Annotated in this window: 41 protein-coding genes and 1 tRNA gene; 20 read left to right on the top strand and 22 right to left on the bottom strand. The window is 71.8% G+C overall.

Going from position 1 to position 40,788, the window contains the following annotated elements; genetic code table 11:
- Nucleotides 1-170 precede the first annotated feature (170 nt).
- Together ACWD0Y_RS26075 and ACWD0Y_RS26070 are read left to right on the top strand one after the other, a co-directional pair.
- A complete protein-coding gene (locus ACWD0Y_RS26075) occupies nt 171-842 on the top strand; it encodes a FadR/GntR family transcriptional regulator (protein WP_450262754.1) in 672 nt (223 codons plus the stop codon).
- A gap of 188 nt (nt 843-1,030) precedes the next feature.
- A complete protein-coding gene (locus ACWD0Y_RS26070) occupies nt 1,031-2,071 on the top strand; it encodes a PAC2 family protein (protein ID WP_450262753.1) in 1,041 nt (346 codons plus the stop codon).
- Between the two features lie 190 nt (nt 2,072-2,261).
- On the opposite strand, the gene mshC is transcribed toward ACWD0Y_RS26070, so the two are convergent.
- From mshC to ACWD0Y_RS26050, 4 genes are all read right to left on the bottom strand, one after another.
- Nucleotides 2,262-3,491 (bottom strand): cysteine--1-D-myo-inosityl 2-amino-2-deoxy-alpha-D-glucopyranoside ligase, encoded by a 1,230-nt coding sequence (gene mshC, locus ACWD0Y_RS26065; protein ID WP_450262752.1) that lies wholly within the window; start codon nt 3,489-3,491, stop codon nt 2,262-2,264.
- Nucleotides 3,492-3,581: 90 nt separating this feature from the next.
- Nucleotides 3,582-4,421: an SCO1664 family protein gene (locus tag ACWD0Y_RS26060; protein ID WP_450262751.1), complete on the bottom strand. Its 840-nt coding sequence runs from the start codon at nt 4,419-4,421 to the stop codon at nt 3,582-3,584.
- Nucleotides 4,385-4,975 (bottom strand): DUF3090 domain-containing protein, encoded by a 591-nt coding sequence (locus ACWD0Y_RS26055; RefSeq protein WP_093801625.1) that lies wholly within the window; start codon nt 4,973-4,975, stop codon nt 4,385-4,387. The genes ACWD0Y_RS26060 and ACWD0Y_RS26055 overlap by 37 nt, the downstream gene beginning before the upstream one ends.
- A 67-nt stretch (nt 4,976-5,042) precedes the next feature.
- Nucleotides 5,043-5,729 carry a histidine phosphatase family protein gene (locus ACWD0Y_RS26050; protein ID WP_450262750.1) on the bottom strand — a complete coding sequence of 229 codons (687 nt, stop codon included), beginning with the start codon at nt 5,727-5,729 and terminating at the stop codon, nt 5,043-5,045.
- Between the two features lie 59 nt (nt 5,730-5,788).
- Here ACWD0Y_RS26050 and corA point away from each other — a divergent pair, with 59 nt between their 5' ends.
- Nucleotides 5,789-6,781 (top strand): magnesium/cobalt transporter CorA, encoded by a 993-nt coding sequence (gene corA / locus ACWD0Y_RS26045; protein WP_450262749.1) that lies wholly within the window; start codon nt 5,789-5,791, stop codon nt 6,779-6,781.
- A gap of 19 nt (nt 6,782-6,800) precedes the next feature.
- Here the strand turns inward: corA and ACWD0Y_RS26040 are convergent, their stop codons facing one another.
- Together ACWD0Y_RS26040 and ACWD0Y_RS26035 are read right to left on the bottom strand one after the other, a co-directional pair.
- Nucleotides 6,801-7,589, bottom strand: a complete 789-nt coding sequence (locus ACWD0Y_RS26040) for a ferritin-like domain-containing protein (RefSeq protein WP_450262757.1) — start codon at nt 7,587-7,589, stop codon at nt 6,801-6,803.
- A 229-nt stretch (nt 7,590-7,818) separates the two neighbouring features.
- Nucleotides 7,819-8,868 (bottom strand): LLM class F420-dependent oxidoreductase, encoded by a 1,050-nt coding sequence (locus ACWD0Y_RS26035; protein WP_450262748.1) that lies wholly within the window; start codon nt 8,866-8,868, stop codon nt 7,819-7,821.
- Between the two features lie 149 nt (nt 8,869-9,017).
- Here ACWD0Y_RS26035 and ACWD0Y_RS26030 point away from each other — a divergent pair, with 149 nt between their 5' ends.
- The gene (locus ACWD0Y_RS26030; RefSeq protein WP_450262747.1) at nt 9,018-10,001 is read left to right on the top strand and encodes an aldo/keto reductase; all 984 of its coding nucleotides are present in this window, start codon (nt 9,018-9,020) and stop codon (nt 9,999-10,001) included.
- Nucleotides 9,998-12,322, top strand: coding sequence for a helix-hairpin-helix domain-containing protein (locus tag ACWD0Y_RS26025; protein ID WP_450262746.1), 2,325 nt, complete (start codon nt 9,998-10,000; stop codon nt 12,320-12,322). The genes ACWD0Y_RS26030 and ACWD0Y_RS26025 overlap by 4 nt, the downstream gene beginning before the upstream one ends.
- 21 nt (nt 12,323-12,343) lie before the next feature.
- Here ACWD0Y_RS26025 and ACWD0Y_RS26020 read toward each other — a convergent pair whose 3' ends face one another.
- The gene (locus ACWD0Y_RS26020; protein WP_450262745.1) at nt 12,344-13,033 is read right to left on the bottom strand and encodes a hypothetical protein; all 690 of its coding nucleotides are present in this window, start codon (nt 13,031-13,033) and stop codon (nt 12,344-12,346) included.
- 47 nt (nt 13,034-13,080) lie between these two features.
- Here ACWD0Y_RS26020 and ACWD0Y_RS26015 point away from each other — a divergent pair, with 47 nt between their 5' ends.
- On the top strand, nt 13,081-13,269 hold the full coding sequence (locus ACWD0Y_RS26015) for a DUF5703 family protein (RefSeq protein ID WP_093801618.1): 189 nt from the start codon (nt 13,081-13,083) through the stop codon (nt 13,267-13,269).
- A gap of 60 nt (nt 13,270-13,329) precedes the next feature.
- Here the strand turns inward: ACWD0Y_RS26015 and ACWD0Y_RS26010 are convergent, their stop codons facing one another.
- The 3 genes from ACWD0Y_RS26010 to ACWD0Y_RS26000 all read right to left on the bottom strand — a co-directional run bounded on the left by ACWD0Y_RS26010 (nt 13,330) and on the right by ACWD0Y_RS26000 (nt 15,972).
- Nucleotides 13,330-14,124: a chaplin gene (locus ACWD0Y_RS26010; protein WP_450262744.1), complete on the bottom strand. Its 795-nt coding sequence runs from the start codon at nt 14,122-14,124 to the stop codon at nt 13,330-13,332.
- A gap of 143 nt (nt 14,125-14,267) precedes the next feature.
- On the bottom strand, nt 14,268-14,501 hold the full coding sequence (gene chpH / locus ACWD0Y_RS26005) for a chaplin ChpH (protein ID WP_344493302.1): 234 nt from the start codon (nt 14,499-14,501) through the stop codon (nt 14,268-14,270).
- A 145-nt stretch (nt 14,502-14,646) separates the two neighbouring features.
- Nucleotides 14,647-15,972: a M20/M25/M40 family metallo-hydrolase gene (locus ACWD0Y_RS26000; RefSeq protein WP_450262743.1), complete on the bottom strand. Its 1,326-nt coding sequence runs from the start codon at nt 15,970-15,972 to the stop codon at nt 14,647-14,649.
- 136 nt (nt 15,973-16,108) lie between these two features.
- Here ACWD0Y_RS26000 and ACWD0Y_RS25995 point away from each other — a divergent pair.
- Nucleotides 16,109-16,196: transfer RNA gene (locus tag ACWD0Y_RS25995), tRNA-Leu, on the top strand.
- 38 nt (nt 16,197-16,234) lie between these two features.
- On the opposite strand, the gene ACWD0Y_RS25990 is transcribed toward ACWD0Y_RS25995, so the two are convergent.
- From ACWD0Y_RS25990 to ACWD0Y_RS25970, 5 genes are all read right to left on the bottom strand, one after another.
- On the bottom strand, nt 16,235-16,867 hold the full coding sequence (locus tag ACWD0Y_RS25990; protein ID WP_450262742.1) for an MBL fold metallo-hydrolase: 633 nt from the start codon (nt 16,865-16,867) through the stop codon (nt 16,235-16,237).
- Nucleotides 16,864-17,952 (bottom strand): S-(hydroxymethyl)mycothiol dehydrogenase, encoded by a 1,089-nt coding sequence (locus ACWD0Y_RS25985; protein ID WP_450262741.1) that lies wholly within the window; start codon nt 17,950-17,952, stop codon nt 16,864-16,866. Before ACWD0Y_RS25985 ends, ACWD0Y_RS25990 begins: the two co-directional genes overlap by 4 nt.
- Before the next feature lie 255 nt (nt 17,953-18,207).
- On the bottom strand, nt 18,208-19,668 hold the full coding sequence (locus tag ACWD0Y_RS25980) for an amino acid permease (RefSeq protein WP_450262740.1): 1,461 nt from the start codon (nt 19,666-19,668) through the stop codon (nt 18,208-18,210).
- Complete coding sequence (locus ACWD0Y_RS25975; RefSeq protein ID WP_450262739.1) at nt 19,661-20,398, bottom strand: FadR/GntR family transcriptional regulator; 738 nt, start codon at nt 20,396-20,398, stop codon at nt 19,661-19,663. The genes ACWD0Y_RS25980 and ACWD0Y_RS25975 overlap by 8 nt, the downstream gene beginning before the upstream one ends.
- 99 nt (nt 20,399-20,497) lie before the next feature.
- Nucleotides 20,498-21,199 (bottom strand): FadR/GntR family transcriptional regulator, encoded by a 702-nt coding sequence (locus ACWD0Y_RS25970; RefSeq protein WP_450262738.1) that lies wholly within the window; start codon nt 21,197-21,199, stop codon nt 20,498-20,500.
- A 135-nt stretch (nt 21,200-21,334) separates the two neighbouring features.
- Between ACWD0Y_RS25970 and ACWD0Y_RS25965 the strand changes: the two genes are divergently transcribed.
- Together ACWD0Y_RS25965 and ACWD0Y_RS25960 are read left to right on the top strand one after the other, a co-directional pair.
- A complete protein-coding gene (locus ACWD0Y_RS25965; protein WP_450262737.1) occupies nt 21,335-21,850 on the top strand; it encodes a gluconokinase in 516 nt (171 codons plus the stop codon).
- A gap of 33 nt (nt 21,851-21,883) precedes the next feature.
- Nucleotides 21,884-23,281: a GntT/GntP/DsdX family permease gene (locus ACWD0Y_RS25960; protein ID WP_450262736.1), complete on the top strand. Its 1,398-nt coding sequence runs from the start codon at nt 21,884-21,886 to the stop codon at nt 23,279-23,281.
- Nucleotides 23,282-23,392: 111 nt separating this feature from the next.
- Here ACWD0Y_RS25960 and ACWD0Y_RS25955 read toward each other — a convergent pair whose 3' ends face one another.
- The 3 genes from ACWD0Y_RS25955 to ACWD0Y_RS25945 form a co-directional block, all read right to left on the bottom strand.
- Complete coding sequence (locus ACWD0Y_RS25955) at nt 23,393-23,602, bottom strand: molybdopterin-dependent oxidoreductase (RefSeq protein ID WP_450262735.1); 210 nt, start codon at nt 23,600-23,602, stop codon at nt 23,393-23,395.
- A gap of 162 nt (nt 23,603-23,764) precedes the next feature.
- Nucleotides 23,765-25,318, bottom strand: a complete 1,554-nt coding sequence (locus ACWD0Y_RS25950; RefSeq protein ID WP_450262734.1) for an APC family permease — start codon at nt 25,316-25,318, stop codon at nt 23,765-23,767.
- A gap of 41 nt (nt 25,319-25,359) precedes the next feature.
- The gene (locus ACWD0Y_RS25945; RefSeq protein WP_450262733.1) at nt 25,360-26,310 is read right to left on the bottom strand and encodes a hypothetical protein; all 951 of its coding nucleotides are present in this window, start codon (nt 26,308-26,310) and stop codon (nt 25,360-25,362) included.
- 167 nt (nt 26,311-26,477) lie between these two features.
- Here ACWD0Y_RS25945 and ACWD0Y_RS25940 point away from each other — a divergent pair, with 167 nt between their 5' ends.
- Entirely contained in the window at nt 26,478-26,918 is a 441-nt protein-coding gene (locus ACWD0Y_RS25940) for an ASCH domain-containing protein (protein WP_450262732.1), read from the top strand.
- 85 nt (nt 26,919-27,003) lie between these two features.
- Here the strand turns inward: ACWD0Y_RS25940 and ACWD0Y_RS25935 are convergent, their stop codons facing one another.
- The gene (locus ACWD0Y_RS25935; RefSeq protein ID WP_450262731.1) at nt 27,004-28,659 is read right to left on the bottom strand and encodes an FAD-binding dehydrogenase; all 1,656 of its coding nucleotides are present in this window, start codon (nt 28,657-28,659) and stop codon (nt 27,004-27,006) included.
- Nucleotides 28,660-28,779: 120 nt separating this feature from the next.
- Here ACWD0Y_RS25935 and ACWD0Y_RS25930 point away from each other — a divergent pair, with 120 nt between their 5' ends.
- The 7 genes from ACWD0Y_RS25930 to ACWD0Y_RS25900 all read left to right on the top strand — a co-directional run bounded on the left by ACWD0Y_RS25930 (nt 28,780) and on the right by ACWD0Y_RS25900 (nt 33,886).
- Nucleotides 28,780-29,346, top strand: coding sequence for an NUDIX domain-containing protein (locus tag ACWD0Y_RS25930; RefSeq protein ID WP_450262730.1), 567 nt, complete (start codon nt 28,780-28,782; stop codon nt 29,344-29,346).
- A gap of 10 nt (nt 29,347-29,356) precedes the next feature.
- A complete protein-coding gene (locus tag ACWD0Y_RS25925; RefSeq protein WP_450262729.1) occupies nt 29,357-29,755 on the top strand; it encodes a YidH family protein in 399 nt (132 codons plus the stop codon).
- Nucleotides 29,752-30,078, top strand: a complete 327-nt coding sequence (locus ACWD0Y_RS25920; RefSeq protein WP_450262728.1) for a DUF202 domain-containing protein — start codon at nt 29,752-29,754, stop codon at nt 30,076-30,078. Before ACWD0Y_RS25925 ends, ACWD0Y_RS25920 begins: the two co-directional genes overlap by 4 nt.
- Nucleotides 30,079-30,228: 150 nt before the next feature.
- Nucleotides 30,229-30,525: a hypothetical protein gene (locus tag ACWD0Y_RS25915; protein WP_450262726.1), complete on the top strand. Its 297-nt coding sequence runs from the start codon at nt 30,229-30,231 to the stop codon at nt 30,523-30,525.
- Nucleotides 30,526-30,624: 99 nt separating this feature from the next.
- The gene (locus ACWD0Y_RS25910; protein WP_450262725.1) at nt 30,625-31,536 is read left to right on the top strand and encodes an MBL fold metallo-hydrolase; all 912 of its coding nucleotides are present in this window, start codon (nt 30,625-30,627) and stop codon (nt 31,534-31,536) included.
- A gap of 100 nt (nt 31,537-31,636) precedes the next feature.
- Complete coding sequence (locus ACWD0Y_RS25905) at nt 31,637-32,662, top strand: phosphotransferase family protein (RefSeq protein ID WP_450262756.1); 1,026 nt, start codon at nt 31,637-31,639, stop codon at nt 32,660-32,662.
- Between the two features lie 9 nt (nt 32,663-32,671).
- Nucleotides 32,672-33,886, top strand: a complete 1,215-nt coding sequence (locus ACWD0Y_RS25900; RefSeq protein WP_450262724.1) for an acyl-CoA dehydrogenase family protein — start codon at nt 32,672-32,674, stop codon at nt 33,884-33,886.
- Nucleotides 33,887-34,007: 121 nt separating this feature from the next.
- Here ACWD0Y_RS25900 and ACWD0Y_RS25895 read toward each other — a convergent pair whose 3' ends face one another.
- Genes ACWD0Y_RS25895 through ACWD0Y_RS25885 form a run of 3 tightly spaced genes read right to left on the bottom strand, consistent with a single transcriptional unit; the run spans nt 34,008 to nt 37,103 of the window.
- Nucleotides 34,008-34,601, bottom strand: coding sequence for a TetR/AcrR family transcriptional regulator (locus ACWD0Y_RS25895; protein WP_093801598.1), 594 nt, complete (start codon nt 34,599-34,601; stop codon nt 34,008-34,010).
- A gap of 40 nt (nt 34,602-34,641) precedes the next feature.
- The gene (locus ACWD0Y_RS25890; RefSeq protein WP_450262723.1) at nt 34,642-36,342 is read right to left on the bottom strand and encodes a class I adenylate-forming enzyme family protein; all 1,701 of its coding nucleotides are present in this window, start codon (nt 36,340-36,342) and stop codon (nt 34,642-34,644) included.
- Nucleotides 36,339-37,103, bottom strand: a complete 765-nt coding sequence (locus ACWD0Y_RS25885; RefSeq protein ID WP_450262721.1) for an SDR family oxidoreductase — start codon at nt 37,101-37,103, stop codon at nt 36,339-36,341. The genes ACWD0Y_RS25890 and ACWD0Y_RS25885 overlap by 4 nt, the downstream gene beginning before the upstream one ends.
- A 170-nt stretch (nt 37,104-37,273) precedes the next feature.
- Between ACWD0Y_RS25885 and ACWD0Y_RS25880 the strand changes: the two genes are divergently transcribed.
- The 3 genes from ACWD0Y_RS25880 to ACWD0Y_RS25870 all read left to right on the top strand — a co-directional run bounded on the left by ACWD0Y_RS25880 (nt 37,274) and on the right by ACWD0Y_RS25870 (nt 40,696).
- The gene (locus ACWD0Y_RS25880; RefSeq protein ID WP_450262720.1) at nt 37,274-38,536 is read left to right on the top strand and encodes an exo-beta-N-acetylmuramidase NamZ family protein; all 1,263 of its coding nucleotides are present in this window, start codon (nt 37,274-37,276) and stop codon (nt 38,534-38,536) included.
- Between the two features lie 90 nt (nt 38,537-38,626).
- A complete protein-coding gene (locus ACWD0Y_RS25875) occupies nt 38,627-39,946 on the top strand; it encodes an MFS transporter (RefSeq protein WP_450262755.1) in 1,320 nt (439 codons plus the stop codon).
- 138 nt (nt 39,947-40,084) lie between these two features.
- The gene (locus ACWD0Y_RS25870; protein ID WP_450262719.1) at nt 40,085-40,696 is read left to right on the top strand and encodes a hypothetical protein; all 612 of its coding nucleotides are present in this window, start codon (nt 40,085-40,087) and stop codon (nt 40,694-40,696) included.
- The last annotated feature ends 92 nt before the right edge of the window (nt 40,697-40,788 follow it).

The raw sequence follows: 40,788 nt of genomic DNA, 5'->3' as shown, positions 1-40,788 counted from the left end.
GCAGAGGGGGCCGTCGAAGCCGAAGACCACGCATTGCGCACCTGTGATCAGATCCCGCAGTTTCTCGGTCACCGGTGCCGCCTGTTCGGTTTGAGCGCCTCTTGTCCGTCCCCGCCACGGCCACATAATGGGCTCAGACATCGGATGTCTGAGCGACTAGGAGCCCCAGCGTGGCCGTCACCGACGAGGCGATCGTAAAGATCAAGGAAATGATCGTCTCGGGGGCTCTGGGCCCCGGCGACCGTCTCCCCAAGGAGAGCGAGCTCGCCGCCGGGCTGGGCCTGTCGCGCAATTCGCTGCGCGAGGCGGTGCGGGCGCTGTCGCTGATCCGGATCCTCGACGTACGGCAGGGCGACGGCACGTACGTCACGAGTCTCGATCCGCAACTGCTGCTCGAAGCGATGAGTTTCGTCGTGGACTTCCACCGGGACGACACCGTGCTGGAGTTCCTCGCCGTACGCCGCATTCTGGAGCCCGCCGCCACCGCGATGGCCTGTTCCCGGATCACCGGGGCGGAACTGGACGAGCTGAGCAGCCAGTTGGACGGCCTGGGGCCGGCCCCTTCGGTCGAGGAGCTGGTCGCGAGCGACCTCGAGTTCCACCGCCGCATCGTGCAGAGCTCCGGCAACTCGGTGCTGTGCTCACTGCTCGACGGACTCTCCGGGCCGACGACCCGGGCCCGGATCTGGCGCGGGCTGACCCAGGAGGACGCGGTCGGCCGGACCCTGCACGAGCACCGCGCGATCCTCGCGGCGCTGCGCGACCGGGACGCGGAGGCGGCCAGGGCGTGGGCGACGGCGCACATCGCGAGCGTCGAGCAGTGGCTGCGCTCCACTCTCTAGTGCGTCCTCCCGTACGTCGGATCTCCTCCGCCCGGCCGATCCCGAATGATTCGGCGGGCGCAGGGCACGCTTTCCGCGGGTGCGGCAGCCGCCACCGGGTCCGCCCGGCCGTATAAGGGCTGCGGCCGGACCTGCTGGACGCCGTAAGGTTGATACGTGCACAAGAGAACTTCGGAAGGAGGCACTGGGTGATCGAGCTCGAGGGGGTACCCGAGCTGATCGACCCGGTCATGGTGGCCGCGTTCGAAGGCTGGAACGACGCCGGCGACGCCGCCTCCACCGCGGTCGCGCACCTGGACCGGGAGTGGAAGGGCGAGGTCTTCGCGGCACTCGACGCCGAGGACTACTACGACTTCCAGGTCAACCGGCCCACGGTGTTCCTGGAGGGTGGGGTCCGCAAGGTCACGTGGCCCACCACCCGGCTCTCGGTGGTGCGGATCGGCGGTGACAAGCCCCGTGACCTGGTGTTGGTGCGCGGCATCGAGCCCTCCATGCGCTGGCGTTCGTACTGCAACGAGATCCTCGGCTTCGCGCACGAGCTGGGCGTCGAGATGATCGTGATCCTGGGCGCGCTGCTCGGCGACACCCCGCACACGCGGCCGGTGCCGGTCAGCGGCGTGACGTCGGACGCGGACCTGGCGCGGACCATGGACCTGGAGGAGACCAAGTACGAAGGCCCCACGGGCATCGTCGGAATCCTCCAGGAGGCGTGTACGCACGCGGGCGTACCGGCGGTGAGCCTGTGGGCCGCCGTGCCGCACTACGTCTCGCAGCCGCCGAACCCGAAGGCCACGCTGGCGCTCCTCAACCGCCTCGAAGACCTCCTCGACCTGCGGATCCCGCTGGGCGAACTGCCCGAGGACGCACGGGCCTGGCAGGTCGGCGTGGACCAACTGGCCGCGGAGGACAGCGAGGTCGCGGAGTACGTGCAGTCGCTGGAGGAGGCGCGGGACACCGCGGAGCTTCCCGAGGCGTCGGGCGAGGCCATCGCCCGGGAATTCGAGCGGTACCTGCGGCGGCGCGACGGCGGCCCCGGCGCGGGGCCCGGTACCGGCCCCGGGCACGCCACGGACGGCGGCGAGGGCAGCGGTACGTACCTGCGGGAGAACTCCGGCGGCCGTACGCGGCCCCCCAGGCCGCCGCGCGCGGAGCCCGGCACCGCGGAAGGCCCGGACGGTACGGACGGCGCGGACGGCGCGGACGGCGCGGAAGACTCCTCGGAGGAGTAACGGGACAGCCGGACGGGCAGCGGCGAGCAGCCCGCCCGGCTCTCCGGCTGCCAACTGCCGCCGCCGCGAGGCATGGTGGCCCCCGCGCGCAGCGTGTCCGGCGCAGAAACGCGCAAAGAGCCGAGACCACGACGCGACCGCCCCCGGTCCTCTTCGGGAGAGGACCGGGGGCGGCAGGGCCGGAAAGCGACTACAGGGCCACGCCCAGCAACGCGTCGACGGCGCGCGACACGACGCCGGGGGCACCCTCGTCCGTACCGCCCTCGGACGCCTGACGTGCGGCCCAGCGGTCCACGGCGGCGAGTGCGGCCGGGGCGTCGAGGTCGTGGGAGAGGGCCTCGCGGATCTCCTCGACCACGGCGTCGGCGGACGGCCCGTCGGGACGGGAGACGGCCGCGCGCCAGCGCCCGAGCCGCTCCAGGGCGTCTTCGAGCACCTGGTCCGTCCACTCCCAGTCGGCCCGGTAGTGGTGGGCGAGCAGGGTGAGGCGGATCGCGGCCGGGTCCACGCCGTCGCGGCGCAGCTTCGACACGAAGACCAGGTTCCCCTTGGACTTCGACATCTTCTCGCCGTCCAGGGCGACCATCCCGGCGTGGACGTACGTCTTGGCGAACGGGTACTCGCCGGTCAGCGCCTGAGCGTGGGACGCCCCCATCTCGTGGTGCGGGAAGGCGAGGTCCGACCCCCCGCCCTGCACGTCGAAGCCCATCCCCAGGTGGTCCAGGGCGATCGCCACGCACTCGATGTGCCAGCCGGGCCTGCCACGGCCCAGGGAGGCGCCGTCCCAGCTCGGCTCGCCGTCACGGGCCGCCATCCAGAGCATCGGGTCGAGCGGGTTCTTCTTGCCGGGGCGCTCGGGGTCGCCGCCGCGCTCGGCGGACAGCAGCCGCATCGCGTCGGCGTCGAGCCCGGAGACCTCGCCGAAGTGCGGGTCGGCCTCGACGGAGAAGTACACGTCCCCTTCGAGCTCGTACGCCGCGCCCGCGTCCCGCAGCCGCTCGATGAGCGGCACGATGCCGGGTATCGCTTCGACGGCGCCGATGTAGTGCTGCGGCGGAAGCATCCGCAGGGCGGTCATGTCCTCGCGGAACAGCGCTGTTTCGCGCTCCGCGAGTTCGGTCCAGTCCTGTCCGTCGCGGATCGCCCGCTCCAGCAGCGGATCGTCTACGTCCGTGACGTTCTGGACGTAATGAACCTGCCGCTTGGTGTCGAGCCACACGCGCTGTACGAGGTCGAACGCGTTGTAGGTCGCCGCGTGACCGATGTGGGTCGCGTCGTACGGCGTGATGCCGCAGACATAGATACGGGCGACGGGACCGGGGTCGAGGGTGATCAACCCACTGGTCGCGGTGTCGTGGATCTGGAGGTCGCGGCCCTTGCCAGGCAGGGCGGGGACCTCAGAAGCGGGCCAGGCATGCATGCCTTGAGCGTAACCGGATGCAGGTTCCGGATACGAACCGGATACGGAAACGTGTCCGGTAAGCCACTCTTGCGCAGGCGCGCCGAACGGCTACACCGGTGGCCACGGAATGGCCGGCCAGTCGCCGCCCGGCTCCGGGTGGCGGGCCGTCGTGCGCAGTGCCGCCACCCGCTCCCGCAGCGCCTCCACCTCCACCGGGGTGATCAGTTCGGCCATACGGGTGGCGAGCGGGCGCCCGGGCGCCAGTTCCTCCGACAGCCGGGTCAGCACCTCGACGGCCTCCGCCGTCAGCGGCTCCCCCGCCCAGCCCCACAGCAGGGTGCGGAGCTTGTCCTGCGCGTGGAAGGTGACGCCGTGGTCGATGCCGTACAGCTTCCCGCCCGCGGCCGGCAGCAGGTGGCCGCCCTTGCGGTCGGCGTTGTTGATGACCGCGTCGAGGACCGCGAGGCGGCGCAGGCGCGGATCGTCGGCATGGACGAGAAGCGCCGTGCGCCCCTCCCCCGCCTCGGCGAAGGCGATCGCCTTCCAGCCCTCGGCCGGCTCGTCGTCCTCGACAAGGGCCAGCAGGCCGCCGTCGGCCCCTTCCGGGTCCGTCTCGATCCACAGCTGGCACATGCCCTCGCCGTACGGACCGTCACGCAGCACGGTCGGCGGCACCAGGTCCCACCCCGTCGCCTGCGAGATCTCGTACGCCGCGACCTCGCGCTGGGCGAGCGTGCCGTCGGGGAAGTCCCACAGCGGCCGCTCGCCGGCGACCGGCTTGTACACGCAGGACGCCGTCACGCCCTCGTACTCGATGCCGCAGTGGAGCACCGCGTTGGACGCTTCACGGACGCGTCCGCGCACCGTGAGCTGCCCCTTCACCAGCACGGTGAGGAGGTCGTCCGCGGAGGTCACGCTCCGCGGCGGTATCCGTTCTGACGCGGGCATACGTGTCCCTCCGGGTCGAGCGGCAGGCTGCACAGCGGGCACGGCGGCCGGCCCGCGTTGACAACGTCGAGGGCACGCTTGGCGAAGGCCCTGGCCTGCGCGCCGCTGAGCCGGACCCGCAGCATCGGCGGGCCGTTCTCCTCGTCCTGGAGCAGACGCTCCTCGGCTTCCGCGAGATCCTCGTCGGTCTCCACGTCCAGCTCGACGAGGGCCTGCGCCTCGATGATCATGCGCTGTTCCTGGCCGTCCCAGGCCAGCGCCATGGTGCCGACGCGGAACTCCTCCTCGACAGGTGCGTCCAGCGGCGCGCTGTCGGTGACTTCGGCGGGGGCCACGGCCGGCACGGGGGCGCTTCCCCCGGTACGGCGTACCACTTCGTCGAGCAGCTCGTCGATCCGTTCGGCGAGCGCGGCCACCTGGGCCTTCTCCAGGGCGACGCTGGTGACACGGCCGGCCGCGGATGCCTGCAGGAAGAACGTACGGCGTCCAGGCAGCCCGACCGTACCGGCCACAAAGCGGTCCGGCGGGTCGTAGAGGAACACCTGACGGGACACGTTCTGTCTCCCTTGAAATCGTCTGTACGCGCGGTCTCGGGCGCGTCCACCCTACTGCGCGGAGCGATCACGGTGCGCCCGCGCCGCCCCCTACGGCCGCGTCCCCGTCATTGCCGCTCTCCCGCGGCGCCAGCGGGGCGAGGTCCCCGGTGTCGCCGAGGCGCACGAGAAAGGGGCGGAGTCCGGTGTACCGGATGGCCGTCAGGGAACACGGATCCACGTGAATCCGCTGGAAGAGGTCGAGATGAAGGCCCAGTGCGTCCGCGACGACGGACTTGATGATGTCGCCGTGCGAGCACATCACGTAGACGGCGTCCTCGCCGTGTTCGGCCTCGATGCGCGCGTTCCAGTCCCGTACGGCGTCGACCGCGCGCGCCTGCATGGCGCGCATCGACTCCCCGCCGGGGAACGTGACGGAGGAGGGGTGCTGCTGCACGGCGGCCATCAGCGGCTCGTCGGCGAGCTCGGCGAGCTTGCGGCCCGACCAGTCGCCGTAGTGGCACTCCCCTATCCGCTCGTCGGTGTGCAGCGGGAGACCGGGCCGCGCGTCGAGCAGCGGCTGGAGGGTCTGCCGGCAGCGTTCCAGGGGGCTGCTGACGGCGGCGGCCAGCGGCAGCCCGGTCAGCCGGCCGGGAAGAGCGGCCGCCTGGGAGGCGCCGCGCTCGTCGAGCGTGACACCTGGCGTCCAGCCGGCGAGCAGCCCGGCGGTGTTGGCGGTGGAGCGTCCGTGGCGTACGAGGATCAGCGTGGCCATGACGGCCAGCCTAGGCGGAGGAGGACCCCGGGGTGTGTCCGGGGCCGTACCAGGGGAGAATGCGCGCCGTGATCGTCGACTGTGCCATCTACCGGGAAGGGTGCCGCACCGAGGGCCCTTCCGATTTTTCCGACGCCCTCTCCGAAGCGCGGGCCACCGGCGACGCCTTCCTGTGGATCGGGCTGCACGAGCCCACCGAGAAGGAATTCGACCTCGTGAGCAGCGAGTTCGGCCTGCACCCGCTGGCCGTCGAGGACGCCCTGCGCGCCCATCAGCGGCCCAAGCTGGAGGTGTACGACGACTCGCTCTTCGCGGTGCTGAAGCCGGTGGTCTACGAACCGGAGAGCGACACCGTGACGACGGGCGAGCTGATGGTCTTCGTGGGCGACTCGTTCGTGGTGACGGTGCGGCACGGCGAGGGGGCGCCGCTGGCCGCCGTGCGCCACCGCCTCGAAGCCGACCCCGGCGTCCTGCGGCACGGCCCCACCGCCGTCCTGTACGCCGTGAGCGACGCCGTCGTCGACCACTACATAGAGGTCGGCGCGGAGCTCCAGACCGACCTGGAGGAGCTGGAGGCGGAGGTCTTCGCACCGGACGGCGGCGAGTCCAGGAACACCGCTTCGCGGATCTACACGTTCAAACGGCAGGTACTCGAATTCCGCCGCGCGACCGTGCCGCTCGCCCAGCCCATGCTGCGGCTGTCGAGTCCTGGTCTGCCGTTCGTCGACGACCACGCGCAGCCGTTCTTCCGGGACGTCAGCGACCACCTCACCCGCGCGAACGAGCAGGTGGAGGCGCTCGACCGGCTGCTGTCCGACATCCTGTCCGCGCATCTCGCGCAGATGAGCGTGCGGCAGAACGACGACATGCGGAAGATCTCGGCGTGGGCGGCGATGGCGGCCGTCCCCACGATGGTCGCGGGCGTCTACGGCATGAACTTCGACCACATGCCCGAGCTGAGGTGGGTGTGGGGCTACCCCGCGGTGATCCTGTTGATGGTGGTGTGCGAGATCGGCCTGTACCGCCTGTTCCAGCGCCGGGGCTGGCTCTGACGGACGGCCGCCGTACCGGTCAGACGATTCCGGCGGCGGACGTCGCCGGGCCTCCCAGCGCGTCGCGCCGTCGCGGCATCGTCAGGCCGGCCATGCGCCGCCAGCCGCCGAGGCGCTCGTACGCGTACACGGCGTGGATCCCCGCCGTCAGAGCCGCGGACTTGGGCCCGGGCCACTTCAGGACGCGCCCCATGTGGGCCATGACGGCGAGGCTGACGTCCCGGTAGACCCGGCTCTCCGCCACGGCGCACTCGCGCAGGACCCGCTGGATCGTACGGCCGTGTCCGGCGCGGGCCAGCCGGAGCAGTTCCTCGTGGCAGTACGCGAGGTGGTTCTCCTCGTCGTGGCTGATCATCCTGAACGGTCTGCCCACTTCGGGGTGGTCACCGAAGTACTTGACCAGCATGTCCATCTGGCCGGCGGCCCGCTGCTCGGTCACCCGGCTGTGCGAGAGGTAGACGAGGACGTCCTTCTCGGTCAGCGGCTCGTCGCGGCGCAGCTTGTCGTGGGCGAGGCCGATGCCCCGCCGTTCGAGCAGCATCGTGTAGTCGGTCTCCGGCGGGACCGGAACCGGTTCGAGGTTCCGCTTCCTGAGCAGGGCGTGGAAGATCCGGCCGTGCTTGTCCTCGTCGGCGCCGTGCCGGGTGATCTTCGGGGCGAGGGACCTCATGCTCCCGGGCACCAGGGCCGCGATCCGGCCGTTCTCCCAGCCGCCCTGGGTCTCGCCGCTGGCGGCTATGGAGCAGAAAAGCCGGAAGGAATCGTCGTTGTCGAGGATCTCCTGGAAAAGACTCCGGGGCGAGAGCACCACTGACACCTCCATGCAGACATCCGCAAAGAGAAAGTCAAATGCGGCACGGGAGGGCAGGCAACAGCTGCACCCGTCAACTCGGCCGGAAGGATGAACCCCGGGGTGGTACGGACGCGTAACCCCACCGGCCCGTACGGCGTTGTTGTGCATGACGGCCGTGGCGGGGAAGACCCCCGAGCCCCCACCACGGCCGCAGACTTTCCTTCCGCCGCCCCGCCCCGCCGGGTTACGCGAGACCCGCGCGCTCCAGAGCCTCGGTGCCGGCGCGCAGGGCCGTGATCCGCTCGTCGAGCGTGAATCCCGCGGGGGCCAGCGTCAGCGTCGTCACTCCGGCGGCCGCGTACGCCGCCATCCGGTCGGCGATCCGCTCCACGGAGCCCAGCAGGGTGGTCTGGTCGATCAGCCGGTGCGGGATCGCGGCGGCGGCGCCCGCCTTGTCGCCGGACAGGTACTTGTCCTGGATCTCGGCGGCTTCCTTCTCGTAGCCCATGCGCTGCGCGAGCCGGTTGTAGAAGTTCTGATCGCGGCTGCCCATGCCGCCGACGTACAGCGCGGTGTACGGACGGAACAGGTCGGCCAGCGCGTTCACGTCGTCGCCGACCGCGAGCGGCAGCGTGGGGCAGACGTCGAAGTCCTCCATGGTCCTGCCGGCCTTCTCCCGGCCCGCGCGCAGGTACTGGATCGCCGTGTCCTCGATGTGTTCGGCGGAGGGGAAGATCAACAGGGCGCCGTCGGCGATCTCGCCCGTCTGCTCCAGGTTCTTGGGGCCGATCGCGGCGATGTAGAGCGGGATGTGCTCGCGCTGCGGGTGGACCGTGAGCTTCAGCGGCTTGCCGGGGCCGCCGGGCAGCGGCAGCGTCCAGTGCCGCCCCTCGTACGACAGGTGCTCGCGGGTCATGGCCTTGCGGACGATCTCGACGTACTCACGGGTGCGGGCCAGCGGCTTGTCGAACTTCACGCCGTACCAGCCCTCGGACACCTGCGGGCCCGAGACGCCGAGTCCGAGGCGGAAGCGGCCGCCGGAGAGGGAGTCGAGGGTGGCGGCGGTCATCGCCGTCATGGCGGGCGTACGGGCCGGGATCTGGAAGATCGCGGAGCCGACGTCGATGCGCTCGGTCCGGGCCGCGACCCAGGAGAGCACGGTGGCGGCGTCCGAACCGTAGGCCTCGGCGGCCCAGCAGACGTCGTAGCCGAGCCGGTCCGCTTCCTGGGCGACGGCCAGATTGTCGCCGTCCGCTCCCGCGCCCCAGTAACCGAGGTTGATGCCGAGCCGCATGCCACTCCCCTTACTGATCAGTAACGTACCTGTGCGGGGACTCTAGCGCGCGAGACCCCCGTCCGTCAGGGGCGCAAAGGGCCGGCACTCGGGTGCGGGTTGTCCACAGGTCGCCTGCCGGACGGCCCCCGGCCAGTAATCTCGCGCCCATGGAGCAGAGGCATCTCGGCCGCACGGGCCTGCGCGTATCGAGGATCGGGCTCGGCACTCTCACCTGGGGGCGGGGCACCGACGAGCACGACGCCGCCGATCTGTTGAAGGCATTCTGGCGCGCGGGCGGCACGCTCGTCGACACGGCGGACGTGTACGGCGACGGAGACGCGGAGCACCTGCTCGGACACCTCATGGAGCGGCTCGTTCCGCGGCGGGACCTGGTCATCGCGACCAAGGCGGGCAGCGTGCCCGACCCCGACCGGCGCTTCGACGGCTCACGCGGCCATCTGCTGGCGGCGCTCGACGCGTCGCTGGAGCGGCTCGGTACGGATTACGTCGATGTGTGGCAGCTGCACGCCTTCGACGCGGCGACGCCGCTCGACGAGACGCTCCAGGCGCTCGACATCGCGGTCGGCAGCGGCCGGGCGCGGTACGCGGGGGTGTCCAACTTCTCCGGCTGGCAGCTGGCGAAGGCCGCCACCTGGCAGCTCGCCGCGCCCGGTGTACGCACCCGGCTCGCCAGCACACAGATGGAGTACTCACTGCTCCAGCGCGGTGTGGAGCGGGAGGTACTGCCGGCCGCGCTCGATCTGGGGGTCGGCCTGCTGCCGTCGTCGCCGCTCGGCCGGGGCGTGCTCACCGGCAAGTACCGGCATGCCGTACCGCCCGACTCGCGCGGTGGGTCGGAGCAGCTGTCGGGGTTCGTCGCGCCGTACCTCGGCGACGCGCCGGGCCGGATCGTGGACGCGGTCGCGACGGCCGCGGACGGGCTCGCCGCGACCACGCTCCAGGTGGCCCTCGCCTGGGTCCGGGACCGGCCGGGCGTGGTGGCCCCGATCGTGGGCGCGCGCACCGCGCAGCAGCTCACGGAGGCATTGTCAGTGGAGACGCTTAGTCTTCCGGATGAGATCTGCCGGGCGCTCGACGATGTGTCGGCGCCCGTGCACCGCTACCCCGACCAGGACTGGAGCACGCTGTGACTGCGCTGCCCCGGGGGGCAACCCCCGGCCCCCCGGCCGAAGACCGCGACACCGCCGCGGCGGACGGCGTCGACCCGACCGCCGGTTCCGCGGGCGCGGCGCCAGAAGCCGCGGTGGGCGGCCCGGTGGACGACACGACGGACACCGAGGGGCGTCCGGAGCTCACCGGCGAGGACGCGGGGGCCGGCGCCCGGGGAACGGCGGACCGTGACAGTGCCGGTGCCGGTGCCGGTGCCGGTGCCGGTGAAAGCCCGGTGGACGACGAAGGGCCGTCGAGCGGTGGCGAGGCCGCCGCTGAGACCGGCGGTGCGCCGCAGTTGTCGGAGGCCGAGGCAGAGCTCGCCGCCCAGCGGGCGTTGCGGGAGCGGATCGAGCAGCGCAAGGCCGGGAAGACCGCGCCCGTCGAGGCCGGTGCCAAGCTGAGCGGGCAGGCCGCCGAGCTGCTCGCGGCGGTACGGGCCGTGGAGAGCGGCGCGAAGTCCGGGGACGCGTTCTTCGCCTCCCCGGCGCCCGCGCCGCGCCCCGCCGCGCCCGAGCCCGCTCCTGTCCCGGCCGCGCCGGTGCGGGCTGCCGGGCCCGCCCCCGCCGCGCCGGAGGCCGTGGCGTCCGTACGGGCCGTACTGACCGAGGGCGGCGCCCCGGAGGCGCTGGCCGGACCGGTCGCGGGCGTACTCGGGGAGCAGGCCGGGCAGGTGCTGCGCGACGACCCGTGGCAGCTGCTGTCCGTGCCCGGGGTGCGGCCCGAACAGGCCGACGTATTCGCGCGCGCACTGCTCGGCGCCGAGTGCGGCCCCGGCGACGAGCGCCGGACGGCGGCGCTGGTCGGATGGCTCCTGGAGCGGGCGGCGGTCCGGGGCCACACCGCCCTGGAGTCCGGCGCCGTCCGCAAGGCGCTGACCGAGTACAAGGTGCCCGACCCGGACGAGGCCGTTCAGAACGCGGTCGCCGAGGGCGTGGTACTGGCCTTCCAGGACGGCGCACAGGACGGCGCGGCCGACGAGCCCGACAGCGAGGAGCCGGTGCAGGTCCTGCTGGGGCTCGACCGGTACGCCCTCGCCGAGGAAAGCCTCGCCGAGGGCCTCGCCCGGCTGGCCAGTACGTTCGACAACGCGGCGGCGGAAACGGCCGGCTGGGACGCCGGCGGCGTCTCGCCCTCCGCCGCCGAACTGATCCGCGCCGTCGCCGCGAACGGCCTGGTCGCCCACAGCGGCGGTGAGGCCGCCCGCGCCGAACCGGCCGCGCTGGTCGCCGCGGCGCGCCGCCTCGGCCTGCGGGCGTACGCCGCGTCGCACAGCGCCGACGGCCGCCGGCGTCTCGCCGCCGCGCTCGACGACGCGTCGGCCCCGGTCACCGTCTCCGGCCTGCTCGCCGGGGCCGAGGGCCCCGGCCGGGACGAGGACGGCGCGTTCGCCCTCGATCTGCTGGTCGTGCTGGACGCCCCGCAGCTGGACGTGGAGAGCGCCGCGGTCCTCGTGGAGTCGCTGGCGGACGGCACCCGGCTCGTCCTCAGCGGCGATCCCCACGTGCTGCCGTCCGCGGGCGCGGGCCGGGTCTTCGCGGACCTGCTGGCCTCCCGCGCGTGCCCGCACATCGTCTCGCGTACGCCCGACCCCGGCCCGATCGGCGAGCTGGTCTCCGGTATCGGGGTCGGCGAGCTGAACCAGGTCGAGGCGCCCGGCAGGGAGGTGGTGATCGTTCCGGTCCGTGACGCCGGGGAGGCCGTGCACCGGACCGTCCAGCTGGTCGCCGACTCGGTGCCGCGCGCCTTCGGGGTGTCCGCCGCGCAGACCCAGGTGATCACCCCCGGGCACGGCGGTTCCGCGGGCACCCGTGCGCTCAACGCGGCGCTCAAGCAGCGGCTCAACCCCGGCCCGGGCCGGTTCGGCGGCTTCGACCCGGGAGACCGGGTCGCCCACGTCCCGGCGCCCGGCAGGACGCTGCCCGGCACGGTCGTCTCGGCGGACGCCGACGGCCTGCACCTCGACTGCGAGGGCACGCCCGTCGTCGTACCGAAGGACCGGGTGGAGACCGAGGTACGGCACGCCTGGGCGCTCACCGCGCACCAGGCGACCGGAATGCGGTGGCCCGCGGTCGTGGCCGTCCTGCCCGGAGACGCCGCCCCGGCGCTGGACCGCCCGTGGATCTACACCGCGTTCAGCCGCGGGGAGCGGCACCTGTCCGTGGTCCACGGCGTCGACCAGGCACTGCCCCGCGCGGTGGCCGAGATCCCGGACCGGCCCCGCACCACGCGGCTGCGCGCCCTGCTCCAGCCCCCCGCCGCACGGCCGGGCGAGCAGCAGGGCGAGCAGCCCGCCCCTTAGGAAGGCGGCGGAGGCCGACGGTCAGCGCCGGTCGTGGCCGTCGGCCTCGTCCAGCTCGTCGTCGAAGACGGAGCTGACGTCGAAACGGCACACGACCCGCTGCGGATCGGCCTGCTCGAAGGGGGCGTTCAGCCACTCCCCCGGCTCGGGCAGGTCCTCCGCGGCGGCGACCCACAGGGTGGAGTCGCCCTCCTCCAGCCCGAACTCCTTGTGCCGGGAGGCGATTTCGTCCGGCTCGTACTCGCCGAAGAGCACGCCCAGGGCGGCATGGACGCTGCCGCCGACGACCGCCGCCGTACCGCTCCGCTCGTCGGTGTCGAGATCGGTGTCGGCGTCGATCACCGGGCCGTCGACGTCCGGGTCGAGATCGGCGATCCGCTGTGCCTGGGCGAGCAGCCGTTGCGTCTCCACCACCGCGTAGTCGCGACGGATGAGGACGGTCACCGCATTGGGCTCCTCGGGCCCGGTGTACGGCGGCATGGAGTCGTCCGACCCCGGGATCTCGAAGGGCGTGACCTCGTCGTACCGGTCGTAGAGCCGCTCGTCGTACGCCTCGGCGGCCGCGGCGAGCTCGTTGAACGCGTCGTAGACGGCCGGGTCGTCGTCCCCGGTGCGGCGTTCGACCGCGTCGAGGTGACGGTCGAGCGCGACTTTGACCGCCTCGGCGGCGGCGCGTACCTCGGCAGCGGTGGGATGCGCAGCATCAGACATAGTGCAGACGCTATCCGTACCGGGGCTCTGCCCGCACAATAGATGCGATGCCGGAATACGAATTTGTCGACGTGTACGTGCCGCGCGGGGTCTCCCGCAAGGACGCGACCCGTCTGCTGACCGACCATGCCGAGTACGGACACTGGGAGTTGGACCGACTGAGTCTGCACCGGGACGGCAGCCGCCGCGTGCGGCTGCGCAGGCGGATCATCCGCCAGCTTCGCGCCACCTGGTGAAGACGGAGCGGGCCCCGCGATCGCGGGGCCCGCTCCGTTCCTGCCGGCGCTTTTCCCGCGTTACGCCGCGGAGCGCGCCCTGCGGTACAGCACCGCACCGGCCAGCAGCAGCCCAGCCCCGGCCGGGACGATCACGCCGAGCGGGGCGCCGGCGCCGGTCTGGGCGAGCGCTTCGGTGCCCTTGGGCTGGGTGACGGTCCGGGTGTCCGGCTCGTTCGGGGTGCCCGGCTTGCCGGGCGTCGCCGGCTCCTCCGGCTCCCCGGGCGCGTCCGGCTTCTCGGGGGTTTCCGGCGAGCCCGGGTTGCCCGGCTCCTCCGGCTCCCCGGGATTGCCCGGCTCCTCCGGCTCCCCGGGATTGCCCGGCTCCTCCGGCTCGCCCGGCGGTTCCTCGGGACCCGGCCCCGGCGGAGTCCCGGTGGAGTCGTTGCCGCAGTCGTTGCCCACGGCGGGGTTGGCGAGGCCGCCGACGGTGACGCTGTTTCCGCAGACGTTCACGGGGGCGTCGACCGGCACCTGGACGTGGTTGCCCGAGCCGACACCGGGGGAGTTGCTCGCGTGCCCCTCGGCCGCCGCTCCGCCTCCGTTGTGGTTCTTGCCGGGCTTCGAGCCCTTCGAGCCATTGGCGCAGCGGTTGCCGACGGCGGGATTGAGCACCCCGACGACATTCACGGTGTTTCCGCACAGATTGATCGGAGCGTTCACCGGAGCCTGCACGGAATTCCCGGACAGTACGCCCGGGGAATCCGACGCGGATCCTTCGGCCCCCGAGCCGGCGTGCGCGTTTCCGCCCCCCACAGCCAGCAGACCGCTCGCGGCCGCCATGGTGATCAGGCTGTTTCTCGTTACCTGACGCATTCGTACGTTCCCCTGCCTCTTGCCTTCACCGAATACCCACGGGACGTTGCCGACCGCAGGCCGAACGCCCGGCGACCCCGGAGTGCATGGCGCGCACTCCGGGGCCGCCCGGGACTCAGACCCTTACGGGTTCATGCCCAACGTCACTTGTTGATGCAGGTGTTGCCGAAGGCGGGGTTCAGCAGCCCGATCACGGAGACCGTGTTGCCGCACGCGTTCACCGGCACGTGGATCGGGGCCTGGACGACGTTGCCCGAAAGCACGCCGGGGGAGCCGACAGCGGCACCCTGGGCACCCGAGTCAGCAACGGCCATGCCCGCGCCGGCGAGAACCAGACCACCAGTAGCAGCCGCAGCAGCGACGACCTTCTTGATCATTACTTTTCCTCCTTGTTGGCAAATGCGGTTCAGCCGCGAACCACACCCCTCGTAACGAAGGGAAAGCAATTGGGCTACTAGCGTATGGTCGCATTCACTCTTTTCGGTTGAATAGCACACTCGGCCGATTATTGGGATTTTCGTTTCAGCAGTTGTCCAGGAAACGGTCCAGGACACGCACGCCGAACTTCAGCCCGTCCACCGGAACCCGCTCGTCGACGCCGTGGAACATCCCGGCGAAGTCCAGCTCGGGCGGCAGCTTCAGCGGCGCGAAGCCGAAGCAGCGGATCCCGAGGTCGTCGAAGGACTTGGCGTCGGTCCCGCCGGAGAGCATGTACGGGACGGCGCGCGCGATGGGGTCCTCGGCCCTGAGCGCCACCTGCATCGCGTCGACGAGGTCCCCGTCGAAACTGGTCTCCAGGGCCTTGTCGCCGTGCACGTCCTCGCGCCGCACGCGCGGGCCGAGGATCCGGTCGAGGTCGGCGAGGAACTCGTCCTCGTACCCGGGCAGGAAGCGCCCGTCGACGTGCGCGGTCGCCTGCCCGGGGATCACGTTCACCTTGTAGCCCGCGCCGAGCATGGTCGGGGCGGCGGAGTTGCGCAGCGTGGCGCCGATCATCTTCGCGATGCCGCCGAGCTTGGCGAGCGTCGCGTCCATGTCCTCGGGGTCGAGCGGGGTGCCGAGCGCGTCGGAGAGCTCGTCCAGGAAGGACCGCACGGTCTTGGTGACCCGCACCGGCCACGTGTGCCGCCCGAGCCGCCCCACGGCCTCGCACAGCTCGGTGATCGCGTTGTCGCTGTTGGTCATCGAGCCGTGGCCGGCCGTGCCGTCCACGGTGAGCCGCATCCAGTGCATGCCTTTCTGCGCCGTCTCGACGAGGTAGAGCCGCAGGTTCTCGTTGACGGTGAAGGAGAAGCCGCCGACCTCGCCGATGGCCTCCGTGACACCGTCGAAGAGGTCCGGGTGCTTGTCGACGAGATGCCGGGCCCCGTACGTGCCGCCCGCCTCCTCGTCGGCGAGGAAGGCCAGCACGATGTCGCGCGGGGGCTTGCGGCCGCTGCGCATCCTGTCGCGCACGACCGCGAGGGTCATCGCGTCCATGTCCTTCATGTCGACCGCGCCCCGGCCCCACACGCAGCCGTCCGCGATCTCGCCCGCGAAGGGGTGGTGCGTCCAGTCCTGGGCGTTGGCCGGTACGACGTCGGTGTGCCCGTGGATGAGCAGTGCGGGCCTGGAGGGGTCCTCGCCCTCGATCCTGGCCACGGTGGAGGCCCGTCCCGGGTGGGACTCGAAGATCTGCGGTTCGAGCCCCACCTCGGCGAGTTTCTCGGCGACGTACTCCGCCGCGGCGCGCTCTCCCGGCCCCGAGTGGTCTCCGTAGTTGCTGGTGTCGATCCTGATCAGGTCACGGCAGAGATCGACGACCTCGTCCTCGCCCGGAACCGTTCGGTCCGTCTTCGACTCGCTCACGCTGCTTCCTCCCACTGGCGTTGCTGGTGGTCGCCCTCATCCTCCCGCTGCCGGTCAGGGGGTGTGATCAGGGGGTCTGAATGTTTGCTATGGTTTTCCACGTCGGAACGGCCCAGGGCCGCGAGACAGACACCTTGTCCGGGTGGCGGAATGGCAGACGCGCTAGCTTGAGGTGCTAGTGCCCTTTATCGGGCGTGGGGGTTCAAGTCCCCCCTCGGACACCAGCGAAGAACCCCCAGTGGAACTGGGGGTTCTTCTGTTTTCAGTGCCCTCTGGTGATCCATTCCTGGAGGTGCGGGGCCTCCGCGCCGATGGTGGTCCCGTCGCCGTGGCCGGTGCGGACGACCGTGTCCGGCGGCAGGGCGAGCAGCCTGTCGCGGATCGAGTCGATGATCGTCGGGAAGTCCGAGAAGGACCGGCCGGTGGCGCCGGGGCCGCCGGCGAAGAGGGTGTCGCCGGTGAAGACGGTGGCCAGCTCCGGGGCGTACAGGCAGACCGCGCCGGGGGCGTGTCCCGGGGTGTGCAGGACGGTCAGTGCGGTGCCGGCGACGGTGAGGGTCTGGTGGTCGGTGAGCTCGCCGTCGGGGGCGCGGCCGGGGTGGGTGTGCTTCCACAGGGGCAGGTCGTCGGGGTGCAGGAGGATCGGTGCGCCGGTGGCGGCGGCGAGGGCCGGTGCCGCGTCGATGTGGTCGTTGTGGGCGTGCGTGCAGACGATGGCGCGCAGGGTGCGGCCGCCGAGGGCTGCCAGGACGGCACCGGCGTCGTGGGCGGCGTCGATGACGATCGCCTCGGTGTCGTCGCCGACGATCCAGATGTTGTTGTCGACCTCCCAGGTGCCGCCGTCGAGAGAGAAGGTGCCGGAGGTGGTCAGGTGGTCGATGCGTGCGGAGGTCATGCGAATTCCACCACCGAGCGCAGTACGTCGCCCTGGTGCATGCGGGTGAAGGCCTTCTCGACGTCGCCGAGGCCGATGGTCTCGGTGACGAAGGCGGCGAGGTCGATGCGGCCCTGCTGGTGCAGGTCGATCAGCATCGGGAAGTCGCGGGAGGGCAGGCAGTCGCCGTACCAGGAGGACTTGAGGGCTCCGCCGCGGCCGAAGACGTCGATCAGGGGGAGTTCCAGGGTCATGTCGGGGGTGGGGACGCCGACGAGGACGACGGTGCCGGCCAGGTCGCGGGCGTAGAACGCCTGCTTGTACGTCTCGGGGCGGCCCACCGCCTCGATGACCACGTCGGCGCCGAAGCCGCCGGTGAGTTCGCGGACGGCCTCGACGGGGTCGGCGGAGCGGGAGTTGACGGTGTGAGTGGCGCCCATGGTGCGGGCGGTCGCCAGTTTGCGGTCGTCGATGTCGACCGCGATGATCTTCGACGCGCCCGCGAGCCGGGCGCCCACGATCGCCGCGTCGCCGACGCCGCCGCAGCCGATGACGGCGACCGAGTCGCCGCGGGTGACCCGGCCGGTGTTGATGGCGGCGCCGATGCCCGCCATGACGCCGCAGCCCAGCAGACCGGCGACGGCGGGCGAGGCGGCGGGGTCGACCTTGGTGCACTGGCCGGCCGCGACCAGGGTCTTCTCGGCGAACGCGCCGATGCCGAGCGCCGGGGACAGCTCGGTGCCGTCGGGCAGGGTCATCTTCTGCCGGGCGTTGCGGGTGTCGAAGCAGTACTGGGGGCGGCCGCGCAGGCAGGCCCGGCACTGGCCGCACACCGCACGCCAGTTGAGGATGACGAAGTCTCCGGGGGCGACGTCGGTGACGCCTTCGCCGACCGTCTCGACGATGCCCGCCGCCTCGTGGCCGAGGAGGAAGGGGAAGTCGTCGTTGATGCCGCCCTGCTTGTAGTGCAGGTCGGTGTGGCAGACCCCGCACGCCTGGACCTTCACGACGGCCTCGCCGGGGCCGGGATCGGGAATCGTGATCGTCTCCACCCGCACCGGCTCGTTCTTCCCCGGGGCGACTACCCCCTGGACCTGCTGTGACATAGGTGAACTTCCTTCCTCGCGCATGGAGTACGGGAACCGCTTCCGCACCGTACCCGCTCCGCGGACCGGCGTCGCAGATCCGCTGTCCGCCCACGCGGGTGCCGGTGGCGCGGGTCCCGGCGGTCTTTCCGGGCGGTGCCGCGCGCCGGTGCTTGCCGGCCGCGGCGCGGCTCCAGGAGCCGTGTGCGCGGCAACGCGCGGAGGGTGACACCCCGCCGTGGAGTGCCACCCTCCGCGTCGTACGGAGCGGGCGGGCTAGACGTGCTTGCGGTCCGCCGCCAGCACGGCCACCCGCTTGCGGACCACGAACCAGCCGCCGACCAGGGCCGCCGCGATCAGCGGGAGGCACATCACGGTCGTCCGGCCGATGCCGCCGCCCCACCACATCAGGACGACGACGCTGGCGAGGAAGACCAGCGTGACGATCTGCGTGTACGGGGCCCAGGGCAGCCGGTAGGAGGGGCGGGTGACCTTGCCCTCCTGGGCGCGGCGCCAGAAGAGCAGCGAGCACAGCATGATCATGCCCCAGGTGCCGAGGATGCCGATCGACGCGAAGTTGAGGACGATCTCGAAGGCCTCACCGGGCATGACGTAGTTGAGGCCGACGCCGAGGACGCCGAAGCCGGCGGTGAGCAGGATGCCGCCGTACGGGACCTGGCCCTTGTTCATGCGGCCCGTGAACTTCGGCGCGGAGCCCGCCAGCGCCATGGAGCGCAGGATGCGGCCGGTGGAGTACAGGCCGGAGTTCAGGCTGGAGAGGGCCGCCGTCAGCACGACGAGGTTCATCACGTCGGCGGCGCCGGGGACGCCGAGCTTGTTCATGACGGTGACGAAGGGGCTCTCGTCGCCGGAGTACGCCGTGTACGGGAGCAGCAGGGCGAGCAGGACGACCGAGCCGACGTAGAACAGGCCGACGCGCCACATGATCGAGTTGATCGCCTTCGGCATGATCTTCTCGGGGTTCTTGGTCTCGCCCGCGGCGACGCCGCACAGCTCGACCGAGGCGTAGGCGAAGACGACGCCCTGGATGACCAGGAGCATCGGCAGCATGCCGACCGGGAACAGGCCGCCGCCGTCGCTGACGGTGGAGAAGCCCGGGGTGTGGCCGTCGAGCTGGTGCTGGGTGACCACGAGGTAGATGCCGATGGCCATGAAGACCACCAGGGCGGCGACCTTGATGATCGCGAACCAGAACTCCATCTCGCCGAAGTACTTCACCGAGATCAGGTTCGCGGTGAGGACGACGGCGAGGGCGATCAGGGCGAGGATCCACTGGGGCACGTCGCTGAACATGGCCCAGAAGTGGGCGTAGGTCGCGGCGGCCGTGATGTCGGCCACAGCGGTGGTCGACCAGTTGAGGAAGTACAGCCAGCCCGCCGCGAAGGCGCCCTTCTCCCCCATGAACTCACGGGCGTACGACACGAAGGCGCCGGAGGACGGGCGGTAGAGGACCAGCTCACCCAGCGCGCGGACGACGAAGAAGGCGAAGACGCCGCAGATCGCGTAGGCGATGGCCAGGGACGGACCCGCGCCTGCCATGCGGCCGCCCGCGCCCAGGAACAGGCCGGTGCCTATCGCTCCGCCGATGGCGATCATGTTGATGTGGCGGGACTTGAGGTCCTTGCTGTAACCCTCGTCACCCGCGTCGACATGTGGGGATGTCGACACGGGGTCGGCGGGACCGGCCGGGGCCGCAGACAGAGTGCGGTCACTCATGAATTTTTTCGCCTTCATTTGGGGGGAGTGCGGCGCCGGGCCGCACGATCGCGTGAAGAGTGATCTCGACGTGTTCGAGATGGGCGGCCATCGCCTGTACGGCCGCCCCCTCGGAGCCGCGGACGATGGCGTCCACGAGGGCCCGGTGCTCGAGGTCCGACTGGCGTCGCCGGTCCCCGAGCTGGTTCAGGAAGGTGGACTGCCGGGCGAGGGCGTCCCTGATCTCTTCGATGATCTTGCGGAAGACAGGATTGCCCGAAGCCTGTGCGACACAGGTGTGGAAGAGCGTGTCCAGCGTCACCCAGGCAGCGGGATCGGACTCCTGCTCCATCTTCCCGATCAGATGCGTCAGCAGGTCGACATCTTCCTGCGTCCGCCGGAGAGCAGCGTAACCCGCGACGGGGATTTCGACATGCCGCCGCACTTCGAGCAGGTCACGGGAGGAGTACGCGCCGAAGACCGGATTCTGGTCGGGCCCGCTCGCCGCGACGTACGTGCCCTTGCCGGCCCGGGACACCGTGAGGCCGAGCGCCTGGAGGGTGCGCAGGGCCTCCCGCACGACGGAGCGGCTGACCTCGAAGCGCTTGCCGAGCTCCGCCTCCGTGGGAAGTTTCTCACCGACGGCGAGCTCTCCCCGCTCTATCGCGTCCCGGAGGTGGGTGAGGACGGCTTCCATCGCGCTGATGCGCCGGGGTGTGCCGCCACCTGTCCGGCTGTCTGACAAGACCATGCGGAGAATGCTCGGAGGTCGGACACACAAGCGTCAAGAGCGACCGGAGAGTTGATTTAAAGCAAAGAAAAGGATAATGAGGCGGACATCAAGGGCGTATCACGGGGCGAGGACGTCGAGCTCCTGGAGGGCGCCGACGGCGATCTCGCGGGTGAGCCGTTCGGCCCGTACCGCGTCGCCTTCCCTTACGGCTTCGGCGACTTGGACGTGCAGCGTGACGGCCGCGGGGTCCGGATCCTCGAACATCACCTGGTGCCGGGTACGTCCGCTGAGGACCTCCGCCACCACGTCGCCGAGCCGGGCGAACATCTCGTTGCCCGATGCACGCAGTACGACGCGGTGGAAGGCGATGTCGTGCACGAGGTACGCGTCGAGCTGCCGGCCGCGCGAGGTGGCGACCATGCCGAGCGCGCGCTCGGTGAGCTCCGCGCACTGCTCCGGGGTCGCGAACTGCGCGGCGAGTCCGGCGGCCACCGGCTCCACGGCGGAGCGCAGGACGGTCAGGGAGCGCAGCTGGCGGGGGCGGTCGGCGCCGGCCAGCCGCCAGCGGATGACCTGCGGGTCGTAGACGTTCCACTCCTCGGTGGGGCGCACGGTCACGCCCACCCGGCGCCGGGACTCCACCAGGTGCATCGACTCCAGGACCCGGACCGCCTCGCGGACCACCGTGCGCGAGACGTCGAAGCGCTGGGCGAGCTCGTCCGTACGCAGCACACTGCCGGGCGGGTACTCACCGGCGGTGATCGCGGGACCGAGGCTTTCCAGCAGCTGGGCGTGCAGTCCCCGGGCCTGGTTGGTCATGGGGTCAGCGTACGGGGCACCCCTCGGGAACAAAAAGTACGACGTTTATGTCACAGCCTCTTGAATACGTCGTACCTAATAGGTTTCAGTAGCGCGACGGACCGATGTCGAAGAAGACAGCGAGGCACTCGACTCATGAACAGCCCCCACGTCGTCGTGGTGATGGGCGTGGCAGGGACCGGCAAGACCACCATCGGTCCCCTGCTCGCCGAACGGCTCGGCGTCCCGTACGCCGAGGGTGACGACTTCCACCCCCCTGCCAACATCGCCAAGATGTCCGCCGGCACCCCGCTGGACGACTCGGACCGGTGGCCCTGGCTCGACTCGATCGGCCGGTGGGCGCACGGCAGGGCCGGGCTCGGCGGCGTCGTGAGCAGCTCCGCGCTCAAGCGGTCCTACCGCGACCGGCTGCGGGCGGCCGCCCCCGGCGCCGTGTTCCTGCACCTCACGGGCGACCGGGAGCTGATCGAGGAGCGGATGCGGGAGCGCAAGGGCCACTTCATGCCCACCGCCCTGCTGGATTCGCAGTACGCCGCCCTGGAGCCGCTCCAGGAGGACGAGGCGGGCGTGTCCGTGGACGTCTCCGGCACCCCCGAGGACATCACCGAGCGAGCCGTCGCGGCCCTGCGCCGGCTCGACGGCGGCCAGTAAGACTTCAGGAAGAACTTCAGAAAGAAGAAGACCGTGACCAGTCTCAGCGTCGAGACGCTGGCAGCGGACGCCGTCGAGCCGATCACCTCGGCGGGCAACGGCCAGTTGGGGATAGCAGTCCTCGCGGGCATCGCCGTCATCGTCCTGCTCATTACGAAGTTCAAGCTCCACGCCTTCCTGGCGCTGACCATCGGGTCGCTGGCGCTCGGGGCGTTCGCGGGTGCCCCCCTCGACAAGGCCATCTCCAGCTTCTCGACCGGCCTCGGCAACACGGTCGCGGGCGTCGGCGTCCTGATCGCGCTCGGCGCGATCCTCGGCAAGCTGCTCGCCGACTCCGGCGGCGCGGACCAGATCGTCGACACGATCCTCGCGAAGGCGAGCGGCCGGGCGATGCCCTGGGCGATGGTGCTGATCGCGAGCATCATCGGCCTGCCGCTCTTCTTCGAGGTCGGCATCGTGCTGCTGATCCCGGTGGTGCTGCTGGTCGCCAAGCGCGGCAACTACTCGCTGATGCGGATCGGCATCCCGGCGCTGGCCGGTCTGTCCGTGATGCACGGGCTGATCCCGCCACACCCCGGCCCGCTGGTCGCGATCGACGCGATCGGCGCCAACCTGGGCGTCACGCTGGCGCTCGGTGTGCTCGTCGCGATCCCGACCGTGATCATCGCGGGGCCGCTCTTCTCGAAGTACGCCGCCCGCTGGGTCGACGTACCGGTGCCCGAGAAGATGGTTCTTCAGCGTCCGTCCGAGGACCTGGAGCGCCGTCCCGGCTTCGGCGCGACCGTCGCCACGGTGATGCTGCCGGTCGTGCTGATGCTGGCCAAGGCGCTCGTGGACATCGTGGTCAACGACCCCGAGAACGTCGTCCAGCGGGTCACGGACGTCATCGGCTCGCCGCTGATCGCGCTGCTCGCCGCCGTGCTGGTGGGACTCTTCACGCTGGGCCGCGCCGCCGGGTTCACCAAGGACCGCCTCTCCTCGACCGTCGAGAAGTCGCTCGCCCCGATCGCGGGCGTGCTGATGATCGTCGGCGCGGGCGGCGGCTTCAAGCAGACGCTCATCGACGTGGGCGTCGGCCAGATGATCCTGGACTTCTCCAAGGACTGGGCGATCCCGACGCTGCTGCTGGCCTGGCTGATCGCCGTCGCCATCCGGCTCGCGACGGGCTCGGCGACCGTGGCCACCATCTCGGCGGCCGGTCTCGTCGCCCCGCTCGCGGCCGACATGTCGACGTCGCACACGGCACTGCTGGTGCTCGCGGTGGGTGCGGGCTCGCTCTTCTTCAGCCACGTCAACGACGCCGGGTTCTGGCTGGTGAAGGAGTACTTCGGCATGGACGTCGGCCAGACCGTCAAGACCTGGTCGGTGATGGAGACGATCATCTCGGTGGTCTCGCTGGTCTTCGTGCTGCTGTTGTCACTCGTCCTTTAGGCCCCGGCCCGGCGGGGCCCTGGGCTCCGCCGCCGCCCAACGGGTTTTCCCGTTCCGTCCGTTGACGGTCCGCAGTCCCGGTGCGCATGCCGCGCCGGGACTGCGGGCGCGTCAGGGCCGTCCCCGCGTGTCCGGCGATCGCCCCCCTGGCGGAAGTTGAGCCAGCCGTGACGAAGGCGGCCGCACCGGGCCGCCGTGCGCGTGGCCGAGCGGCCTGTCCCGCATGCGCAGCGCGAGCAGTACGTCCGCCCTGCGGGCCTGTTCTCGTTGTGCGTACCGTCGAAGCGGGTGAAGCGGACGGCCCTGCCCTCGGGGTCTCACACGCGCCGCGGTCGGCGGCCGCGACAGCCGTACGCCTTCGAAGGGCGGGTCCGGGGCGCCGGGCGGCTGAGGAGTCGCAGGACGATTCGGGCACCAGCGGCCGCCGGGGGCCGGGGACCGCGGGTGCCCGTCGGACTTCCGTCGGACCCGCCCCGGACGCCGTCAGGCTCCGGTGGCCTGCTTCTCCAGCTGGAACGCCTCGTTGCCCAGGCCGATCCGGGCGTGCACCTCGGGCTTCGTGCGGCGCAGTACGGCGCCGTACACCAGACCGGCGGCGAGCGCGACGCCGATGACGCCCGGCAGGACCCAGCTCAGTGCGGAGCCCGGGCCCGCGCCCACGAGCACGCCGAAGTCCTTGACCGTGTAGAACGCGATGACCAGCAGGGCCGCCCCGGCGGTGCCGGAGGCCGCCAGGCGCCCCGCCTGCGCCCGGCCGGCCCCGCGGCGCACGAAGAAGGTGATGACCGCGAGCGACGCGGCGGCCATCAGCACGATGACGCCGAGCGCGCCGACGTTGCCCATCCAGGTGAACAGGTGCAGCACCGGCACGGTCGGGTCGCCGGCCGGTGTGCCGTCGGTGAGCGCGAAGGCGAGGACGACGGCCGCGGACACGCCGGACTGGAGCAGGGAGCCGGCGGCGGGCGCGCCGCTCGTCTTGTTCGTACGTCCGAAGGAGGCGGGCAGCAGGCCCTCGCGGCCCATCGCGAAGGCGTACCGCGCGACGACGTTGTGGAAGCTGAGCAGCGCCGCGAACATGCCGGTCACGAAGAGGATGTGGAGTACGTCGGTGAAGGCGGGGCCGAGCCTGCTCTCGGTGAGGGCGAAGAGGAGGCCGGGGCCCTGCTCCCCCGCCACCTTGACGATCTGGCCGGGACCGGCCGCGACGCTGAGCGCCCAGGCGCTCAGCGCCAGGAAGAGCGCGGCGTAGCCGACGGCGAGGAACATCACGCGGGAGACGACGATCTGCGGGCGGCTGGTCTCCTCGGCGTACACCGGGGCCTGCTCGAAGCCGACGAAGGCGGCGATGCAGAAGCAGAGCGCGGTGCCGAGTCCGGCTCCGGTGAGGGTCTCGGGGTTGAACGCCTGGAGGGACAGGCCCTCCTTGGCCGGGTCGGCGATCGCGGCCACGTCGAAGATCACGACGAGCGCGCACTCGACGACCAGCAGGACGCCGAGCACCTTGGCGTTGAGGTCGATCTTGAGCCAGCCGAGCGCGCCGACGACCAGCACGGCGAGGAGCGCGGGGATCCACCAGGCGAGGGTGATGTCGAGGTAGGTGGCGAAGATCCCGGAGATCTCGAAGCCGAGGATGCCGTAGATGCCGACCTGCATGGCGCTGTACGCGACGAGGGCGACCAGGGAGGCTCCGGCGCCGGCGGTCGGGCCGAGGCCGCGGGCTATGTAGGCGTAGAAGGCGCCGGCGTTGTGGACGTGGCGGCTCATCTCGGCGTATCCGACGCTGAACAGCATCAGGACCACGCCGAGGATGACGAAGAGCAGGGGCTGCCCGACGATGCCCATCACGCCGTATGTAGTGGGCATGACACCCGCGACGACCATGAGCGGGGCGCTCGCGGCCAGCACGGACAGCAGGAGACCCGTCGTGCCGAGGCGGCCGGCCCGCAGCGCGCGCTCCTGCCCCTTGTACGTACGGATCTCGCCGCTTGCGCCGGCGCTTCTGCTCTTCTCGCTCGTGCTCGAACTGCCCGTCGACATGGCGGGGTTGTCCCTTCGCTTCGGTGACGTGTCGTGCGGAGTCATGCGATGCCGAGCGCGGCACGGCGCGCGGCGCGGAAAGCCTGCTGCGGGTCCCGGCCGGGGTACGACCACGGGGCCTCGGTGGCGTGCGGGCCGATGCGGCCCAGGAGGGCGGCCGCCTCGGCGGGCCTGCCCTCGCAGAGCTTCGCGTGGGCGAGGTAGTTGAGGTCGACGAGGTGGCGCGGGTGCCCCTCGTGCTCCCACTCCAGCCACCAGTCGAACGCCGCCTTCATCACCTGGCGGGCGCGGCGGCCGGACCAGTGGCCGGAGGCGGCGGGGTCCTTCGGCACCTGGCCCGCGACGGCGAGGGCGCGGTAGCGCTCGGCGTGGGCCACCACGGGGAGTACGGCCAGGGGAGAGTCCGCGGGGGCCTGTTCGGCGGCCCAGGCGGCGAAGTCGTACACCTCGTGGAGTGGGTCGCCCCCTATGTCCGGTCTGCGTTCGGCGAGGCGGGCGGCCATCAGGTGGTGGGCGTGGTGGTGCTCGGGGTGGCGCAGCCGTACCTGGTCGAAGAGCTGGGTGACTTCTTCCTCCGTGCCGAGGGAACGGGCCAGGAGCAGCAGGGCCAGCCAGGGAGTCGGGTCGGCGGGCGCGTGCTCGGCGGCGCGGCGGCACGCCTCGCGCGCCAGGGCCTCGGGCTCCTTGCCGCGCAGTGCGCCGAGGACGGCGGCGCAGGCGACGAGGGTGACGGCGTCGGCGCTCTCGGGCTCGGCGAGCACCCAGTCCCCAGCCCAGGCGGCGGCGCCGGCGGCCTGGGCGAGCACGACGAGGCGGTGGCCCCGGCGGTCCCAGTCCTCACCGGTCGCGGCGATCAGGGAACGGGCCCTGGCCCAGCGGCCCTGGGCCAACTGGGCACGTACGGCGACGAGTTCGGTGTCGTCGAGAGCGGGGTCGAAGGAGTGGTCGGTCCGGCGGCGGGAGCGGCCGAGGGGTGGCGGAGGTGGGGGCATCCGCGGGTCCTCCACGGCGCAGAGTGCGAGCGTCTGATCACGCACAGCAAAGCGGTAGGGGACGCTTCACGTCAAGGCCGGTCTGGACCAACTTTGAGCTGCGGCGCGGTAGTTGAACTCGGTCCGATCTCCCGCACCCCGCTTCCCCCAGCACCTAGTCTTGTCGCATGTCTGAACGCCCACCGCTGCCGCCGTGCCTGTTCGCCTTTCCCGGCCCGCTGCGCGACCGGCTGGTCGCCGCCGTACTGGCCGGCGAGAAAGTGTCGACGACCGGTCTGCTCGCCGAGTACGAGGCGGAGAAGGAGGAGCTGCCGCCGGCCGGTGAGCGTTCCGTGGTGATCGACTCGGACGGCCGCGAGGTCGCGGTGGTCGAGCTGACCGAGGTGCGGGTGCTGGCGCTCGGCGACGTGGACCTCCAGCACGCGCTGGACGAGGGCGAGGGGTACACGTCGGTCGCCGCCTGGCGCGCGGGGCACGAGAGGTTCTGGCACAGCGAGGAGATGCGGGAGGCGCTGGGCGACCCGGAGTTCACGGTCGACGACACGACGCTGGTCGTCGCCGAGCGCTTCCGGGTCGTGGAGCGGCTGGACGGGGCGGAGCCGGCGTAGGCGGTGCGCCCGCGGCGGCTCCGCCTTCGTCTCCGTCCGCGCCGCCTCCTTGTGCCACCGCCTTCGCCGCCACCCGTGCCGTCGCCTACGCCACCGCCTTCGCCGCCGCGCGGCCCGCCGTGCGGCCGGAGAAGAGGCAGCCGCCCAGGAAGGTGCCCTCCAGGGAGCGGTAGCCGTGCACGCCGCCTCCGCCGAACCCCGCCGCCTCGCCCGCCGCGTACACGCCGGGCAGCGCGCCGCCGCCCTCCGTGAGCACCCGCGAGGACAGGTCGGTCTCCAGCCCGCCGAGCGACTTGCGGGTGAGGATGTGCAGGCGTACGGCGATGAGCGGGCCCGCCTGGGGGTCGAGGATGCGGTGCGGCGGCGCCGTACGGATCAGCTTGTCGCCCAGGTAGTTGCGGGCGCCGCGGATCGCCATCACCTGGAGGTCCTTGGTGAAGGTGTTGGCGATCTCGCGGTCGCGGGCGGTGATCTCGCGGCGCAGCGCGGCCTCGTCGATCAGCGGCTCCTCGGTGAGCGCGTTCATGCCGCGCACCAGTGAGGCCAGGTCCTTCTCGACGACGAAGTCCGCGCCCCTGTCCATGAACGCCTTGACCGGCGCCGGCACGTCCGCCCGCGCCCGGCCGATGACGTCGCGCACCGACTTCCCCGTCAGGTCCGGGTTCTGCTCGGACCCCGAGAGCGCGAACTCCTTGCCGATGATCTTCTGGTCGAGGACGAACCAGGTGTAGTCGTACCCGGTCTTCATGATGTGGTCGAGCGTGCCCAGGGTGTCGAAGCCGGGGAAGAGGGGCACGGGCAGCCGTCTGCCGCGGGCGTCGAACCAGAGGGACGAGGGGCCCGGCAGGATGCGGATGCCGTGCCTGGCCCAGATGGGGTTCCAGTTCTGGATGCCCTCGGTGTAGTGCCACATCCGGTCGCGGTTGATCATGCGGCCGCCGGCCGCCTCCGTGACGCCGAGCATCAGGCCGTCGACGTGCGCGGGTACGCCGGAGAGCATCGAGGCGGGCGGCGTGCCGAGCCGCTGGGGCCAGTTGGCGCGTACGAGATCGTGGTTGCCGCCGATGCCGCCCGAGGTGACGATCACCGCCTGGGCCCTGAACTCGAAGGACCCGGTCGCCTCCCGGCTGCTGGCGGCGCCGCGCTCGGCGGCCGAGGGCTCCAGGACCTCCCCGGTGACGGTGTCCACCGATCCGGCGCTGCGGGCGAGCCCGGTGACGCGATGGCGGAACCTCAGCTGGACCAGGCCGCGCGCCACCCCCTCACGCACGCGACGCTCGAAGGGGGCGACGATGCCGGGGCCGGTGCCCCAGGTGATGTGGAAGCGGGGTACGGAGTTGCCGTGTCCGGTGGCGTCGTAACCGCCGCGCTCGGCCCAGCCGACGACCGGGAAGAAGCGCACGCCCTGCCCGTGCAGCCAGGCCCTCTTCTCACCGGCGGCGAAGTCGACGTACGCCTCGGCCCACTTGCGCGGCCAGTGGTCCTCCTCCCGGTCGAAGCCGGCCGTGCCGTGCCAGTCCTGGAGGGCCAGCTCGCGGCTGTCCTTGATGCGCATGCGGCGCTGCTCGGGAGAGTCGACGAAGAAGAGCCCGCCGAAGGACCAGTGCGCCTGGCCGCCGACGGACTGTTCGGGCTCCTGGTCGAGCAGGATCACCCTGCGGCCCGCGTCGACGAGTTCCGCGGTGGCCGCCAGACCGGCGAGGCCCGCCCCGATCACGATCACATCAGCGTCGTACGCCATGGTTTCCGTCCTTGCCGGGGCGAGTGGAACGATCCGAGCGGGAAGTCACTCGTGCGTCAGATCTTCGGCAGCGGCGGGCGGAGCGTCAACAGGTCCACGGGGGTGGGATTGGATGGCCGTATGAATCCCGTGAGTCCGGCGAGTCCGGTGAACCCCGCTGACGAAATCCTGGACATCGTCGACGAGAACGACGAGGTGACCGGGCAGGCCCCGCGCGGTGAGGCGTACGCGCGCGGTCTGCGCCACCGCTGCGTCTTCGTCCTGGCGCGGGACGGCGAGGGCCGGTACTTCGTGCACCGCAGGACGCCGGTGAAGCTGGTCTTCCCCTCAATGTACGACATGTTCGTGGGCGGGGTCGTCGGCGCGGGCGAGTCGTACGACGAGGCGGCGCTGCGGGAGGCGGAGGAGGAGCTGGGCGTCCCGGGACTGCCCGCGCCCGTGCCGCTGTTCAAGTTCCTGTACGAGAGCGGTGACGCCACGCGGACCTGGTGGTCGTACGTCTACGAGGTGCGCTGCGATCCGCCGGTGAACCCGCAGCCGGAGGAAGTCGCGTGGCACGCCTTCCTGACCCGGGCGGAGCTGGAGCGGCGGCTCGCCGGCCCGGGGTGGGAGTGGGTGCCGGACGGCCTGGCGGCGTGGGAACGGCTGCGCGCCTTCAGGGACGGTTCGGCCGAATCCGGCCGGTAGGGTGCGATGGGTGATCGAGTTCGTGCGGAGCCTGCGGCTGTGGTTCGCGCCGCAGCGCATCAGGGAAGAGGGCGAGACCCCCGACTACCGCTTCTCGCTGGCCAACGAGCGCACCTTCCTCGCCTGGATCCGTACCGCGCTGGCTCTCATCGGTGGCGGTTTCGCGGTCGACCAGTTCCTGCCGGACCTGGTCTGGGAGGTCCGCGCCGGCATGGCGCTCGGGCTGCTGGCGGCCGGGGTGCTGTGCGCGCTGCGGGCGGTCAACCACTGGGTGCGCTGCGAGCGGGCCATGCGGCGCGGCGAGGATCTTCCCGTCACCCGCTTCCCGACGCTGCTGAGCCTCGTGGTCGCCGTCGTCGCGGTCGCCATGGTGGTGGTCGTCCTCTTCGGCTGGGGAGGCAGCCGTTGACCGCCCCCGCCCCCGTCCCCGCCCGGGACCCCGGCCTTCAGCCGGAGCGGACCCGGCTGGCCTGGCGCAGGACCACGCTGTCCTGCACGGTGGTGGCCGTACTCGCGGCGAAGCAGGCGCTCCACGACGGGACCGGCGTGGTCCCGGTGGTCGCCGCGGCGCTCTGCGCGCTCGTCTGGCTGGGGTTCCTGCGGGTCGCCCACCGCCGCATCCAGGCCGTCGGCGGCACGGCCCGGCCGGCCCCGATGCCGGTGCGCGCCGCGCTGACGGCGACGGCCTGCACGATCGCCCTCGCCGGGTTCGCCGTGGCGATCGTGGTCTGACCCGGACCCCGGACCCGGACCCCTGACCCCGGCCCCGGACGCGGACCCCGGCCCGGCCCGGGATCCTGGACTCGGCCCGGATGAAGCGGGCGTCCGGGACTAGCCTTGAAGTACCGCAAAGCACCCGGAACCGCACCAGAGGTGAATGTGATGACCCCCCTCCACCAGGAGCACGCCACCCACGGGCACACGCACGGACCGGCCTGCGGACACGCCGCGGTGCCGCACGGCGACCACACCGACTACGCGCACAACGGGCACATGCACCGCGAGCACTCCGGGCACTGGGACGAGTGCGAGTCCGCGGATCACATCACGCACGGCAGCCACACGCATCAGCACGGCCAGGACTGCGGGCACAGCGCCGTCACCCACGGCGACCACCTCGACTACGTCCACGACGGCCACCGCCACGCCGCTCACGACGGCCATTGGGACGATCACTGAGCACGGGATCGCGGACCGGCCCCCGGGCTCCCTTCCCCCGGGCGGGCACGGACTGGCAGGCTCGGTCCGACCAGTTCGGCCACCGACCGGGGGAACCCATTGCCTGCCACCGCCCCGTACACCGTCCGGCTCGCGCCCCACGTGCACGCCTACATCCAGCCGGACGGCGGGTGGTGCCTGAACAACGCCGGATTCGTCAGCGACGGCGCCTCGACCCTCCTCGTCGACACCGCCGCCACCGAGCGTCGCGCGCACGCACTGCGCGAAGCGCTCCTGGCGACCGGCGCGCCGCTCCCCCGCACCGTCGTCAACACCCACCACCACGGCGACCACACCTACGGCAACAGCGTCTTCCTGCCCGAGGCCACCGTCGTCGGGCACGACACCTGCCGCGCCGAGGTCCTGGCCGCGGGGTTCCAGCTGCACCAGGTGTGGCCGCACCACGACTTCGGCGACATCACCGTCACCGCCCCCGCCCTCACCTACAGCGAGCGGCTCACCGTCCACGCGGGCGGCACCGAGGTGCGGGTCCTCCACCCGGGCGTCGCGCACACCACCGGCGACTCGGTCGTCCACCTGCCGGAGTACGGGATCGTCTTCACCGGCGACCTGGTCTTCCAGGGCGGCACGCCCTTCCTCCCCATGGGGTCGCTCAGCGGCTCCCTGCGCGCGCTCGACCTGCTCCGCTCGCTCGGCGCCGACACCGTCGTGCCCGGCCACGGCCCCGTCACCGACCCGTCGGCGTACGACGCGACCGAACGCTACCTGCGGTACGTCGCCGAGCTCGCCGAGGCCGGGCACGCCAAGGGGCGTACGCCGCTGGAGACCGCCCGGGAGGCCGGCCCCGGGGCCTTCGCCGAACTGCGCGAGAGCGAGCGGCTCGTCGCCAACCTGCACCGCGCGTACGCGGAACTGGACGGTCTGCCGGAGGGCTCGCCGCTCGATCCGGTGCCCGTCTTCGGTGACATGGCGGTCATGAACGGCGGAAAGCCGGTCGCCTGCCACGCGTGATCCCCGTCTCGGGCACGTCGGCACACTGGACGGCATACCGACTGGTCGGCATGATGAGGCGCGACGATTGTCCGCCCTCGGAGGTGCCCCCATGAGCGCAGTGAGCGCAGTCCACCCGCCAGGTCTCGATCCCGATCGGCTGCGCGGTCATCTCGACCGCGAGCGGCCGGGGCTGGTGAGCGGACCGCTCGGCGCACGGCTCATCGAGGGGGGCCGTTCGAACCTGACGTACGCCGTCACGGACGGCGCGTCCCGGTGGGTGGTGCGGCGGCCGCCGCTCGGCCACGTGCTGGCGACCGCGCACGACATGAAGCGCGAGTTCCGGGTGATCAGCGCCCTGCATCCGACGGACGTGCCGGTGCCCGCGCCGGTGCTGCTGTGCGAGGACGAGTCGGTCCTCGGATCGCCGTTCTACGTCATGGAGTTCGTGGAGGGCGTTCCCTACCGCACGGCCGACGAGCTCGCCGCGCTGGGCGCCGAGCGCACCCGCGGCGCCGTGCTGGGACTCGTCGACACCCTCGTCGCCCTGCACGCCGTGGATCCGGAGGAGGTGGGTCTCGGTGACTTCGGCCGTCCCGAGGGCTTCCTGGACCGGCAGCTGCGCCGCTGGGGCAAGCAGCTCGACGCCTCCCGCAACCGCGAGCTGGCGGGCATCGACGAGCTGCACGCCACGCTCGGGCGCTCGCTGCCCGGATCCCCCGCGCCCACGGTCGTGCACGGCGACTACCGGCTCGACAACGTCCTGATCGGCGGACCGGGCGACCGGATCAACGCCGTCCTCGACTGGGAGATGTCGACGCTCGGCGACCCGCTGACCGACCTCGGGCTGCTCGTGATGTACAGCTCCGAGCTGGGCCTGCCCGACTCCCCCGTCTCCACGACGTCCGGCGCCCCGGGCCACCCGTCGGCGCGCGAGATCGTCGAGCGGTACGCCGCCGGGTCCGGCCGGGACACCTCCGGCATCGCCTGGTACACGGCGTTCGCCTGGTTCAAGCTCGCCGTGATCCTCGAAGGCATCCACTACCGCTACACGCTCGGGCAGACCGTCGGCGCCGGCTTCGACCGGATCGGCGACCTCGTGCCCGTCTTCATCGAGCACGGTCTGACCACCCTCCAGGAAGGCTGAGGCACCATCATGGATTTCGCATACGACGCCCGGACCGAAGAGCTCCGCGCCAGGCTCCTCGCCTTCATGGACGAGTTCGTGTACCCGGCCGAGGCCGTCGCCCACGAGCAGCGCGCGCAGCTCGCCTCGCCCTGGGACACCCCGCAGGTGGTGGAGGACCTCAAGGCGGAGGCGCGTCGGCAGGGCCTGTGGAACCTCTTCCTCCCCGATGCGGAGTACGGCGCCGGGCTGACCAACCTCCAGTACGCTCCGCTCGCGGAAATCACCGGCCGCAGCCCCCAGTTGGCGCCGACGGCCCTCAACTGCGCGGCTCCGGACACCGGGAACATGGAGCTGCTCGCCCAGTTCGCCTCGGAGGAGCAGAAGAAGCAGTGGCTGGAGCCGCTCCTCGCGGGCGAGATCCGGTCGGCGTTCGCGATGACCGAGCCGGAGGTCGCCTCGTCGGACGCCACGAACATCGAGACCCGGATCGAGCGGGAGGGCGACGAGTACGTCGTCACGGGGCGCAAGTGGTACATCTCCGGGGCGATGAACCCGGACTGCAAGATCTTCATCGTGATGGGCAAGACCGACCCGGACGGTGCGGACGTCCGCCGTCAGCAGTCGATGATCCTGGTGCCGCGCGACACGCCGGGGGTCGAGGTCCGGCGCGCCATGCAGGTGTACGGGTACGAGGACCACTACCACGGCGGTCACGCCGAGGTCGTCTTCGACGGGGCGCGCGTGCCCGCGTCCGCTCTCGTCGGCGAGGAGGGCGGCGGCTTCGCCATCGCCCAGGCCCGCCTCGGCCCCGGCCGGATCCACCACTGCATGCGGCTGATCGGCACGGCGGAGCGGGCGATCGAGCTGATGTGCCGCCGGGCGGTGGAGCGTACGGCCTTCGGCAAGCCGCTCGCCCAGCAGGGCGTCGTGCACAACTGGATCGCGGACGCGCGGGTGACGGTGGAGCAGCTGCGGCTGCTGGTGCTCAAGACGGCGTGGCTGATGGACACGGTGGGCAACCGCGGGGCGCACACCGAGATCCAGGCGATCAAGATCGCTACGCCGCGGGCGGTCGTCGACATCCTCGACAAGGCGGTGCAGCTGCACGGCGCGGGCGGGGTCAGCCAGGACTTCCCGCTGGCGGAGCTGTGGGCGGGGGCGCGGACGCTGAAGCTGGCGGACGGGCCGGACGAGGTGCACCAGCGGTCGCTGGCGCGGCGCGAGCTGAAGAAGTACGTGTAGGGCCCGCGGGCGGGGGCGGGGCGTGCGGTGCGCCCGCGGCGGGCTTCTGCCCCGTCCCCGCCCCTTCCGGACCGGGACGAGCCCCGGGCCCCCGGGCGGGCCGGGAAGGCCCCCGCCGTCCCTACGGCCGCAGCGCCCGCAGCAGCAGGTCCGCCAGGTGGTCCGCCACCTGCTGCGGCGTGAGCGGGCCGTCCGGGCGGTACCACGTCGACAGGTGGTGGACCGAGCCGAAGTGGTAGTCCACCACCAGGTCGGCCGGGGTCGCCGTGGAGAAGACGCCCGTCTTCTGGCCCTCCTCGACCAGCGCGCGGAACCGCTCGTGGTAGCGGCGGCGTTCCGCCCGTACCTGCTTGTCCTTCTCCGGGCTCAGGTGGTGCATGGAGCGGAAGAAGATCGACGCGTCGTCCAGGTTGTCGATGGTCGTGACCACCACGTCCGCCGCCGCGTCCCGCAGCCGCTGCTCCACCGGCGCCTCGGCGTCGGCGAACGCGTCGAGGCGCTCCTGCTGGAGGCGCAGGACACGGGCGTACACCTCGTGCAGCAGGTCGTCCTTGGAGCCGAAGTAGTGGTAGAGCGCGCCCTTGGTGACTCCGGCCGCCTCGACGATCTCCTGCACCGACGTGCGGTCGTAGCCGCGCTCGGCGAACAGGCGGGTGGCGGCGGCCAGCAGTCGCTGGGGGACGGGGACACCGCTCCCGTCCGTCGTCCTGGCCATTGCCGCCACCTGCCTTTCGTCGAAACAACCGGTTGAGGGTTCAGGAACGGGAACGCAGTTCCCGCCTGAGGATCTTCCCACTCGTCGTCTTGGGGAGTTCCGGCAGGATCTCCACTTCGCGCGGGTACTTGTACGCGGCCAGCCGCTCCTCGCAGTACGCCGAGATCTCCGACGGCGCCACCTCGGTCCCGGGGCGCAGGCTGACGTACGCCTTGACGCTCTCCCCCCGGTACGCGTCGGCGACGCCGACCACGGCCGCCTCGCGCACCGCGGGGTGGGTGTAGAGCACGTCCTCGACCTCGCGCGGCCAGACCTTGAAGCCGGACGCGTTGATCATGTCCTTCTTCCGGTCGACGACGTAGAGCCAGCCGTCCTCGTCCATGAAGCCGATGTCGCCGGTGCGCAGCTCCCCGCCGGGGAAGGCCTCGGCACTCGCCTCCGGGCGGCGCCAGTAGCCGGGGACCACCTGCGGGCCGCTGACGGCGATCTCGCCCTGCTCGCCGAAGGGCACGTCCTCGCCCTTCTCGTCGACGATCCGCACGACGGTGTCGGGACCCGGTACGCCGACGGAGAGCGTGCCGGAGACCGGGTCGACCGGGGCCTCCTTCTCGGGCGGCACGGACGCGCAGGGCGCGGTGCACTCGGTGAGTCCGTAGCCGTTGCGGATGTACGGGCCGAAGCCCGCCCGGAACTTCTCCACCAGGGCGGGCGGCAGCGGGGCCCCGCCCGAGGAGATCACCTGGAAGGACGCGAAGTGCTCGCGGGTGACGCCCGGCGTGGCGGCGAGCGCCATGAAGGCGGTGGAGGGGCCGACGGTGTAGGCGGGGCGGTGCTCGGTGAACGCGTCGAGGACGACGCCCGGATGGAAGCGGTAGGCGAGGACCAGGGTGCCGGCGTTGGCGGTGCAGGTGGCCAGTTCGCAGACCATGCCGGTGATGTGGAAGAGGGGCGCCAGGGCGAAGTACGCCGAACCCTCGGCCACCGGGTGCCCGGTGCGCTGGCGCTCGGCGTTGTACATGATCCCGCCGTGGGTGTTCATGGCGCCCTTGGGGGTGCCGCTGGTGCCCGAGGTGTAGCTGATCAGCGCCACGTCGCCGGCGGTGAGTGCGCGGTCCGCGGGCGCGGCGAGGCCCTGGCGGGCGACGGTCACCAGGTCGTCGGCGTCCGGGGCCTGCGGCACCACCCGCTCGAAGTTCAGGACCCGGGTGTCGTTCCTGGTCTGGAGGTCCAGCTCGCAGGCGGTGAGGGCGATGCGTACGGGCGAATCCGCGGCGGCGCTGCGCAGGTACGCCTCCCACGCGCGGTCCGAGCAGATCAGCGCGGTCGCCCCGGCGTCCCCGAGCGCGTGGCCGACCTCGGCCGACTTGTACATCGGGTTGAGGGGTACGACGGTGGCGCCGGCCTTCCAGGCGCCGAGCAGCGCGAGGACGAAGTGCGGGCTGTTCTGGAGCATGACCGCGACCCGGTCGCCGCGCCGCAGGCCCCTGGCCGCCAGGTGGCCCGCGACGGAGTCCGAGAGCGCGTCGGTCTCGCGGTAGGTCAGCCGGCCGTCGAAGTAGGCGAGGGCGGGGTGGTCCGGTGCGCGGTCCACCGCGTCGGCGAAGGCGTGCAGCAGGGTGGCCGGCGGGTTCACGGGACGCCGCTGGGCCTCGCTGAGCTGGGCGATCCAGGGCTTGGCCGCGTAGACCGACGCCCCCGTCGTCCGCTCGTCCGTCGGCTGTTCGCTCGTCGTCCCGCTCATCGGCCGGCCTCTTCCCACTTCTGCTGCAGGTGGTTCATGCCGGCCAGCCAGCGGTCGGGACTCCCGGCGCGTGCCTGGTAGTACCCGGCGACCTCGGGGTGCGGCAGGATCAGGAAACGGTCGGCCTCGATGCCGTCGAAGAGCGCCTCGGCGACGTCCTCCGGCTCGACGGCGGTGGGCGCGAGGACCAGTTCGCCGGCCGAGCCCGCGGCGGTCAGCATATCGGTGCGTACGCCCTGCGGGCAGATCGCGTGGACCTTGACCCCGCGGTGGCGGTAGGTCAGCGAGAGCCACTCGGCGAACGCCAGCGCGCCGTGCTTGCTGACGCTGTACGGGGCCGCGCCGACCATGCTCAGCAGGCCGGCCGCCGAGACGGTGGAGACGAACCGGCCGCTGCCGCGCTCCAGCCAGCCGGGCAGCAGCGCCCTGGCCGCCCTGACGTGGGCCATCACGTTGACGTCCCAGGCCGCGGCCCAGACCGCCTCGTCGGCGAAGGCGTCGCCGGGCGAGGCGAGGCCCGCGTTGGCGCAGTACACGTCGACCGTGCCGCCGAGTGCCTCACGGGCCTCCTCGACGATCGCGGAGGCGTCGCCCGCGACGGCGGTGGCGCCGGTCTCGTCGGCGATCGCCTTGATCTTCTGCGCGTCGAGGTCATTGACGACGACGCGTGCGCCCCCGGCCGCGAATCTGCGCGCGAGCGCGGCTCCGATGCCGCCTCCCGCACCGGTGACGACGACTCCCGCGTCCTGGAACTGGCTCATCCCTGAGGCCCGCCTCTCTGCCGACAACCTCAGCAGACTAACCAGTCGGTATGGACCGGCGGAAGGGGTGAGGAGGCTCGAACCCGCCGTGCCCGCCTCGTTCCCCGGGGCCGCCACGCGCGCTAGCGTGCGTGGCCATGACAGACGGCGCCGATCACGGAGGTACGGGAATGAGCCTGTCCAGACGCGGACTGCTGGCCGCCACGGGGGCGGCGGGAGCGGCGGGGGCCGCCGGAGCGCTCGCCGCCGCGGCCCCCTCGGCCGCCGCCGGCCGCCCCGGACGCTTCCGGGTGCGCACCGGCTTCGACCGGCTGGCGGCCGACGGGTACGCCCTCCTCGCCGGGCAGAAGGTCGGCGTCGTCACCAACCCGACGGGCGTCACCTCGGACCTGCGCCACATCGTGGACGTCATGCACGCCGACGACCGGGTGAACCTCACCGCCGTCTTCGGGCCCGAGCACGGTTTTCGCGGCACCGCGCAGGCGGGCGGCTCCGAGGGGCGCTACGACGATCCGGCGACCGGGCTGCCCGTGTACGACACGTACGTGAAGAGCGGGCAGCCGCTCGCCGACATCTTCACGGCGTCGGGCGTGGACACGGTCGTGTTCGACATCCAGGACGCGGGCGCGCGTTTCTACACGTACATCTGGACGCTGTACGACTGCATGGTGGCCGCCGTGCTCGCGGGCAAGCGGTTCGTGGTGCTCGACCGGCCGAACCCGGTGTCGGGGCGCGCCGCGCTCGGGCCCGTGCTCGACAGGGCGTTCGCGACGTTCGTGGGGCGCGAACCGATCGCGCAGGCGCACGGGATGACGGTCGGTGAGCTGGCGCGGCTCTTCAACGGCGAGTTCCTGGCGCGGCCCGTGGCGCTGGAGACGGTGCGGATGACGGGCTGGCGGCGCGGCGACTTCTTCGACGCGACCGGTCTGCCGTGGGTGCCGCCGAGCCCCAACATGCCGACGCCCGACACCGCGCTGGTGTACTCCGGCACCTGCCTCTTCGAGGGCACGAACCTGTCGGAGGGGCGGGGCACGACCCGGCCCTTCGAACTGCTGGGCGCGGAGGGCGTCGGCCACGGGTGGGCCCGGGCCGCGAACGCCGCCGGGCTGGACGGTGTGCACTTCCGCGAGGCGTACTTCACGCCGACGTTCTCCAAGTTCCAGGGGAAGACCGTCGGCGGCGTACAGCTGCACGTGCACGACCGGGAGGCGTACGACCCGGTGCGCACGGGCATCGCGCTGCTCGTGACGGCGAAGAAGAGCTGGAGCGGCTTCGCGTGGCGGGCCGACAACTGGATCGACAAGCTGACGGGCAGCACACGGGTCCGCACGATGATCGACGCGGGCGCCGGGACGGACGAGGTGGTGGACGCCTGGCGGTCCGGTCTCGCGGCGTTCGACTCGGTGCGCCGGGAGTACCTGCTGTACCGCTGACAACCGGTCTCAGCATGCGGGACCAGTCGTCCCACGGATTGACTGCACAGTACACGAAACGTGAAAGTGCCGGTCGTGACCGACGACATCATGACCACAGCGACGAAGCGGGCCCCGGCCCCCGACGCGCCCTCGGAGGACGAGAGTTCCGAGAGTCTGCGCCGGGTGGCCGTCGCCAGCTTCGTCGGGACCGCCATCGAGTTCTACGACTTCTACATCTACGGCACGGCCGCCGCGCTCGTGCTCAACGAGGCGTTCTTCCCGAACCTCTCGCCCCTCAACGCGACCCTCGCCTCCTTCTCCACCTACGCGGTCGCCTTCGCCGCCCGCCCCCTCGGGTCGCTCGTCTTCGGTCACTTCGGCGACCGCGTCGGCCGCAAGTCCGTACTGGTCGCCTCGCTCCTGCTGATGGGCCTGTCCACCGCGTGCGTCGGCCTGCTTCCCGGCTACAGCACGCTGGGGGTCTGGGCGCCCCTGCTGCTCGTTTTCCTGCGCTTCCTCCAGGGCATCGGCCTCGGCGGCGAGTGGGGCGGGGCCGCGCTGCTCGCCGTGGAACACGCGCCGCGCGGACGGCGCGGGCTCTACGCGGCCTTCCCCCAGCTCGGCCCTTCCGTCGGGTTCTTCGCGGCGACCGGCATCTTCTGGCTGCTGTCGGCCGCGCTGGACGACCGGGCGTTCGCGAGCTGGGGCTGGCGGATCCCGTTCCTGCTGTCGTTCCTGCTGGTCGCGGTCGGCCTGTTCGTACGGCTGAAGATCAGCGAAACCCCGGTGTTCGCCCGGGTCATGGAGCAGCAGGAGGCCAGCAGGGCACCCGCGCTGGAGGTGTTCAGGCGCCACCCCAGGGAGCTGCTGCTGGGCGCGGGCGGCATGATCGTCGCGTACGGGCTCTTCTACACGGCGACGACCTACTGCCTCGCGTACGCGACGACCACGCTCGGCCTGGACCGCGGCACCATGCTGGGCCTGTCGCTCGTCGCCTGCCTCTTCCTCGCGGCCGGCACGTGGCTGGCCGCCACCCGCTCGGACGGGGCGGGCAGGCGCCGGCTGGTCCTCGCGGGCAGCGGACTCGCGGTCGTCTGGGGCCTGGTGCTCTTCCCGCTGCTCGACACCGGGGAGCCCGTGCTCATCGCGCTGGCGCTCGGCGGCGCGCTGTTCTGCATGGGCGTGGTGTACGGCCCGATGGGCGCCTACCTGCCCGAACTGTTCGGCGCCCGCGTCCGCTACTCCGGCGCCTCACTCGCGTACAACCTGGGCGGCGTCCTGGGCGGGGCGGTGTCCCCGCTGATCGCGACCCGGCTGCAGGCGGGGTTCGGTTCGGCCTCGGTCGGCTGGTACGTCAGCGCCATGGCCGTCGTGTCGCTGCTGTGCGTGCTGGCTCTGCCGGAGACGCGGAAGCGCGAACTGGGCTGACGGCAGGCCCGGTGCGCCGGCCCGTTCTGGTGTTTTTCTCCGCTGATGACGCCCATTCAATTTTCGATGGAGCCGAACGGGGCACCCGTACGTCCACTCTGTGACGCCGAAGTACCAGCGACGGAGGTGGCAAGTGCAATGGCCGGTTTCCGGAGTCTTGCGAGACAAGTGCGCGACCCGCGGTGCGATCTGGCGCTGCGGCGGTATTCGCTGCGCAAATGCCTGGAACGCTTCGCCCCTTACGGGCACCGGGCGACCTGGGACCATCTGTGCTCACGGCACATGATCGGCCCCGAGGACAGGGCGCCCGATCCGGCGCGGCTGGTGGCCGCGCTCGACGAGTTGGAGGAGGCGCGGGCCGTCTGGCTCGCGTACGAAGCGGAGTTCGCCCGGCGCCGCAAGCGCGAGAAGCACGACGGGCTGCGGCGGCCCGGCTCCTTCGACGACTGGCACCGCCGTACCTGGGGAGGGTGCGGGGTGGCCTGGTGCGACGATCCCTCGGTCCATCCGGTGGCGCCGCTCGGCGACGTACTGCGCCGCCTGATCTCCGCCCTGGAGAGCGGGCCCGGGGCGAACTGCCCCGTGTGCGCGGAGAGCGAGATCGTGTGGGAGCAGGGGCTGGTCCATGAGCCGTGGTTCGGGCCGGTCTGCACGGGCTGCGGCATTCTGGTGCCGCAGCCCGTTCTGACGCCCGAGGCCCTGGCGGAGTCCAAGAGGGTACGGCGCCGGGAACTCGCGTCGGTGGCGTGAGCGCACCCCCTGATCGGCCAGTTCGAGTACGCCGAGGGGCTCACCGACCGCCTGATCGCACACACCCGGGAGCACCTGACGTGGGCGTGACC

It is taken from the genome of Streptomyces altiplanensis, assembly GCF_053591575.1.
This window is presented reverse-complemented; position numbering and strand designations above follow the sequence as displayed.

Bases quoted from the DNA above. Each gene is read 5' to 3' on its own strand.
- mshC (WP_450262752.1), bottom strand. From the start codon at position 3,491: ATGCATGCCTGGCCCGCTTCTGAGGTCCCCGCCCTGCCTGGCAAGGGC.
- ACWD0Y_RS26060 (WP_450262751.1), bottom strand. From the start codon at position 4,421: ATGCCCGCGTCAGAACGGATACCGCCGCGGAGCGTGACCTCCGCGGAC.
- ACWD0Y_RS26050 (WP_450262750.1), bottom strand. From the start codon at position 5,729: ATGGCCACGCTGATCCTCGTACGCCACGGACGCTCCACCGCCAACACC.
- corA (WP_450262749.1), top strand. From the start codon at position 5,789: ATGCGCGCCGTGATCGTCGACTGTGCCATCTACCGGGAAGGGTGCCGC.
- ACWD0Y_RS26035 (WP_450262748.1), bottom strand. From the start codon at position 8,868: ATGCGGCTCGGCATCAACCTCGGTTACTGGGGCGCGGGAGCGGACGGC.
- ACWD0Y_RS26030 (WP_450262747.1), top strand. From the start codon at position 9,018: ATGGAGCAGAGGCATCTCGGCCGCACGGGCCTGCGCGTATCGAGGATC.
- ACWD0Y_RS26020 (WP_450262745.1), bottom strand. From the start codon at position 13,033: ATGTCTGATGCTGCGCATCCCACCGCTGCCGAGGTACGCGCCGCCGCC.
- ACWD0Y_RS26015 (WP_093801618.1), top strand. From the start codon at position 13,081: ATGCCGGAATACGAATTTGTCGACGTGTACGTGCCGCGCGGGGTCTCC.
- ACWD0Y_RS26010 (WP_450262744.1), bottom strand. From the start codon at position 14,124: ATGCGTCAGGTAACGAGAAACAGCCTGATCACCATGGCGGCCGCGAGC.
- chpH (WP_344493302.1), bottom strand. From the start codon at position 14,501: ATGATCAAGAAGGTCGTCGCTGCTGCGGCTGCTACTGGTGGTCTGGTT.
- ACWD0Y_RS25990 (WP_450262742.1), bottom strand. From the start codon at position 16,867: ATGACCTCCGCACGCATCGACCACCTGACCACCTCCGGCACCTTCTCT.
- ACWD0Y_RS25985 (WP_450262741.1), bottom strand. From the start codon at position 17,952: ATGTCACAGCAGGTCCAGGGGGTAGTCGCCCCGGGGAAGAACGAGCCG.
- ACWD0Y_RS25980 (WP_450262740.1), bottom strand. From the start codon at position 19,668: ATGAGTGACCGCACTCTGTCTGCGGCCCCGGCCGGTCCCGCCGACCCC.
- ACWD0Y_RS25975 (WP_450262739.1), bottom strand. From the start codon at position 20,398: ATGGTCTTGTCAGACAGCCGGACAGGTGGCGGCACACCCCGGCGCATC.
- ACWD0Y_RS25970 (WP_450262738.1), bottom strand. From the start codon at position 21,199: ATGACCAACCAGGCCCGGGGACTGCACGCCCAGCTGCTGGAAAGCCTC.
- ACWD0Y_RS25965 (WP_450262737.1), top strand. From the start codon at position 21,335: ATGAACAGCCCCCACGTCGTCGTGGTGATGGGCGTGGCAGGGACCGGC.
- ACWD0Y_RS25950 (WP_450262734.1), bottom strand. From the start codon at position 25,318: ATGTCGACGGGCAGTTCGAGCACGAGCGAGAAGAGCAGAAGCGCCGGC.
- ACWD0Y_RS25945 (WP_450262733.1), bottom strand. From the start codon at position 26,310: ATGCCCCCACCTCCGCCACCCCTCGGCCGCTCCCGCCGCCGGACCGAC.
- ACWD0Y_RS25940 (WP_450262732.1), top strand. From the start codon at position 26,478: ATGTCTGAACGCCCACCGCTGCCGCCGTGCCTGTTCGCCTTTCCCGGC.
- ACWD0Y_RS25935 (WP_450262731.1), bottom strand. From the start codon at position 28,659: ATGGCGTACGACGCTGATGTGATCGTGATCGGGGCGGGCCTCGCCGGT.
- ACWD0Y_RS25930 (WP_450262730.1), top strand. From the start codon at position 28,780: ATGAATCCCGTGAGTCCGGCGAGTCCGGTGAACCCCGCTGACGAAATC.
- ACWD0Y_RS25915 (WP_450262726.1), top strand. From the start codon at position 30,229: ATGACCCCCCTCCACCAGGAGCACGCCACCCACGGGCACACGCACGGA.
- ACWD0Y_RS25900 (WP_450262724.1), top strand. From the start codon at position 32,672: ATGGATTTCGCATACGACGCCCGGACCGAAGAGCTCCGCGCCAGGCTC.
- ACWD0Y_RS25895 (WP_093801598.1), bottom strand. From the start codon at position 34,601: ATGGCCAGGACGACGGACGGGAGCGGTGTCCCCGTCCCCCAGCGACTG.
- ACWD0Y_RS25890 (WP_450262723.1), bottom strand. From the start codon at position 36,342: ATGAGCGGGACGACGAGCGAACAGCCGACGGACGAGCGGACGACGGGG.
- ACWD0Y_RS25885 (WP_450262721.1), bottom strand. From the start codon at position 37,103: ATGAGCCAGTTCCAGGACGCGGGAGTCGTCGTCACCGGTGCGGGAGGC.
- ACWD0Y_RS25880 (WP_450262720.1), top strand. From the start codon at position 37,274: ATGAGCCTGTCCAGACGCGGACTGCTGGCCGCCACGGGGGCGGCGGGA.
- ACWD0Y_RS25875 (WP_450262755.1), top strand. From the start codon at position 38,627: ATGACCACAGCGACGAAGCGGGCCCCGGCCCCCGACGCGCCCTCGGAG.
- ACWD0Y_RS25870 (WP_450262719.1), top strand. From the start codon at position 40,085: ATGGCCGGTTTCCGGAGTCTTGCGAGACAAGTGCGCGACCCGCGGTGC.